Source organism: Burkholderia sp. WSM2232 (genome assembly GCF_000472545.1).
Classification (GTDB): domain Bacteria; phylum Pseudomonadota; class Gammaproteobacteria; order Burkholderiales; family Burkholderiaceae; genus Paraburkholderia.
Map to the genome: position 1 here is coordinate 589528 of NZ_KI421432.1, position 57671 is coordinate 647198.

Genomic DNA, 57671 nt, shown 5'->3' on the forward strand with positions numbered 1-57671 from the left:
CGACCGGGGGATTGGCATGCGTGTGGCAATCGTTGGCGCGGGAATCGCTGGACTCAGCACGGCGTGGGCGCTCACCAAACTGGGGCATGACGTCACGCTGATCGAGCAGGGGGCCATTCCGCACCCGCTCACCGCGTCGGCTGACCGGCATCGGATGATTCACCGCGCGTACGGCCATGCAGACGGTTACGCGCAAGCCATTGGCGAAGCCTTCGATAGTTGGGACATGCTGTGGGATGACCTCGGCGTGTCGCACTATGCGAATTGCGGTGTACTCGGGATCTCACAGTTTGCCGGCGACGGCGCCGAGCAGTTTCGCATGGGGCTCGAGCGCCTCGGCACTGACTACGAACGGCTCGATTCGCGAGAAGCAGCAACGCGCTATCCGTTTCTCGATGCCTCCACGTTTCGTTATGCGTACCTCGATCACGAGGGGGGCGCGCTTTTTAGCCAGCGCATCGCGCACGATCTGAAAGCATGGCTGCGCATGCGCGGCGTCGAGATTCGCATGCACGCACAGGCCGTTGCAATCGATCCGCATGCGGCGAGCGTACGCATTGCAGATGGCAGCACGGTGCGCGCGGACAGGCTCGTGGTGACAGCCGGTGCGGGGACTCTGCAACTCTTTCCCGCGCTCAATGGGAACCTCACGATCTATCGCAACGCCGTCGCTTACCTCACGCCGCCCGCGGATCTGGAAAGCGCGTGGTCGAATGCGCCCGCGATCGTGGATATCGGCGGCTCGAGTGGCGGTTATGTGCTGCCGCCCATCGACGGTGTCGATCTGAAGTTCGGTGCCGGCACGCTCAAGCGAGCAGTGCCGGATGCGCAAACCGATTGTGACGTCATGCCCGGCGAAGGCCAGCGTTTGCGACAGCTCTTTGCGCCGCCGTTTAGCCGCATCGACGAATACACGGTGACCGAGGTGACAGCCTGCGTGTCCACCTTCACGGCCGATCAGCGGATTTTTTCCAGACGCGTTGGCAAGACGTTAGTCGTGTCGGCGTGTTCGGGCCACTGCTACACATTTGGCGCCGCGGTCGGCCAGCGGGTTGCACACGCGCTCGAAACCGGGGACGACACCGCGCTCGTGCAATGGCTGCGCGCGGAAACAGTGTAAGCCCGCGTTGCGCGACGGGAACGCCGGGCAACACGGGCAGCTTGGGCTGCAGTTAGCAGACAGGTGCCCGGATTGCCGCGTCACTGCTGTGCATGCCTGGCGGCGTCTTCGATTACGGCGGCGACTTCCTTCGGACGCGATTCATATACCGCGTGGCTTGCGCCTGCCAATTCCGTGGTGTGGCTGTGCGCACGCTGATAATAGAAGCGTTCGAGGTCCGGGTTGATGATCTTGTCGCTCGCGGCCACGATGCCCCAGCTTGGTTTGCTAGTCCACGCGGCGACTTTGATCGGCGTTGAAAAGACCTTGGCCGCCGTGAAAACCTGCGAATGCGATTCGAATTGCGCCTGTTTCGAGGGCAGATCCGCAGCGAAGTCCTTCGGGAAGTCAGCCGGGTTCAGATACGTGTAACCGTCGTCCAGCTTCTTGATGGCGCCCGTCTGCATCGACGTATAGCTCGGCATCTGCTTGCCGAGATCGCTTTCATCTTCACCGACGGCAGGTGCGTGCGCCGCGACGTACACCAGGCCCGCCACCTTAGGATCGGCGCCGGCCTCGGTAATCACCGAGCCGCCGTAACTATGCGCGACCAGAATGGTGGGGCCGTCCTGCATGTCGATCACGCGCTTCGTGGCGGCCACGTCTTCCTCGAGCGAGGTGAGCGGCTCCTGCACTATCGAGACGTGGTAGCCGTCCTTCGTGAGGATGTCATAGACCGGCTGCCACCCCGAGCCGTCCACCCACGCACCGTGGACCAGAACGATATTTTTGGCCGGTGCCTTGGATGGCTGTGCATCCTGCGCCAGCGCATTGACGGAAGCGAACATGCATGCGGACAGCGAAAGCGCCGCCGCAGCGAGCGAGGAGATTCTCATGATGTACTCCGTTGATGATGATTGAGTAGCGAGGTCGAACAGTGCGCGCGAGGCCACGGCGAACTGTCCGGCTTGCGTCGCTTAACTACCGGCGTAGGGGTTGCAGAAGCTGACGGGGCCCACACAGGCCGGCTGCATCGCGGTTCGAGCTGCAGCACCGGATGCCGAGCTGCCGCCCTGCGCGACGCCGCCCATTGCCTGCGCGGCGAGCGTTCCATTCGCCCCGGCAGCGAGTTTTGCTTCGGCAGCCTGAATATCCGCGGGGTAGTTCACGTCGTCCCCGCTGGTGGGCCGATAGCCGGCGCGCTCAACGCGCACGAGGTCGGCGCGGACTTGGGCGCGCGTCAGGGGCGCAAGCGACGAGGGTGAGGCCCATCAGGATCTTCGACATGGTTCATACTCCTTCAATAAGTGTGTTGGCTGTGCGGCACGTGCCGCGAATCTCGTTGCAAAAAGGACCGCCTGATCGATGTTCGATTCTCGTCGATTCAGTCGGATTCCTAACTATTGGACGATTCATTACGGTGAATCAGTGCGGCTTCCTCTGGAGCTTGGTTCCTTGAGCAGTCGCAGATCAACGCTTTTGAATCAGGCTACGTAGGGGCAAACACAAGGCTTTGGCGTTTATTCCAGGTTTTTTTGCTGTCGGCAGATTGCGGTGCTTTTTCATTTCGTCCGATACTGTCTTCGCCCTTCACAGAGGTGGCCCGATTGCGTGTTCGTCAACTGACTGAGTCCGATGCGTCGTCCTTTCAAACATTGCGCCTTGCAGGGCTGAAGGAGACGCCCACATCGTTTGCATCGAGCTATGAGGAAGAAGTGCATCGCTCGCCTGAGGACATAGCGAACCACTTGGCCGCAAGAGACGATCGCCGAGTTCTCGGTGCGTTCGAAGGCGCGCGGCTGATCGGTATGGTGGGAGTTGGCCGAGAAAGCCTGACAAAGCTGCGCCATAAGGCGTTCCTATGGGGCGTGTATGTCTCGGCGGAGAAAAGAGGCGCTGGCGTAGGCAGGATTCTGCTTGGCGAGGCGATCGGCTTTGCCCAGTCGATGCCGGGCATTACGCAGGTGAATCTAAGCGTCAACGCATGCAATCATGCGGCTATCCGGCTCTACGCGTCGTTCGGCTTTGAACAGTTTGCCCTGGAGCCCGCCTCGATGATCGTCGACGGCCAGCCATACGACGAAGTACATATGTCGTTGCGCTTGGGGCTGCGCTGAAAACGCCAAGGGCGCGGTCACGCCCCGGGATCACCTGGCGATTCGGCGCGACACGGGCTGGTCATGCGCCCCGGACACTGTCGGCGCTCAAGCTGCGGCACGTCGTCAAACGCAAACCGCGAAGGCGTGCATCAAGACATGCACGCCCTCGCAGACACGCGTGACCGGTTAGGTGAGGTCACGCGCCATCTCTTCACCCGCTTAGCGGTCCAGCTGCTGGATGCCGGCGAGTCGCCACGCATTGCCGGTGTGTGCGCTGCGGACAATGTTCCAGACCTCCTGGAACGGCTGGGCGGTCGGCGCATCGTCTTCGCGCATCTGACCGTAGAAGCGCACGCTGACGAACGCTTCGTCCGCTGTGCTTTCCACGCCGAGGACTTCCGCCTCGAGTTGCGGCACTTCCGTACGATTCAGCTGGCTACCGCGGCCTTCCAGGTCGCGCTTGAGCTGCGCGAACATCTCCGGCGTGGTCAACTCGAACAGGTCGCCTTGCTCGTTGCGATCCCATGCGCCTTGAAGACGCATGAACATGCTTTTTGCCGAAGCCACCAGTTCTGCCTGATCGAGCCCGAGCGGCTGCACCGGCGCGTTGAACACGCCCGCTGCTCCGGCCTGATTCGCGGCTGTGCGCTGGCTGCCGAAGAAGCTCGTGTCGGGCCGAGCCTGGCCGTTCTGATTCGCGAACGGCATCCCATTGCTCTGCGACCGGCTCGCGGCACCATGCCCATACGCCAGGTCCGGACGACGCCGATTGGCGATGAAGCGGAACAGCATCACGCCGGCAACCACCACGAGGCCGATGAGCAGCATGTTCGACAGCATTTGCGCAAGCCCCGCGCCGAGGCCGAGCGACGACAGCAGCGCGGCAATGCCCAGACCGGCGGCGAGACCGGCTAACGGGCCGAGCCAACGGTTGCGGGCGGGCGTTGCCGCCGGCGCCTGAGCGGCCTGCTGGGTGGGCTGCGCCTGCTGGCTGCGTTGCGCGGGCGCGGACGGCGACGCCATCTGCGACTGTCGCCCGATACTTTGGCTGCCGCCCACGCGCTTGGCTTCGGCGTCATTGGCCGCGAGTGCGCCGAGGGCGAGCACAGCCGCGAGACCAAGCGCCGCGGTACCGCGCGTCACCTTGCTGGCGACACGCCGGAACTGATTGATGGCTTGCGTATGCATATAAAACCTCTCGTGATAAATCGGGCGTCCGCATCGCACGTCATACTTCGCGCGCGACGACCTTACGGACGGTAATTTTTTTCGGTCATCCGTCTTGCCGCTGGTCTGGGGGCAATCTGCAATACGTGACCTGTGAAGCCTTAATCTAGCGGAAGGCAAGCTTAAGAAAAATTCGTATTTTTGTTGCTGATCGTTCGTATAAATCGTAACGTCGACCGGTCGACGGAGAATCACGTGAATTTCAAGCATCTGTATTACTTCTGGGTAGCGGCGCATGCGGGCGGAATCGTCCGGGCCGGTGAGCAATTGCACGTCACGCCGCAAACGCTCAGCGGGCAGATCAAACTGCTCGAGGAAGCGCTAGACAAAAAGCTGTTCAAGAAAAGCGGCCGCACACTCGAGCTCACCGATGCAGGGCGGCTCGCGCTCGACTATGCGGATGAGATCTTTTCACTAGGCTCCGAGCTGGAAAGCGCGGTGCGCCGGGAGAAGGAGGTGGGCACGCAATCGCGGTTTCGCGTCGGCATTGCCGACTCGGTGCCGAAGGCGATTGCCTACCGGCTGCTCGAACCAGCGCTGAGCGCACCCGCGTCGCTTCGCGTGATCTGTCACGAGGGCAAGCTGCACGCGCTGCTCGCGCAGCTTGCCGTGCACCGCCTGGATTTGATCATCGCGGACGCGCCCATCCCGGCCGACGTCAACATCAAGGCGTTCAACCACCGGCTGGGCCGTTCGACGCTAAGTTGCTTCGGCGCGCAGTCGCTGCTGCAGGGCGTTCACAAGCGCTTTCCGCTGTCGCTGGGTCAATTGCCGCTGCTGCTGCCCGGCACCGAGTCGGCGGTGCGGCGCAAATTGGACCACTGGCTTGCATCACGGGCGATTTCACCGCGCATCGTCGGCGAGTTCGACGACAGTGCGATGGCGCTCGCGTTCGGCCGTGAGGGCCGCGGTCTGCTGTTCGCGCCGACGGTGCTGGAGAATCAGCTACAGGCGGAACATAAACTGACGACGGTCGGCCAGATTGGCACCATCGTCGAAGAATTCTTCGCGATTTCGATTGAACGCCGCATCAGTCATCCGGCTGTCGCCACGATCATCGACGCCGCACGCAGCGAGCTGTTCAACGCGTAGGCGGAGGGGTGGTGCTCGTGCTCGTGGCCGGGATTGTGGTCCCGTCGTGGGTTACGTGGTGGTTGTGGTTTGGGTCCAGCCTGGGCGTCAGCAAGTTGGTGACCGGATATGGCTGATCGGACGAGACTCAGTCAGATTGCTGGCCCATTCCCTGTCACCTTGATGCGGAGTTTTGGCCGCGCGCGCAGCGTTGGGCTGGCTGGGTTATGCTCCAGTCCGGTCACCACAGTGGATACACGTCGATTGTCCCCGCCGCGCGCGCTCGCGAACCGAGCGTGCAGGGTCGATAGATGCGGCCGTGGCACTGCCATCGGTCCACAATGAGCGGATCCTGCCTCAGAAACTGGAATTGAAGCTGCCCACGGGAACGCTTTGATGCCCGTGAGCGCTTGGGCAGGACGGCGGTTGCAGGAAGGCCCAGGCAACCGGCGCCGCCTACTCGGCAGCACGGGGTAGCGCTCGCCGCTCGGATTCCACGACGGGCAGACGGAAATCTGGCCGTGCTCTCGCGGATTGGTACCGCCGGGCGTGTTGCGGTGTTGAAAGACGACCCGCCGCCCGTCCCTCGAAAACGCGGGACTCACCGCACAACGGAGGTTAAATCGCATTTCGATCGAAACCGTGGATCGGTCCATCGAAGCGGGTCCGCTCCAGGCGTCGCGCCTACCGGCGAACCCGCGCTGGACGACCCAGTCTATCTGACGCAACTTCGTCGCGATCTCGTTCGTTTCGCCCGCTTGCAATTGCGCGATGCCGCGGCAGCGGAGGACGCCGTGCAGGAAGCGCTGGCCGCCGCCTGGACGCAAGCGCACCGCTTTGCCGGACAGTCCGAACACAAGACGTGGGTATTCGGAATTCTTCGGCACAAACTGGTGGATACGTTGCGCATGCGACAACGGACGGTCAACCTCTCGGCGCTGGAGTCGGAACTGGCAGACGAGGCGTTGCTCGATCGCGAGCTTTTCAAGGACAACGGCCACTGGACCCCACAGACCAAACCGCGGCCGTGGCCAACGCCTGAAACGGCACTGCGTCAACAGCAATTCTGGGCGTTGTTCGAGATGTGTCTGGAACATCTGCCGGAGCATATCGGCCGCGTTTTTATGATGCGCGAGTTTCTCGATCTCGACACAGACGCGATCTGCTCTGAATTGCAGATGACCGCCAATCATTGCAGCGTGCTGATGTATCGCGCCCGGCTGCGCTTGCGCACGTGCCTGAGCGAGAAGGGTTTATCCAGCGAGGATGCCAATGGGGAAGTGTAAGCACATTACCCGCCTGCTGTCCGACGCGCTCGACCGCTCCCTAACGACCGGCGAATGGGTTGCGATCCGGTTGCATTTGCCCACATGCAGCGGCTGCCGCAACTATCGCAAACAGATCCGCCTGCTTCGTGACGCCGCCCAAACCATGAGCGGTATTTCGACGCCCGACAAGGCAAGCAGCGACGATTGAGGTGGCGTTGGGGCCGCCGCGCGAGCAGGACGGATTGCGTTAGCGTTCGTCAGGCGGCGTGTTCCGGTATAGCTCGAAGAAGCTGGCGTGGGAGGCTTCGTCGATTGCGGTCGGGTGTCGCTCGCTTCGGGCGGGGTGTTTGGCCAGTTGCGCACGAGTACGTATCGGCCGATGCTGAAAATTGCCGCCGCAGTTCGGGCAGACGTTGCGCAAAGTAGTCAGTGCGCAGACTTCGCAGAATGTGCACTCGTACGTGCAGATCATTGCGTCGGTGGCGTTTGGCGGCAGGGACTTGCCGCATCCCTCACAGGACGGTCTCAGTTCAAGCATTCGCACTCCACGTTTGGATTTGGCCTGGGCCGCACTCTACGGTGAACAGTTCCCGCCGAGCGAATACCGAGTGTGAGCCGCGCGCAAAGTCGGGAAGCGACACCGGTGTATCAATTACTGCCATTTGATTCTTGCTTGATATTTCGACGTCGCCGCGCGGCGTATCAGACGAACAACGTTGCGACGTTTTCCGGCGGGCGGCCGATCACGGCCCGGTCGTTCCTGACGACAATCGGCCGTTGCAGAAGTATGGGGTGTGCGGCCAATGCTTCGTATAACTGAGCGTCAGACAGCGTCGGGTCGGAGAGGCCCAGTTCCTTGTAGACCGGCTCAGACTCGCGGATCATTTCGCGGACCGGGCGGCCCAATTGCCGGCTGAGGTCCTTCAATTGCGCGGTCGAGAGCGGTTGTTTCAGGTATTCAATGATCTGCGTGGGTTCTTCGTCGCGGTTGTATTGGCTGGTAATAAGTTCGCAGGCTGAGCGCGACTTGGAGCAGCGCGGGTTATGGTAGATCGTGATCATCGTCGATTTAGTGATGGTGGGCTAGAAGGCGTTGATTCGGATTAGGTGACTGAAGGTGGTGGGTGACCAGTGGTGGGATTTTAGCCTGTCGGCTGTGGTGCTAAGTGCGATGCTTGGCCAAGTGGTACGCTGTGGGTTCACGTGGCCGGTTGATATCGGCTGCAGGCGGTGGATGGATTGTCATCGCTACACTCGGTGCGGTCTTCGCGACGAACCTTTTGCTCGGTTGCTTAGATACTCGCTGATCGGCGACCTAGGCGGTTCTATGCAAGGGACGCAGACGATGTGCTTCCTCGTGGCGGGCGCATGGGAGAGACCGGACCGATTTGCCGCCGATGCCGCAGCACTGCTGAGCAACCGGCTGTGAACCTTCACAACGCGCGTATATCGGCGGCCAAGGACAGCCGACGAGTGGTTTATGCGCATAAACCGCCCTTGCACGAACACACAGAGACCTCGAACTGGTCAACGTCGAAAATCCGAAGGACGTACCGAACCGCGGAGGATTTCGCGCGTCGGGTGTTAAACGGTCAGTAGGGCAGACCTAGTCCGTTCACTCTTGAGGCAGTAACAACCCGAGTTGCAGCCACGGGGGCCTCCCGGCTGCCAGCCCGCCTTGCCCCGCACAGCGCGCGTGGACTTTATGCGCATAAACCGCCCGAGTGCTAGCCAACGATCGCTCGTGGGCAGGGACCGCCAAAGTGCGATGCAGGTACGCGCGCAATACAGCCGCCCACTTTCGGTGGCGAATCGATTTGCCGCGTAGCCCAAGACCGCAGCGCTCTTTTCGGCGAGGCATTCGCGGAGCGTTCCGCCCGTATCTCGCCATAGTGCAGTCCGCGCCCTAGTGACCTTCGATATGTGTCGCCGAACACGACGGCAGGCGGGGTGGCGCATCGCGGCTCACGGATCGAGCAACGTGAGCAAGACGTCACAACGTTCCCACATCCAAGTACCACCACGCCCCGCCTGACCGCCTGACCGCCTGACCGCCTGACCGCCTGACCGCCTGCCACATCACCACCTCACCACTACAACGCCTTACCGCTTCTCTCTCAACGGCCCGTCGCTTTATGCGCATAAACCTGGCCGATCGGCTATCTCCATCTCCTTTTTACAGAAACCATTGAAATAAGAAATCATCCAGGTAAAATCCATCTGCGTCTAAAAAGGAGGTGAACATTGGCAGCGGAAATCATCGCGGTAACTCAACAGAAAGGCGGCGTCGGTAAGAGTACGATCGCGATGCATCTCGGGGCGGCCTTTCATGAGAAGGGCAAACGGGTCCTCGTCGTCGACGCAGACGGTCAGAACACACTGATCCACTGGGCCAGCGCATCAGCCGATGGCCACACCGGCATCCCATTTCCCGTTGTCAATCTCTCCGAGGCAGGCAGTCAGATTCACCGTGAGATCAAGAAGTTCGTTTCAGATTACGACATCATCGTCGTAGACTGTCCGCCATCCATCACCGAAAAAGTGTCCGGCGTGGTGCTGCTGGCGGCGAGCGTGGCGGTGATACCCACGTCGTCGTCGCCCGCCGATTACTGGTCCAGCATTGGCCTCGTCAAATTGGTCCAGCAGGCGCAAGTAATGAATGAAGACCTGCGCGCCGTGTTCCTCCTCAACAAGACGGAAGAGAAGCGCATGCTCACGCGCGAGCTGAAGCGGGCGCTGGAGGAGCTTGGATTCCCTCTTCTCAAGACCCAGATTCCCACGCGTGAAGCCTACAAGCAGGCCATGGCGTTGGGTCAAACAGTGCTACAGATGAGCGATCGCGGCGCCAAGCTCGCCGCCATCGAAGTCAGGGCGTGTGCGAACGAGATCGCCGCCTTGCTCCCTTGAGTTTATGCGCATAAAGGACCCTGAATGAAACCCTCCCAATTCGCCAAAGGCTTTCAAGCACGTCCTGATACGACCAGCAGCGAGAAGCGGACGGCGCTGGACCGTCTGAACGCCATTGACGGTCTCGTTAAGAACAACGCCACTTCGTCGCAGGACGGACCGGTGCGCACGCTGGCGTCCGTTATGCCGCAGCCGTTGTCGGTCGGCAATACAGCGGATACCGAAAACGAGTCGGCCGCCTACCGTGCGTGGAGAACCGAACACGGTTACCGCGCGGGCCAAGTCATCGAGCTGCCTTTGAAGGCGATCAAGCCGAGCCCGTTCAATCCGCGGCATTTCTATCTCAAGTCGTCGATTGCCGAACTGGCCGTCAATCTCGCGAAGCAAGGGCAGCAGCAAGCGATCCACGTCATTCCTGACTACGACAACGCCGGCACCTACTTCGTCAGCGACGGCGGCCGTCGCGTGCGCGCCCTGAAGGAAGCCAACCAGGAAGCCGTGAAGGCGATCGTTATCGATCTGCCGATCGGCATGGAGAGCTACAAGCTCGGGTATGACCTCAACGTTCAGCGCGATTCACAGACCGTATTCGACAACGCCGTCGTGTGGAAACGCTTTCTCGAGGATCGTCATTTCCAGAGTCAGAAGGAACTAGCCGAGCATCTCGGACTGGACGAGTCCACGGTGGCGGTCGCTTTGTCGATCGCCAAGCTGCCGGAGGCCGTCATGCAGGAGATGGTTGCCCGGCCTGACCGCTTCGGATCCAACATGGCCTATCAGGTGGGCCGATACCACGCCGCCCGCGGAGCCGACGCAACCTTGCGCCTCATCCACAAAATCGTCTCCGACGACCTCAGCACGCGGCAGGTCGCCGACATCGTGAAGGGGAGAGCCACCGCGCAGGAGAGCACCAAGTCTTCGGGCCGCCAGCGCTATGCACAGCGGCTTGAAATCAAACTGGACGGCGTATCGGTAGGGGATCTGAAGTCGTATGGGGATGACCGGCTCGAGCTGCGCCTGAAGGGCCTGACGCGAGAAAAACGTGACGACATCCTTCGTCAGATCGAAAAGATGTTGAAGTAGCAGATGCAAACCTATCGTGGCGGCGCATGGGCTCAACCTGCTGCTGCCCGCCACCAACCCGAACCAACCGCCAGCCCCACAATCACGCTGCGCGCGATTGGCTCAAGGTAAAGGCGAGTAGATCGCCGTCGGTCGGCTCGCCCCACGTCTTGCGAGCGAGCCAGTCGAAAAATGCCGTCTCGACGATCTTCGAGTCCAGCCCCCGCCGGCGCCAGTCGTCGCGCATGTGAGCGCCGAGTCCGGGCAACTCCTCTTCCTCAAACGACTGCCGCGCGATCTCACGCTCCGACTCACCTTGTTCGTCGTACAGCTCGCGAGCCTCCCGGCGGCGATACGCTGAGTATTCGCCCAACAGACGCGCCTTCAGGTCGTCGGCCGGCGCCGCCACCGCGGCTTTCGCGCCGCCCGCAGACGCCACCGTTTCGACCGGCGGGGCATAGCCCTTCTTGAGCGCGTCCTTGAAGAGCGCAGGCGCACTTCGGACCGGCGGCAGCGACGTGCTGCGCATGCGTTGTTCTGTCATCTGCAACGCGGCACGTATCCGGTTTTCCTCGCTATCCGCATACAGCGTTTGTGCTTCTTTCAGCGGGATGCCGATCTTGACCATCCGGTCTACCAGCGTGCTGTCAAACACGTTTGGATGCTCGTCGAGAGCCAGCATTGGCTGCTTGCGTTCGGTCACGCGAAACTGGATTTCAGCGACACGCCTGCCTTCGCGATGCTCGATCAATTCGACGAAAATGTTCGTCACCGCATTGACTTCGGCGATGGCCGGCCGCAAGTAGTCGCGCTTGAAGTACTTGTACTCGCGTTTCGCTTCGTCGCCGGCCTCGGTGTCGGGTGTGCCCGACAGGATAGGGCGCCACCATTCCCACGATTCGCGCATCGTCAAATGGCTGGGATTGGTGAGGTAGCGCACGCAGATCTCGTACAGCGCAAGGCCCGCGCTGCTGCGCAACTGACTTTGGAATTGCAGGCTCAAACGCGCATACTGGACCGGGTCCAGCAGCTTTTTCTTGATCTTCGGCGCAAACGAGAACTCAACCCAAACGCGGCGAGTAGTCGGATCTTCGAGAATTTCCGCGTCTGCGATCAGCGTCGAGATACCCCATTTGCGGCCAGGCTTCTGGCTGGACGTTCCGGTGCTCCATTCCACCTGAACCGAAACCATGCGGCGCAGGTGTTCTTTCACGAGCGCCGTGTCGTTGGAGTCGAACGCGGAATTGGCGACGATGTCCGAGAGCAGCGCGCGATAGGTGTCGCCCGACTCGTCCGCCTGCTGCGCGACAGCGAGCAACACGTTGAAGAGCTTGCGCGTTAGCAACGTAATTTTGCCGCTCTTGGGCTGAATGGCGATCGCCTCGACGGCCTTGCGCAACTCCGCCGAGCTGGGGCTGACTACATCGGTTTTCTTGGCGCGCTTCGTGGCCATGCGTCTGGTCAAGGAGGGATTTGCCGAGAGCATACCGACTGCGGTGATACGCGTCTATAGCGTGGCTCTCACCATTGGGGGTGATCGCAGTTTGCGCGACGCGGCTCACCTCCAGCGACTCCCGAAAAGTCTCACCTCATCCTTTGACGCGAGATTGCGGCTTTCCTTTAGCGTCGCGGGTTCGAAAAAATCAGGCGGCTTTGGCCATTGCATCAAAGAGGAAAGGCTTATCCTGAACCTTCTCACCTCAAAAAATTTTTGAGTCTCTCGAGCGGCGCGCCTGTAGTCGGCCTTTCCACAGAGCGCGCGCGCACGCTGGCAACGGGGCGCAAAACCTGGCAACCGCAACGGGAATCCGCCGGTACGGTGTCCATTCCCCTCGCTCCAAGACTGAGTCGTTGAACGCTCCTGCCAACGCGTGGCACCAACGCGGCTAGGGGCATCCTGTAAACGCTCACCATTGGCCAAGTTCAACGCACCGAATGACGGGAGTCCCCGAAGTCCGGGCCTCAAAAACGCTTTCGAAAGCCCCCCGAAAACGCTCACCTTTGCCATTCAGCCAGCGTCGACCGTGCCGGCTTCTGCACTTCCCGAAAACCCTCACCTTTGCCATAGAAAGTCCATTTACCATTTATATTCAACGACCTATATCACACGTCCAAGTGCCGAACCGTCATGCGTCTGGCGCCCGGCTTCCCGTAAAGCCTCACCTTTGCACCTCATCGGTCCCAATCGCATTCGACCTTTCCCGACCGCTCCTTCCCGCAAACTCTCACCTTTGCGATCCACATGGCCCCCCAGCGGCAGACGCCGCACCCCGTCCGGAGGGCTTTTGCAGGCCAAGGAGGTGTCGAGCTCCCGCATCTACTCACCATTGCGTCAAAAAAGAGCTCCTGAATCTCCCGAAAAGGCTCACCTTTCCCGGATTGGGTGCCCCGATCCCTGCCGGACATGAGAAAAACAGTGAGGTCCCGAATTGCCTCACCTTTGCCCGGCTGTTGTGCTCTCATCATCGCGGGCGAGGGCGGGGAAAACGCCACTTGTCATCAAACGATTCCCGTAAAAGCTCACCTTGAAGGCTCCGCTGCACAAAATTGAGGCAAAACATGCCGGGAAGCCCCGTAAAGCCTCACCTTGCCTCAGCGTTTTCTCCTGTCTTCGCTCACCTCGCGGTTTTTTGGCCACCCAATATCGATGTAAACCGAGCGTTGCAGCGGTCCCGAATCGCCTCACCTTAGCGCGGAACGGATAGAAAGCCGCCCCCGCGGTGTGCCGGGCGCTTGCCCTCCATCTGCTCCTGCAAAATCTCACCTTTTGCCGCTTCGCCACCAACGCGCGTCTCCCGAACCCGCTCACGATCTGTCCCGGACCTACTCACCGGTGTCCCCGAACCCCATCACTTCAGATTCCCGCAAGACCTCACCAAGCCTCCCGGAAAGCTTCACCTTCCTTCCCGCAAACGCCCGCTGGATAAGGCTTTGCCTTGGCGTTAACGTTTTTAACATGGGTTCAAAGGTGTTTATATTTATTACTCTCAAGCTCGACACCCGCGAGTCCTTCAGACAAACCACTACCCCCAACCTGAAGGCAGAGTTTGCGCATCGTGAAACAGTGCGCGATGAAAGTTACGGTGTCTATTTCCCTTTTTCAACAAGGACTTATGCGCCGTTCTTCGTTTTGTTTCACGGAAAGATCCGCCTCGCCTGTTCGAACAAAGGAAAAAGAGGCCCGCCTTGGGCCCTACCGCGCGCACACGTATTAGCACTGGAAAAATGTAGCGTACGATACGTAAATTGTTATTATTCGTCCAATCCCCGTACATGAGGCCCATATGAGTCTGGACGACGAACGTCAATCCATCCGCAAAGAACTCGACAGGATGCGCAATGCCGGCGCCCGGCGGCAGGAATTGTCCCTGCACGCCTGCAAGCGATTGTTCTTCGATCTGGGAATCCGCCCGTCCATTGCAGCCGTGCGCGATCTCACACAGACCGGCAGCGCCAGTGACATTCCCAAGGACATCGACCACTTCTGGGAACGCATTCGTGACGTTTCGCGCATGAAGGTCGGAGCAGGTGCAATCCCCAAAGCTTTGGAGGAGCGCGCGGGAGAATTGCTGGGCGCACTTTTCCAGGAAGCCGTCGCGCAGGCGCGTGCGCTGTTGGACGAAGAGCGCGAGGAAGTCCGCGCCCAGATCGCCGAGGCCGAGCAACGCGCACGCGACGCAGAAATCCGCCGCGACGCTTCCGACGCAGCCGTCACACGCAGCGAACAACGGGCGGAAAGCGCCTGGGAGCGCGTCCGTGCGCTCGAGGCAGAGTTGTTCAGCATGACCACGCACGGTTCAGTTCACCAGGAAGGGCTTCAGGCCACGGTTCGGCGGCTGGAGCAGGAAAACGAGACCCTGCGCCAGCGCGTCGATCACGAACAGACAAGCAACGCGACGCTGCGCGACCGTATCGACGCCTTGCATCTGGAGTTGCGGCAAAGCACCGAACACTATGCACAGCAGATCAAGGACGCGATCGCGGAGGCAGAGCGCCGGGTCAAACCGATGCTCGTCGAACTCGATTCGTTGCGTAGCATGGCTGCGACCTATCAGTCCGGCGTGCGAGACGCGAGCCGCAAGGAGTTCGAGTTTATCCAGCAACTGGCTGCGGCCAAGGCGCGCGGCGACCGGCTCGACGCCCAGTTGCGCGAAAAGTCGGACGAACTCGAAGCGTTGACCAAAGAACTGGCGACGCTGCGCAGCCAGCAGGGCATCGATCCGGCTATCGGCGGTTTGCTGTATTCGCTCGTGCAGGGCGGCCGGCTGACGAGCGACGAATTGCGGACCATCGGCACCGCGGCGGATGGCCACGTTAGCTTGCCGCTGCGTTGCCCGAAGTGTGCGGAAGGTGAGCCGGAGCTCTCACAGGTGGATCACCGGTTCGAGGTGCAATGTCCGGAATGCGAACACACGTCGGGGCCGGGCGATTCCCGGCTCGAAGCCGTGAGCCGGTTCTTGTCGCGCGGCTCTCTTTCCGCTACGGCCTGAGTGACGGCTCCGATAGACGCGAAAGGTGAGGGAATTCGGGATCCTGACGTGAGGACATTCAGGATTCCGTGGATCCTGGCCTGGTCGTAAAACGCCCGTCCCTGCGAGCTTCTGGGAGACGCGGTGCGGCCGGATCCGGTTCGTCGATGGCAGGCGAATTCTGCTTGTCCATCCACGTCTGCCAGGCGCGATACAGACGATTAGCGGACACCCTTTGGACAAATCCGAGCCATTGCCCGACGAGTTCGGCCTCTACCCCGCTTTCGAACAGATCTGCGGCGAAAGTATTGCGCAAGGTTTGCGGACTCGCGCGCGAGGTGCGCGACGCGGCAATGCCGGCCGCGTCGACCTGCGCATCCACGGCGCGCAGCATCGTGGCTTTGTGCATGGGCCTGCCGGAGGGCGACGCCGCAAAAACGAGATCGCCAGCCAGTTGCATGAGCCGCCGCTCTGCGAGCCACGCGTCCAGAATCGCCGAGGCAAAAGGTGCGAGCCGTGTCCGCCGCACCAGCATCGGATTTGACGAGTCGATCGTCACCCAGGGCGAGCCCGGCGTGGCGCAACTAACCGTGAGCGCGGCGGCTTCGCCCGTCTTCAGTCCGCCGCCGAGAAACACAGCGACCAGCGCACGGTCGCGCCGCTCTTTCCAGCGCTGCGCCCGTGCCAGACCCTGCACCGGCGAAAACAGATGCGCAACGAGCGCGGCCCGCTCGGCGTGATCGAGAAACCCGGTCGGCTCATTGTCGCGTGCGTTGCGCCATGCCGCTTCGCCGTCTTGCGCAATGAAGCGGGCCGGATTGGTGGACGATGCCTCCACTTCGCGCACATGATCGAGCACCCGTTCGATCAGCCGCAGATAGCGCATGCGTTGCGGCTTGCGAACCTCGAGACCGGCGACAAAATTTGCGATGGTAGGCGTATCGACCGTCATGAGGCTTTTTCCTCGGGCGCGCAGCCACTCGAGGAAAAGCCCCCACTGCGCCTGGTAGACCTCGGCTGACGAGCGTCGGAAATGCTGCCGCGCCAGCCACGCGTCGAAGGCAAGTTGCGGATCGCGGCGCCAGTCTTCACGTTGCTGATCGAAAAGATCAGTGGACGGTTGCGGACGCGGCACCGGGTCGGACAGATGAGGAGGCGACATGCGCATTCAATCGGTTAGTTGCGCACATTGTAGACCGACGGGAACCCGGGTTCAGTCGCCCCAGGCTTGCACTCGCCTCGGCGCAGCCTGTTGCGACGCCTCGTGCGACGCCTGTTGCGCCGCGCCGCGAGCCGCCTCCTCATAAGCCGAAACCGCAAACGCGAACACGGCCGGCAGCGCCGTGGACACGCCGAAGTCCACGGTCTCGTCCGTCTCCGGGTAAGGCAGGTCCGACGGACGTTGAAAGAGGCCGAGCATGAGCGCGTCATGCCGGCTGGCGAACCCCAGGTCTGCGAGCGCTTCGGCTTCGATTGCGTGAAGCAGGCGCCAGGTGAGCGGAACCTGCTGCACGATGTAGCGCGCGGCGATGTTGCGCACGATATGTTCCAGATCGCGCGCCGCGGTCTGATAGCGCAGCGCGGCCAGAGCGCGGTCGGTCGGGGCGGTTTTCAGGTCGTTCATTATCGGCTCCAGTCGATAGCCCTATACTGTACAAACATACAGTATCAGGCGCAACCTCGCGCAAGCCCCGATTCCGCGAACGGGTGTCTGGGAGTCTCAGCGACGCCTAGGGTGAGGCCACAACTCAGCCGTGAATCACCACCAGCAAGGCTTTGGCCTCGCCCTTACCCGCGTTGCGAATAGCGTGCGGCTCGTCCGCGACATAACGGGCGGTGTCCGCGGCCTTCAGCCGCTTGGTCGCGCCCGCCGCCTCGATCTCGACCGTGCCCTGCAGCACGGTCAAATGTTCGCGCGTGCCCGGTTCGTGCGCGTTCGACACCAGCGCTCCGCCTGGCTGCAGCGTCAACTCGTACCACTCGAATTTGCCGGCCAGCTCGATCGGCCCCCACACGCGCAACTGATATTTGGCATCGTGGCCGCTCAACGTGGGAATCTCGTGCGGACCCGCGACGGCGATCGCCTCGGGCGTCTTCTGCGGCGCGAACAGCGAATCGAGGCTCACGCCGAGCGCATTGGTGAGCCGCCAAGCCACGGCAATGGTCGGGTTTGCCTTGTCGCGCTCGATTTCCGAAAGCATTGACTTCGACACACCGGCCGCGCGCGACAGATCGTCTAGCGTCATGCGCCGCTCGGCGCGCAAACGCTGGATCTGCTCGCCGACGCGCGGCGGCGCCGCGACCGCCGCAGTCGCGACTACACTTGAAGTGGGTGCCGCGCCAGCGCCCGCGCGGCGAATACCCGAACTTGCCATTTCCAGACCCATCGGTTAGAGTTGTTCGATATATCGGATTTTAGTTCGAAAAAACGAAAATATCCGATAAAACTGACAGCCGACTATAACAGGCCGCACCCTGTTCGCCCACGGCAGTCTCACCTATTCAGGAGCCTGGTTCATGCGTGACAACTTTCTCGCCCATCTGCGCGGCACGCTCGAGCAGATTCGCGCCGACGGCTTTTACAAGAGCGAGCGCGTGATCGCCAGCCCGCAATCGGCCGACATTCGCCTTGCAAACGGCAACGAGGTGCTGAACTTCTGCGCGAACAACTATCTTGGCCTCGCGAACGATGCGCGCCTTATCGAGGCCGCGAAGCAGGGGCTCGACACGGACGGCTTCGGCATGGCGTCGGTGCGTTTTATCTGCGGCACGCAAACGGTCCACAAGCAGCTTGAGCAGGCTCTCGCCGAATTTCTGCAGACCGACGACTGCATTCTCTATTCGAGCTGTTTCGACGCGAATGGCGGCCTCTTTGAAACGCTGCTCGACGAGAACGACGCGATCATCAGCGACGAGTTGAACCACGCGAGCATTATCGACGGCGTGCGGCTTTGCAAGGCGAAGCGCTTTCGCTACAGGAACAACGACCTCGCGGACCTCGAAGCGCGCCTCAAAGAAGCGGATGCGGCCGGCTCCCGTTTCAAGCTGATCGCGACAGACGGCGTGTTTTCCATGGACGGCATCATCGCCGACCTCGCCGGCATCTGCGATCTGGCAGACCGCTATGGCGCGCTGGTCATGGTCGACGATTCGCACGCGGTGGGTTTCGTTGGCGAGCATGGGCGCGGCACACCCGAGCAGTGCGGCGTGCTGTCGCGCGTGGACATCATCACCGGCACGCTCGGCAAGGCGCTCGGGGGCGCCTCGGGCGGCTACGTCGCCGCACGCAAGGAAATCGTGGAATTGCTGCGTCAGCGCTCGCGTCCCTATCTGTTTTCGAACACGCTCACGCCGAGCATCGCGGCGGCGTCGCTGAAAGTGCTCGAATTGCTCGCAAGCGACGAAGGCGCGCAACTGCGGGCACGCGTGCGCGAAAACGGCGCGCACTTTCGCCGCAGGATGAGCGCGCTCGGCTTCACGCTCGTGCCGGGCGAACACCCCATCATTCCGGTGATGCTCGGCGACGCGCAGCTTGCCTCGAAAATGGCCGATGCACTGCTGAACGAAGGCGTCTACGTGATCGGCTTTTCGTTTCCCGTCGTGCCGCGAGGCCTGGCGCGCATCCGCACGCAGATGAGCGCGGCGCACACGACTGAACAGATCGACCGCGCGGTGGATGCATTTGCGCGCGTCGGCCGCGAGCTCGGCGTGATTCGGGCGGAGGGCGCATGAAAGCACTGGCCAAACTCGAACGCGCGCCGGGTCTTACGCTCACCGACGTCAAAGTGCCCGAAGTGGGCCATAACGACGTCATGATCCGCATCACGCGCACCGCGATTTGCGGCACGGACATTCACATCTGGAAGTGGGACGACTGGGCGCAAAAAGCCATTCCGGTGCCGATGCATGTCGGCCATGAGTATGTCGGCGAGATCGTCGAAATGGGTCAGGAGGTGCGCGGTTTTTCGATTGGCGACCGTGTGTCGGGCGAAGGGCATATCACCTGCGGGTTTTGCCGCAACTGCCGCGCGGGACGCCGGCATCTGTGCCGCAATACGGTGGGCGTCGGAGTGAATCGCGAGGGCGCGTTTGCCGAATATCTGGTGATTCCGGCGTTCAACGCGTTCAAGATTCCGCCTGAAATATCCGATGACCTCGCGGCGATCTTCGATCCGTTTGGCAACGCCACGCACACCGCGCTATCGTTCAACCTCGTCGGCGAAGACGTCTTGATTACCGGTGCGGGCCCGATCGGCATCATGGCCGTGGCGATTGCGAAGCATGTCGGCGCGCGCAACGTTGTGATTACCGACATCAACGATTACCGGCTTCAACTCGCGCGCAAGATGGGCGCGACGCGCGCCGTGAATGTGTCGCGTGAATCGTTGCGCGACGTGATGGCGGACCTGCACATGGCCGAAGGTTTCGACGTTGGCCTCGAAATGTCCGGCGTGCCCAGCGCTTTTACCAGCATGCTAGAAGCAATGAACCACGGCGGCAAGATTGCGCTGCTCGGTATTCCACCGGCCCAAACCGCCATAGACTGGACGCAGGTCATTTTCAAAGGCCTCGAAATCAAGGGCATTTACGGCCGCGAGATGTTCGAAACCTGGTACAAGATGGTGGCGATGCTACAAAGCGGACTCGACCTTTCGCCGATTCTCACGCATCACTTCAAGGTCGACGATTATCAGCAGGCGTTCGCGACCATGCTCTCCGGCGAGAGCGGCAAGGTTATTCTCGACTGGACCGCTGCGTAGACTCAGCTTGCTTGTCGAACTGGAACGCCCGCACTGCGCTCAGCCGCCTGCGGGCGTTCTGCCAAATTCGGCTTCGATACGCACATGAATCTCGTCGCCGACCGCCGGATACCACGTCGCAAGACCAAACTTCGCACGGCTGAAACGCCCGTCAGCGGAAAAGCCGAGCGTGTCTTTTTTCGTCAGCGGATCCAGTGCAAAGCCGTTGAACGTGACCGCGAGCGTGACGGGTTGCGTTACCCCGTGAATGGTCAGATTGCCCGTCAACGTGCCGCGAGAGTCGCCGGTGCGTTCGAACTTCGTACTCGTAAAACGGATCTCCGGATACTGCTCCACATCTAGCAGGCTCGCGCTTTTCACCATCTTGTCGAGCAGCGGCACGTTCGTGTCGATACTCGCGGCATCGATCGAAACGGACACGCTGCTGTTCTCGAGGCCGCCTTCTTTCCAGTTCAATTGCCCCTTCTTGCGGTCAAAGCGCATCTGGAAACGCGAATAACTGAAGTGCTCGACGTCGAACGTAATGCTGCAATGATCGGCATCGAGGTTGTAGCGGCCCACCGGCACGCGCGCTTCGTTCTGGCTGACGGAGTGCGTCAGCACTTGCAGCGGTGTGCAGGCCATGGCGGTCAGCAGCGTTGCCGCGAGCAGAGCGCGTACGACGACGGCGCGGGCAGTGAACGCAATCATGTGATGACTTCCGGTTGTTTGCTTGCCACGAAGATAACAGTTGCCGAGCGACTCGCGCAAAAGCCGAGGCAAACCTTAAGCACAATCCGCTGGCACTTGACGAGGTGGAATGATCGTTCTACCCTTCGCGTATGGCTGCAAATACTTCGACTGAAACGACACCAGCGCCGGGTGCCCGCGAGCGTCTGCTCGACGCTGCGGAGGCGTTGATCTACGCGGGCGGCATTCACGCCACCGGCGTGGACGCGATCGTGCGGCAGTCCGGCACCGCGCGCAAAAGCTTCTATACCCATTTCGAATCGAAAGACGCGCTCGTTGCGGCGGCGCTCGAACGGCGCGGCGAACGCTGGATGAACTGGTTTATCGCGGGCACGCAGCAGCGCGGCACGAGCGCGCGCAAACGTCTGCTCGGCATGTTCGACGTATTGCGTGAATGGTTTGCGTCCGAGAACTTTCACGGTTGCGCATTCCTGAATGCCGCCGGCGAGATTGCTTCTGCCGAAGACCCGATCCGCATCGTCGCGCGCCAGCACAAGGAACGTCTGCTTGCCTTCGTGCGGACGCAATTCGACGCGTTCGTCGCCGAAACGCATCTGGACGCGAGGCGCGCCGCGGGTTTGTCGCGGCAGTGGCTGGTGCTGCTCGACGGTGCAATCGCGGTTGCGCTCGTGAGCGGCGAGCCTGATGCGGCGCTCGACGCCCAGGCCGTCGCCCGAACTTTGCTGGACGCTCAATTTGCCGGATTGTCCGGCCAGCGCGATGCACCTGCAGGCAACAAGTCCTCCCGCCCATCTTCAAGCAAGCGCCCGCCCGCGAGGCGGACCACAACGTAACCACCACCTGACCAACCAGCGAGGTATCTCATGGCCGAACAGATCGAAACCCGCCCGCCCCTGCCGCCGTTCACGCGCGAGACTGCCATCCAGAAAGTGCGCGCCGCTGAAGACGGCTGGAACACGCGCGACCCCGAGCGCGTGTCGCTCGCGTACACGGTGGACAGCGTATGGCGCAACCGCGCGGAATTCACGCACGGCCGCGCCGAGATTGTCGGCCTGCTGCGCCGCAAGTGGGCGAAGGAGCTCGACTATCGGTTGATCAAGGAGTTGTGGGCCTTCACCGATAACCGCATCGCCGTGCGCTTTGCCTACGAGTGGCACGACGATTCGAACAACTGGTTTCGCTCGTACGGCAACGAGAACTGGGAGTTCGACGAACACGGCCTGATGGCGCGCCGTCACGCCAGCATCAACGATCTGCCGATTCGCGAAGCCGACCGGCTTTACCACTGGCCGCTCGGCCGTCGTCCCGACGATCATCCAGGCCTGTCCGACCTCGGCTTGTAGGCTTTGCGCTTCTGAAGTGGAGGCGCGCGCGGCGCCTTCACCGCTTTGCCATCGGTCCTCCGTTATGGTTGTGTTGCGCTTGCCGGCACGTCTTGTGCCCGCAAGCCCGAGTGCGTCTTCAACATCGCACGAGTGGCTTGCGGTACAGTGCGCGACGGGCGGCACGCGCCAATACCAACACAGCGTCACGCCGGCGCTCGACCGGCGATGGAGAGGACATGCATCTTCGGCAGATGAGCAGGCTTAACAGCACGAACCTCGGCGGAACGTTTAGCGGATACATTCGCGGCAAGGTCGGCGGTGAGGTCAGCAGCAAAGTCAGCGGCGAGTTCAGCAGCAAAGTCAGCGGCAACCTCAGAAAACACCTCGCCCGCACATTGTTCGCGCTTGCCGCCGGCTTGGCGGGCGCATCCGCCGCGCATGCGGGCACCTGGTGCGAGGGCGGCATTTGGGTGGACGCGATGCTGGGCTCCTATCACATCCGCCCTGATCCCGATAAGCACTTCGAGCAGTTCAATCCGGGCCTGGGCGTCGAGTGCTGGCTGAACAACCAATGGGCATTGACGGCAGGCGGTTTTCGCAATTCGCTGCGCCGGCCGTCGTATTATGGCGGCGGTGTCTGGGCGCCCGAGTTCCTGCATTGGGGCATTGTGCGCATCGCGGCGATGGGCGGCATCATCTCCGGCTACAACTACGGCAACTGGGGGCTCGGTCGCGATCACACCATAGGACCGGTGCTCGCACCGCTCGTCATGGTCGAATACAAACGTGTCGGCGCGAACATTATCGTGATTCCGCCGATTCCGTCCGACGACCTGCCGTTCACCCTCGGCTTTCAGTTGAAGGTCAAGTTCTAGTGATAACGCCAGTGGCGTGGGGAACGGTGACCGCCTGGTCGGCGTTCTCTCGCGTCGAGCGCGCGGGCTCCCGGAAACTCTCACCTTTTCCTGCGCCGGCTTTCTTTTCGCGTCGTCGGTCCTTCGTCGGCTCGATGAAAACACCGCTGGCGAGCGCTCGTCTTTGCTCACGGCTCCAGCCTTAAGTGTCCAACCTCCTGGAACTCCTCACCATCCCGAAATAGCTCACCTTGATAGGCATTGCCTGGTCGCCAAAACAAAAGGTGAGACTTTACGGGAGACAGTATTCTGACTCGCGGCTTTCGTTCAATGCCGCCTCGACCCGCACGGCCACACGCCGTACTTCCCGCCGCCACAGAAGGTTCCGACATCGAGGCGCTGCGAGCACTGTCAGCCGAACAGACGAGTGCGCGCTGGCGATCACTTTCTTCCAATTCGACCCGCGGCCTTGCGGTCGCGCCGATCCCCACCCGGTAAACCCGATCCCCCTCTTTTCAAGGGGGCTGCGCGCAGTTTGTCTGCTGGCAACCTAACGATCAAGTGCTTCAGGCGCAAACACCGACACAACGCCAGGCGCTATGACGAGGAGACCAGGGCGGGCCGATTGGCGCAGACAACAGGCATGCCTGGCAAAGCATGGCCGGCCACAACGGAGGAGGGAGAACCAAGATGTCTCGCAGCACACGAGCAGGAAACAGGGCACCACATCGCGTGACGATTCTTGCAGGGATGATTGCGGCCGTCGTGGGATCGAACGCGCACGGTTTCAAGATCAACACGTCCTCGTCCGACTGGGACCTGAACTGGGACAACACCGTCACGTATAACCTGGGCGTTCGCGCGCGCGGCATCGACCCGATGATCGGCAACAACCCGAACTTCGACGACGGCGACTACAAATTCCGGCATGCCGGCGACGTGGTCACCAATCGCGTCGCGATGGTTTCCGAATTCACGGCCGCCTACAAGGGCTACATGGGTTTCAAACTCTCCGGCTCGGCATGGAAAGACTTCGCCTATGGCAGCGGCGACGTCACCAACCCCGGCGTCTTCGCGCCGGCTGGAGGCGGGTTGCCGGCCGTGACATACCGCTCGCTCGCCGCGTATCCGAACGGTCACTACGGTTCGTTCACGAATCGCTATTACGTTCAGGGCGCCCAACTGCTCGACGGCTTCGCGTTCTACAACACCGAAATCGGCGGCAAAGCGGTCTATCTGAAGGCGGGCCAGTTCACCGAATACTGGGGCAACTCGCTGCTGTTTCCGTTTTCCGGCATTTCGGTCGCACAAGGTGCGCTCGACAGCATCAAAGGTTTGAACTCTCCCGGCACGCAGACCAAGGAACTGCTGCGCCCGCGCCCGCAAATCAGCATGACCGCGCAGATCACGCCGGAGCTCTCGCTGTCGGGACAGTACGCGCTCGGCTGGACGTACAACCGGCTGGCTACGGGCGGCACCTACCTGCAGGCAAACGACGCCATCGCGCAAGGGCCCTCCGGACTTCTCGTGACGACGCTGCCGGGCGCCGTGGTCGGTCATCCCGGCGGCTTTGTGCCGGTGTTCGTGCCGCAGGGTGCTTCGAACACGCCGCCGCAGATCGACAACAACTTCGGCGTGAAGCTCGGCTGGACGCCGAGTTTCTTCACCGGACAGATGGGCTTCTACTATCGCCGCTTCGACGAGTCGCAACCGTGGGTGTTGACCAACTGGTCGCGCGGGCTTCCCACCGACTATCACCTCGCCTACAACCGCGGCGCGCAATTGCTCGGCTATAGCCTCGACACGACCATCGGCAACGTGGCCGCCGGCTTCGAACTGTCCTGGCGGCATAACACGGCGCTCAATACGGCGCTGAGTTCCAACATCGCAAGACAGACGGAAGGCGCCAAAGGCGACGTGCTCAACCTGATTGCGAACGCAATCGTTCCGTTGTCGAGCTCGCCGTTGTGGCAAACGGGCTCGCTGGTCGCGGAACTGTCGTATTCGCATCTGCTGTCGGTGACAGGAAACGCGTCGATCTACAACGGCGTGGGCTACCGCGGATGTCCCAGCAACAACAAGTGGAACGGTTGTTCGACGAAAGACTACGTCGGCGCGGGTTTCGTGTTTACGCCGCAATGGCTGCAGGTATTGCCGGGCGTGGACCTCAGCATGCCCACCTCGATGACAGTGGGTCTGTACGGCAACAACCCGCAGAACCCGGGCTCCTCCGCGGCGGGCCAAGGCTTTTTCACCTACTCGGTCGGCTTGCAGGCGCTGGTTCGCCAGAAGGCCACCGTAACGCTGGCCTACAACGGCTACCACGCACACGTGAACACCCGCTCCGTCACGCCGAGCGGCTTGCCGTACGCGTCCGGCGGCAATGGGCTGTTCGACCTCAATGACCGTCCGTGGATCTCGTTGACTGTTCAATCGTGGTTCTGACGCGGACCTGGTAACGACTGGAGACAAGCACATGAAAACATTGTTTCATCTGATAACGGCAGGCGTCGTGACGCTGAATGCGCTTGGCGCATTTGCCGCCGTCCCGGCCGATGAGGCCAAACAGCTGGGCACCACGCTGACGGCGTTCGGTGCCGAGAAGGCCGGCTCGAGCGACGGCGTGATTCCCGAATATGCGGGCGGTCTGACAAAGCCGCCTGCCGATTTCGTGCCGAACAGCGGCGTGTGGCCAGACCCGTTCAAGAACGAGAAGCCCGTGCTTCGCATTACGGCGGCCAACATGGCGCAATACGCGGACAAACTGACGCCCGGCGTGCAGGCGCTGTTGCAGCGCTTCCCCGACTATCGGGTCGACGTTTATCCGACCCATCGAACCATGCATTACCCGCAGTGGGTGCTCGACAATACGCAGAAGAACGCGACCCAGGCGAAGCTCACCGGCAAAGTGGAAGGCGATGGTGTAGAGGGCGCATTCGGCGGCATTCCATTCCCCATGCCGAAGAACGGATATGAGGTCATGTGGAACGCGCAGTTGAGCTATCAGCGTACGCAGTACGACGCGCAAAACGTCGGCGCATATCTCGTCGACACGTCTGGCGCGCGCACCGAGCTGCCCGTCATGAATGTGATTGAGTACAAGCCGTACTACGACCGCAGCCGCGCTGGCGACAAGTTCAAGGGACCGCACGACCGCATGTGGCTGACGTTGCTCACGCCCGCCACGTCCGCTGGTACGTCGAACCTGGTCGACTATTCGATCAACTACTCGGAAGCCGACCAGGTGAGCTGGGCGTACTTCCCGTCGCAGCGCCGCGTGCGCATGGCGCCCGACTTCAAGTACGACACGCCGACAGCCGCCTACGGTGGCGTGCTGTTCTGGGACGAGGCGAGGTTGTTCGCCGGCCGCATGGACAAATTCGACTTCAAGCTGATCGGCAAGAAGGAGATGATTGTCCCGTACAACAACTACCGCTACTCGCAGCTTCCCGTCGACGAAGTGTTCGGGCCGAAGCACATCAAGCCCGATGCGTTGCGCTGGGAGCAGCATCGCGTGTGGGTGGTGGAGGCAAGCCTGAAGCCGGACGCACGCCATGCGTATTCGAAGCGCGTGTTCTACGTGGATGAAGACGGCTGGACCCTCCTGGAAGCAGACGGCTACGGTCACGACGGCAAGTTGTGGCGCGTGGGCCTCGACTATCCGATCAACTATTACGACGGCAATGGCGGCGTCTTCATTAGCGCGAACACGTTCTACGACCTGCAAAAAGGCAACTACTTCTCGTTCTTCACCAGCAGTTCGCGCGGCAGCCCACAGCTTCGTGTAGCGGACAAACTCGAGAAGCCGAATCTCTTCACGCCAGCAGGCATGGCGGGAACCGGACTTCGCTGATGCATGCCGGTCTGCCGCACGGCAGATCGTAGAGGTACGAGCCGGCGGGCGAACAGCTGGGCAACGCCCGTCGGATGTGCGGAACAGGTTCTGAATCACCGAGGGCGGCACATGTTTCAGCAAAAGTATCCGGGCCTCGCTTGCGGGCGGGTCTTTGCGGCAGCGCTGCTTGCCACGCTGTTGGCCGCACTGTTGGCGACGGTGTTGCCCACACTGACGGCAGCGGCACCAGCATTGGCCGGTGCACAGACGGGCGTCGGCGCGGCGGCGCCGCATGCCGCGCCGAGCGATCCGTTCGTCGATCCGTTGGATGCCGAGGCGGTGATGCACGCCGACATCGCGAAGCGGCCATTAATGGCCGTCGCGCTCGCCGGGCACCGCCTGATTGCGGTCGGCATGCGCGGCCTGATCGTCGGCTCGAGCGACGGCGGCAAGACGTGGTCGCAAGCGCAGGCCACCGTTAGAAGCGACTTGCTGGCGCTGAGTTTTCCGGACGCCGAGCACGGCTGGATCACCGGTCATGACGGCGTGATCCTGCATTCGGCGGACGGCGGCCGCACATGGAACAAGCAGTTCGACGGACGCGTGGCACAGCAGGCGTTGATCGACCACTACAAAACGCTCATCGCCGCGGGCGATGCCGCGCTAAAGCCGTATCTCGACCAGCTATTGCTCAACTACAAGGCCGGCCCTTCGCTGCCGCTACTCGGCGTGTGGTTCAAAGACGCGCTGCACGGCATCGCAGTCGGACCGTTCGGCATGGCCATTGCCACGGACGACGGCGGCAAGCACTGGGCCCCCATGCTGGAGCGCATTGAGAATCCTGGCTTCCTGCATCTGCAATCGATCAGTGAAGTAGCGGGCGATGTTTTCATCGCGGCCGAAAAGGGAACCATCTTCAAGCTCGATCGCGGCACCGGCATTTTCCGCCCGGTCGAAACGGGCTACGCGGGCAGTCTCTTCGGCGTGACCGGCAAGGGCGACGTACTGATCGCGTACGGACTGAAAGGCACGGTCTATCGGAGTCTCGACCACGGCGCGAGCTGGACCCGCGTCGACAGTCCGTTGCACGGCCTCGTTACCGCTGCGGCTTACGTTGCGCACAAGAGGGCGTTCGTGCTGGTAACGGCGGCCGGAGAAATCGCGCTCGCCGACGAAACTGCGCACGAGTTTCATGTCCTTAAAACCACCCGGCCGGTCGCCGTCACGGGCGTGCAGCCGCGCTCCGCGCACGAGATCGTGCTCTGCGGACTGGACGGCGTGCATGCCGTCGCGCTTCCGTAAATTCGTTCGCATCGGGAAGATCAACATGGGAATTTCATCGGACGGCGAACGCGTCAACGCCATGCCTGTCATCCGCAATCTTGCGGAGTTCGACGCGGCCTCCGGCTCGCGGCTTGAACGGCTCATTTTCAATCACCGGCGCTGGATCGTGGCTGTGTGCGCGCTGCTCACCGTCGTGCTCGGATTGCTGGCCACGCAATCCACCATCAGCGCAAGTTATGAAAGGATGATGCCCAAGTCCAGTCCTTTCATTCGCAACTATCTGGCGAACATGGGTTCTCTTCGGGGCCTCGGCAATTCGGTGCGCGTCGTCGTCGAAAATCCGAAGGGCACTATCTACGACGCCGCCTACCTGAAGACGCTGCGCGAGATTAACGACCGTATTTACCTGATTCCGGGCGTCGACCGCTCGTTCGTCAAATCGCTGTGGATGCCCGTGGTCCGCTGGACGGAAGTGACCGAAGAGGGTTTTCGCGGCGGCCCCGTGATGCCGGACAACTACGATGGGTCCGCGGCGAGCATGGCCCAGTTGCGCACGAACGTGGCGCGCTCGGGCATCGTCGGTGCGCTTGTCGGCAACGACCTGCGTTCCAGCATGATCTTCGTGCCGCTGCTCGACCGTTACGCGGACACAGGCCGGCCCGTGGATGCGCGCGCCGTCCACGACGAAATCGACAAAATCCGCCGGCAGTATTCCGGCGAGGATGTGCGCATGCACGTGATCGGCTTCGCGCAACTGGTCGGCGATCTGATTCACGGGCTGATGCAGGTGGCCGTGTACTTTGCGATTGCCGCAGTAATTGCGGCCGCCGTGATCTTTGCCTACACCCGCTGCATGCGCAGTACGGCGCTTGTCATCTACTGTTCGCTGACGGCCGTATTGTGGCAACTCGGTATCGTGCATGTGCTGGGCGTGGATCTCGACCCGTATTCGATCCTCGTCCCGTTTCTGATCTTCGCGATCGGCGTGTCGCACGGCGCGCAGAAAATGAACGGCATCATGCAGGACATCGCGCGCGGAACGGACCGCTATGTGGCCGCGCGATACACGTTCAGACGGCTGTTTGTCGCGGGGCTGACTGCCCTTCTCGCCGATGCCGTCGGCTTTGCAGTGCTCATGCTGATCGACATTCCCGTGATTCGCGGGCTCGCGCTCTCGGCGAGCGTCGGAGTCGCCGTACTCATTTTCACGAACCTTGTCTTCCTGCCGGTGCTGCTCTCCTACACCGGCGTCAACGCAAAGGCGGCCGCGCGCAGCGTGCGTCCGAGCGACCATCATCCGTTCATCCGGCTGCTCACGCCGTTCACGCGGCGCGGCCCGGCCACCGCGGCGGTCGTGTGCGCGGCGGTGCTGACCGCGGGCGGTCTGGTTATCGGGCAGCATCTGAAGATCGGCGACCTGGACCCCGGCGCCCCTGAACTGCGCCCCGATTCTGTCTACAACCGCGACACCGCCTACATCACCGGGCACTACAGCCTGTCGACCGACCAGTTCGCCGTGATCACCCGAACGCCGCCTGGCCAGATCAACGACTTCAGGACGCTGGTGGAAATGGACAACCTCGAACAGGAACTGCGCGACCTGCCGGGCGTTCAGACAACCCTGTCCATCAGCGGCCTGAGCCGTCGCAATACGGCGGCGGGATTCGAGGGAGACCCGCGCTGGATGACGCTCAGCCGCGATCCCATCGTGTCGACGGATGCTGTCAATAACGCCTATGTAGCCAACCCGGAACTGGTCGACGATACGCGCTCGGTCGCCCCCGTTGTGGCCTACCTCGCGGACCATCGGGCGGAGACGCTTGAACGCGTGGTGAAAGCGGTCGAGTCTTTCGCAGCGCGGCATGACGGGGCGGAGCGGAAATTCCTGCTCGCGGCGGGCAGCGCGGGGATCGAGGCCGCGACCAATATCGCGGTCGAGAAGGCGAACCGTTCGATGCTGCTGCTCGTCTATGCGGCCGTGATCGTGCTGTGCTTCATTACGTTTCGTAGCTGGCGTGCGGTCGTGGTCGCCGTCGTGCCGCTCGTGATCACGTCGATATTGTGCGAGGCGCTGATGGTTGTGCTCGGCATCGGCGTAAAAGTCGCAACGCTGCCGGTTACGGCGCTCGGCGTGGGCATTGGCGTCGACTATGCGCTATACCTGCTGAGTGTGCAGTTGTCGTTGCAGCGGCGCGGGCGCTCGCTCGACGACGCGTATCGCGAGGCCCTGAACTTTACCGGAAAGGTGATTGCGCTCATTGGCGTGACGCTCGCGTCGGCGGTTCTGACGTGGATATGGTCGCCCATCAAGTTTCAGGCGGACATGGGCATTCTTCTCACGTTCATGTTCGTCTGGAATATGATCGGCGCGCTCGTGCTGATTCCGGCGTTGTCCCACTTTTTCCTTTGCCCGGCAAAAGCGGCAGCGAAGAAAAAGGCGCTCGCGGACGCTCGCATGGCGCAGAAGCCGCAGTGAAAAGGTGCAGGCGCTTGCGGCAGGAGCGGAAAGATGCGAGTCGAAACATGTACCGATGCTAACGATAAACCGTGGAGACACAGATGAGCGGTAAATACACAAACACGCTGGTGCACCGGTTTCTGCACTGGGAGAACGCGCAGCCGGATGCCGTCTATCTCACGGAGTCTCTGCCGGACGGCCGCATAGTCGACTACACGTGGCGGCAAGTGGGCGACGAGGCGCGACGCATGGCGGCATGGCTGCGCTCGCAGGAGCTTGCGCCGAACAGTGCGGTGTCGATAGTGGGCAAGAACAGCGCCCATTGGATCATCGCCGACCTGGCGATCTGGCTGGCCGGCCACTTGTCGGTGCCGCTGTATCCGGGCATCAGCGCGGTGACGGCGCGGTACATCCTGGAACACAGCGGCGTTCGGTTGCTGCTGGTGGGCAAGCTGGACGGCCAAACCGATTGCTGGGACGCAGTCTGCGACATCGTACCGGCGCATGTGCGCGTGGTGAGCCTGCCGATGTCGCCGCCCGTGCCACACGCGCTGGCTTGGGAAACCATCATGGCGCAACACTCGCCGCTGCGTGACGTGCATCTTCCCGAGCCGGACGATCTGGCCACGATTATTTATACGTCGGGTACTACGGGCCGGCCTAAAGGCGTGATGCATAGCTTCCGCACCATTTACGCATACGCCATCGAGAGCGGGGAATTCTGTGGCTACCACCCTGGCGACCGTGTGCTCTCGTACCTGCCGCTCGCGCATACCGCAGAGCGCTCGTTTGTCGAGTCGAACTCGCTGTGTCATGGCTTTCGCGTATATTTCAACGACAGCCTCGCGAGCTTCACGGAGGATCTGCATCGCGCGCGGCCTACGGTGTTCATCTCGATGCCGCGGTTGTGGACGAAGTTCTACCAGGCGGTGTGCGCGCGGCTCGGTGCGAGCGAGCAGGCACTGCTGCATACCGAGTCGCCCGAAGCCGGCGCACTCAAGAAGCACATTCTCGCGATGCTCGGGCTCGACGAAACCCGCTTGGCATTCACGGGTTCCGCGCCGCTGCCTGCGGAGATTATGGACTGGTATCGCGCGCTTGGCCTGGAACTGCTCGACGTGTACGGCATGACGGAAAACTTCTCATACTCGCACTACAGCCGGCCGGGCCAGGTCAGAGTGGGTTACTCAGGTCAGGCTATGCCCGGCGTCGAGTGCCGCATCGACGAAGGTGGCGAGATCGTGCTCAAGTCGCCGACCATGATGCTCGGCTATTATCGCGAGCCGGAGTTGACGGCCGAGAGCATGACCGCCGACGGCTTCTTCAGAACGGGCGACTGCGGAGAACTGGACGAACTGGGCCGGCTGAAGATCACGGGGCGCGTGAAGGAAATCTTCAAGACGAGCAGGGGCAAATACGTTGCGCCCTCGCCGATCGAGAACCGGTTGAGCCATCCAAAGGTGGATGCGGCCTGCGTGATGGGCCACGGCCATGCGCAGCCATTCGCGTTGCTGTTGATGTCGGCCGCCGCGCGGGTCGAGCTACAGAACGGTGAAGCACGCCACGCGCTGTGCAAGCAGATGCAAACGTTGCTTGATCGTGCGAACGACGAACTGGAAGCCCATGAGAAGCTGGACTTCGTCGTGCTCGTGAAGGAGTCCTGGACGGCCAGCAACGGCCTCCTCACGCCGACCATGAAAACGCGGCGTAAAGCGATCGAGGAACGATACCTCCCGCTCGCCAGGATATGGGCCGAGCTTGGGCAGACTGTCGTCGTGGAAGAAGATTGAGAGCACACGCACATGCTATTGAATCAGGTCATGCTTGCGCGCCCACACCATTGCGTCATAGCGGCTGGACACGCCGAGCTTGCCAAAGATGTTCCGCAGATTCCATTTGACCGTCTCCAGCGTGATATTGAGCGAGAGGGCGATGCGCTTGTTCGACATCGCCTGCGCGACGAGGCCAATGATTTCGACTTCGCGCTGTGTCAGGACGGGTTGCAATTTCGACCCTCCATGCCGACGCACGCTGCCCGACGTACCGTCTGGAACGGCGGCCTCGGGGAATTTGTCGAGCAGCTCCGTCGCGTAGCGCAGCGCGGCACCGTCCAGTTTCCTCTCGCGCACCATGCTGGCCAGCAGCTTGCCGGCCGGCGGCCCTTCGTCGATGAAGGTGCGCACGAGGCCAAGGCGCTGCGCGGCTTCCACACTTCTTACGAGGCACACCTGGGCGTCGTCAGCGCTTTTCTGGTCGGCGAAGATAATGGCCGAAAGCAGGTCCGTCAGCGCTGTCAACCTGCCTCTGCCGAACGCCTCGGCGTGGCTGCGCGTCACCTGCAGCGCACGCAATGCTGTCTCGGGCTCCTCGTCGCGTAACAGCCGTGCCTTTGCCAGCGCTGCGATGGCGGGAATTTCCGCCTTCAGGCCCTGTTCCGCCGGATACGCCAGCGCGAGTTCCTCTAGCGACAGGTAAACCTCGCGCGCCTGCGTGCGGTCTCCCTTGACGAGCAACACCTTGACCTGCTCGGCCAGCATGTGAGCGACAGCACGCACCTGGCGCATGCTGCGCAGGTGCGCCACCTGATGCCGCAAGAAAGTCAACGCCGCGTCCGCACTTTCTTGCAGCAGGTCGAGTCGCGCACGGCACAACGACGTGCGGATCATCACGTCCGGCCCCGACGATTGCAGCAGGCCACGGCGATTGGCGATGGTTTCGCGGGCGTCGTCGATGCGATCCAGTTCGTAGTAGACCTCAGCGAGCACGCTCGCACAGATGTTCGCGCTGATCGAATAACGGCCGACCGCCTGAATGGAGCGAGTCAGCAGTGCCGAGCCCACGCGCTCGGCTTCGCGCGCGTTGCCCTGCAGCAGCAATGCCGACGCGTGTGTTGCCTGGGCTACGAGAGCCATGTCGTTATGCTCGTCGGCGGGCGGAATGGGGTGCGTGTCGAACAGACGTTTTGCATCCGCGTATCGGCCCGCCGCGCCGTAAGCCGCGCTCAGCGCGGCGAGGCGCATGTATTCGAGAAACGGATTTTCCAGCGGCACGTCGCGATGCGGTTCAAGCAGATCGATCATGCGCTGCGAGTCGTCCTGCTGGAATGCAATGGCCGCACTGATCAGCGGGATGCTGTGCGCGACCTCGGGATCGCCTGAGGACGAGCGCGATTGTAGTTGCGCGAGCCACGTTTTGGCTTTTACCGGCCGCGTGGTCAAAGCCACCGCCAGGCACGCGATGAACAGCAGCCGTTGATGCGCGAGCAGGATTTCTTCTGGCAGATGTTCCAGCAGATGAAGCGTTGGGCCCAGATATTCGAGGCTCCAGGTGGCAGGCGCAGCCCGTTCTATGACGGAGGCCGCAAACTCCACGTCTTCGCCCATGCTGGCGTGCCGCACGGCTTCGACGAGCAGGCCGTGACCGGCGAACCATTGAGCCGCCCGCCTGTGCAGGTCGCGCACCGCAGCCGGGTCTCGGCCCGCGAGCCGCGTTGTCAGATACTCGCCGAACAGCGGATGAAAGCGGAACCAGCTGAGGCGGTCGTCGGAGTCGACGCGCATGATCAGCAGATTCTCGTCTTCCATGCGTTTGAGCAGTTGAGCCGTATTCGCGTTGTGCGTGACATGGCGCGCAAGCGGCGCACTGAAGCGGCGAAACACGGACAGCGCTTCGGCGAAACTGGTCAGTTCCGCCGGCAGATACGCCATGACTTCTTCGCTGAGGTACGTTTGCAGATCGCTCGAGCGCCAGACAAGATCGTGCAGTGCGGCCCGTGTTTCAGGCCGGTTTTTCAGCATGATGGCGATAAGCTGGATGCACGAAGGCCAGCCGCTCGTGAGGTCGTGAATGAGCGTGAGTTCGTCTGCGTTGAGCTTGCCGGGTCCGAGATTTTCGTCGATGAAAGCGCGTGTTTCCGGGAGGTCGAACGGCAGTGCCGCACTGTCCACCTCGACGATCTGATCCATCATGCGCAGCCGGCTCAGCCCGAGCGGCGGTGCGACGCGCGAGGCGATCACGAGATGCAGGTTGCCCGGGCCGTGATCGAGCAGCTTCTGCATGAACCGGTGCGCGAGCGGTGCTTCGACGTAGTGATAATCGTCGATGATCAGATAGAGGTCTTTGGGTAGATCCAGCGCTGCCTCGACGATCGCGGCAATGGAGGCGTCCATGGCCGGCGCGCTTGTTTCTTCAAGCGGCAAATCCATTTCGACAGGAATACCGCCGCGCTGCATGGCAGCGAACAGCGCAGTGCAGAAAGCGATGTAGCCCTTGTCCTCCGCGGTGAGCGACAGCCACGCGACTTCCGCGCCTGCTTTCAGACATGTCTGGCGCCATTGCGCAAGCAGCGTGGTCTTGCCATAGCCCGCGCTGCCCGTGACGAGCGCAAGCCGGCAGTGCTGCATGCGCTCGAGCTGCGCGAGCAGATCGGTGCGCTCGACGTGCTTGGCGCCGATGCGCGGTGGCGAGAACCTGGTAGAAACCAGATGTTTGATGAAGGGCGTATTCAAAGGGTCACACGGTCTATGCATGGCGGCAGACGGGCGGCGCTGCGGCTCCGTCTTTGCCCTCCACCTTCGCTCATCTGCGGCTGTAAATGGCCCCCTCACAACGAGGGGTGATTAATAGGATGGCCGGACCTAACTTATCACAACCGCAACGTCACGCAATGGCGTTCGTCAACATCCGGAGGGGAGATGAGTTATTCGCAGACGGTGGTGGGTTCGGTCGGCTGGTTGACGATGGACCGGCCAGCCGCAATGAACAGCCTCAATCGCGACATGGCGACGGGCCTGAGCGCGCAACTCAATGCCTGGCGCACTGACGACGCGGTGCGCGTCGTCGTGTTGACGGGCAACGGGCGCGCATTCTGCGCAGGCGCGGATCTGATCGAGGCGGCGGAGCCGCCATGCCCGGAAAAGCGCGAGTTTCTCGAACTGATCGTCGAGTTCTTCGACACCTTGCGTGCGTTTCCGAAGCCGGTCATTGCGGCCGTCAACGGTATTGCACTGGCGGGCGGTCTGGAAGTCGTGCTTGCGTGCGACCTCGTGCTTGCCGCCGATTCCGCGCGCCTTGGCGACGCCCATTCGAATTTCGGCGTGTTTCCGGGTGCGGGCGGCGCCGCTATCCTGCCGCGCAAAGTGCCGGCCAACGTCGCTCGCTATCTGCTCTTCACGGGCGACTCAATGAGCGCTGCCGAATTGAAATTGCACGGTCTAGTCAACGAGGTGCTGCCGGACTCTGAATTGAAGCCGCGTGCCCAGGCGCTCGCAGACCGTCTCGCGAAAAAGAGCCCGCTGGTGCTCGCGCGCATGAAACGCGTCGCCAACGAAGCCGCGGACAAGACCGCGGCGGATGCGCTGCGCCACGAGCTGCTGGAACTGCGCAATCACCAGCGTTCGTACGACGTTAAAGAAGGACTGCGGGCATTCGCGGAAAAGCGCGAACCGCAGTTCAAAGGCTGCTGAGGCTCCGCTAACCGATACGAACTCGAAGCAAAGACCATGGAAAACATCTATATCGTGGGCGTCGGCATGACGCCGTTTGGCCGTCATCTGGACAAGTCGGTCAAGCAACTGACAGCTTGGGCCGTCGAAGACGCGCTCAAGGACTCCGGTTGCGAGCGCAAATGGATCGAGGCGGCGTATTTCGGCAATACGACGCAAGGGCACATGCAGGGGCAGCACATGATCCGCGGCCAGGTCGCGCTGATTCCGCTCGGCCTGGGTGGCATTCCGATTCACAACGTCGAAAGCGCCTGCGCGTCGGCGAGCAGCGCATTCCATCTAGCGGTGACGCAGTTGCGCGCCGGCATGGCGGAAGTGGTGCTTGCCGTGGGCGCGGAAAAAATGTACTCGCACGACAAGGCACGCATGTTCTCCGTGTTCGATTCGGCGTGGGACGTGGAGACAGCCGAGGCAAACGCCGCGCAAATGGTGGAACTGGGCAAGGGCGTCACGGCGCCGCCCGGCACGACATCGGACAAACCGTATAGCGTGTTCATGGACGTTTATGCGGGCATCGGCCGTCAGTTGATGGCTCGGCACGGCATCACGCAGCGGCAGTTCGCGGCGGTTTCGTCGAAGAACCACGGCCACTCGGTGCACAACGAGCGTTCGCAATACCGTAAGGCGATGTCGGTCGAAGAAATTCTCGCAGCGCCGCCTATCACCTTTCCGCTCACATTGCCCATGTGCTCGCCGATATCGGACGGTGCGGCCGCCGCGATTCTCTGCACGGAGTCCGCTCTCAAGCGCTACGGTTTCAATCGCAGCCGCGCGGTACGCGTGCTCGCGACTATCGTGCGCTCGGCGTCCCAGCGCGCAGGCGACGATCTGGCGAACCACATCACGGTACACGCCGCGAAGCTGGCGTACGAGGAAGCGGGTATCGGGCCCGATGACATCAACGTGGCGGAGTTGCATGACGCTTCGTCAATTGGCGAAATCGCGCTGTGCGAGAACCTGGGCTTGTGCAAGCCCGGCGAAAGCGGCGCGATGGCCGAGCGCGGCGAGTCGAGCCTCGGCGGGCGTCTGCCGATCAATCCGTCGGGCGGCCTCGAATCGAAGGGACATCCGATCGGCGCGACAGGTCTCGGACAGATCTTCGAGCTGGTCGAGCAGTTGCGTGGCGAATGCGGACCGCGCCAGGTGCATGGCGCAAGATTCGCCATTCAGGGCAACGGCGGCGGCCTTTGGGGCGTCGAGGAAAGCATCGACCACATCGGTATCTTCGGGCGCGCTTAAATCAAATAATCGAGAGACACGACATGCCGTTCCATTTGCCCACTGAAGAGCAAAACCTGGCTGTAGAAAGCTTCCGCAAATTCCTGCAGTCGGAAGTCAAACCCGTGGTCAAAGAGTACCGCGACCGTTTCATTCCGAAAGAGCGCATGCGCGAACTCACGCAGCGCATTGCGGAATTCGGCCTGCCCGGGTGCACGATTCCCGTCGAGTACGGCGGCATGGGGTGGTCGTTCACGATGCAAGGCATGCTGTTCGAAGAACTGGTGGCCTGTTCGTGCGACGTGGCGCTGTGCGTGATGCTCAACATGGGGCTCGCGTCGATGCTGGCGAACGCCCGGCCCGAGGTCCGCGAGCGCTATATGCCCGATTGCCTTGCCGGCAAGATTTTCGGCTCCATCTGCATCAGCGAGCCCGACGTGGGCTCCAACGTGGCTGAGCTCAAGACGCGGGCCGTGCGCGACGGCGATCACTTCATCATCAACGGTGAAAAGACGTGGATCACGAACGGCGTGTATTCGGACGTGCTGATCTGCACTGTACGGGGCGACAAAGGCCTCTCGCATATCCTGATCGACCGCAAGGAGCACGGCTACGAGTCGCGCAACATCGAGAAAATCGCACTCAGTTCGCAGTCCACCGCGCAAATTTTTATCACGGACGCGCGAGTACCCGCCACCAACCTGATTGGCGAAGAGGGCGACGGTCTGCGTAATACGATGAAGGTGTTCGAGACTGCGCGGGCGCACGTCGGCACGCTTTCGGTCGGCATCATGCGCGCGGCGCTGGAGGAGTCCATTGCGTATGCGACGCAGCGCAAGCAGTTCGGCAAGCTGATTGCTGCGCACCAGTTGATCGCCGCAAAGATCGCCAACATGGCGATCATGGTCGATGCGGCGCGGTTGATGTGTCAGCGCGTGTTCGGCCTGATCGACGCCGGGGTGCGGTGCGACATGCAGGCTTCGATGGCCAAGGCGTTCGCGACCGAGGCGGCGGTCCAGGTGTGCCGTGACGCGGTTCAATTGCACGGCGGCAACGGCATCACGAAGGAGTTCAACGTGGAACGTCTGCTTCGGGAGGCGATCATCATCCCCATTCCTGACGGCACCACGGAGATCCAGCAACTGATCATCTCGCGCGCGCTGACGGGCGTTGCTGCTTTCGTCTGAGTGCGACGCGTCGCATTGGCTGGTCCACGGCGCAACGTTGTGGCCGCATAGCGGCGAGCGTGTCGCGATTACCCCTTGAAACCAGGGGCGCGGTGGTCGGCGCGGCTGCGTATCATGAAGTGATACCGGCTCGCTCGGTGGGGCGTTCATAACGAATGGAGGAGAACGTATGACGCGCAAAGTCGTCGTCGCGGGAGTAGGCATGGTCCCATTCAGGAAGCCTGGCGCCAGCGAAACCTATGACCTGATGGGCGCGCAGGCCGCAAGGCTCGCATTGACCGATGCGGGCGTCTCATATCAAACGATTCAGCAGGCGTATGCATGCTTCGTTTATGGGGACTCCACGGCGGGACAACGTGCGCTTTATCACGTCGGCATGACGGGGCTGCCCATCATCAACGTCAACAATAACTGCTCGACAGGATCCACGGGGCTTTTCCTCGCGCGTCAGGCGATTGCAGCAGGTGCGCTCGACATTGCGCTCGTTGTCGGCTTCGAGCAGATGAACCCCGGCGCGCTCGGCAGTTACTTCAATGACCGGCCGTTGCCCTCCGAGCTGTTCCTGAAGCAGTGCGATCGTCTCGGTGTGCCAACGGAAATCGCGCCGGCCTTGCGTATCTTCGGCGGGGCGGGCGTGGAGCACATGAAGCGCTTCGGCACACCGCTCGAAAGCTTCGCAAAGATTCGCGCGAAGGCCAGTCGCCATGCGGCCAACAATCCGCTCGCCGTGTTCCGCAAGGTTGTTTCGCCTGAAGAGGTGATGGCCGACCAGGTCGTCTGGCCCGGCGTCATGACCCGCCTGATGGCTTGTCCGCCAACCTGTGGCGCGGCGGCGGCTGTTCTCTGTAGCGAGGACTTCGCGCGCAGTCGCGGCCTGGATTCGCGGGTCTGGATTGCAGCGCAGGCGCTGACTACAGACGGCCCCGAATCGCTGGAAGGCGACGACTTGCGCGACGTGGCCGGCTTCGGCATGGCGAAGAACGCGGCGCGCCAGGTGTACGAGGCGGCGGGCATCGGTGCCGAAGATCTCGACGTGATTGAGTTGCACGACTGTTTCGCGCACAACGAACTGATCACGTACGAAGCGCTTGGTCTGTGTCCGGAAGGGGGCGCTGCCGGATTTATCGACGCGGGCGACAACACCTATGGCGGGCGCTATGTCGTCAATCCGTCGGGTGGGCTGTTGTCGAAGGGTCATCCGCTTGGCGCAACAGGTCTCGCGCAATGTACCGAACTGGTCCAGCAGCTTCGCGGCGCTGCCGGCGAGCGGCAAGTCGGCAATGCTCGCGTTGCGTTGCAGCACAACGTCGGCATTGGCGGCGCGTGCGTCGTGACCATGTATCGCAACTGAGGGAGACATCGATGGATTTCCAACCCGATCCCGGCCTCGGTGCGTTCCGCGCGGAGGTCCGTGCGTTCCTGCGCGAGCATCTGCCGCGCGACCTGGCGGGCAAGCCGGTCGGCAGCGTTCGCTCAATGCGTCCGGATCTCGTGCGCTGGCAGAAAATTCTGAACAGCAAAGCCTGGGGCGCGCCCTACTGGGCGAAGAAAGATGGCGGCACAGGCTGGAGCGTGTTGCAGCGGCTTGTGTTCGACGAAGAGTGCGTGGCGGCAGGCGCGCCCACGCAAGACGGCTTCGCGCAAAAGCTGCTCGGACCGGTGCTAAACGAATTCGCGTCTGAGGAGCAGAAGGCCGCGCATGTTCCGCACATTCTCGATGGCGAGCGTTTGTGGTGCCAAGGCTTTTCCGAGCCTGGTTCGGGATCGGACCTTGCGTCGCTGCGCACCCGCGCCGAGCGCGACGCAGATTGTTATGTCGTCAACGGCCAGAAGATCTGGACGAGCTATGCACACGAGTCCGACTGGATTTTCCTGCTGGTACGCACCGACACCGAGGTGAAAAAACAGGCCGGCATCAGTTTCCTGCTGGTCGACATGAAAACGCCCGGCATCACTGTGCGGCCGATCCGCAGTATCGACGACTGTCATCACCTGAACGAAACGTTCTTCGACAACGTGCGCGTGCCGGTTGCTAACCGGGTAGGCGCGGAAGGCGACGGCTGGAAAATCACCAAGTTTCTGCTGAATAACGAGCATGCGAGCGCGGCCGAGCTGCCCTTGTTGCGCCGCTATCTGATGCAGTTGCGAAAGCTGGCGACCGTGCAACGTGTCGGCGGCGAGGCGCTGATTGCACAGCCGGCCTTCGCGTTGCGGCTCGCCCGTCTGGAAGCGGAAGTCAACGCAATTGCGATGATGGTTCAGCGGGTCGCGGCGATGGAGCAGGACCACAGCCCGGCGGCGCATGCGCTCGGATCGATTCTGAAAGTGCGCGGTACAGAGTTGCAGCAGCGTATGAGCGAGTTCATGGTCGAGGCGCTCGGCGACTACGGCGCCGTTGCGTACCCTGAGCCTCATGACCCCTGCCATGACGAGCCGTTGCCGTTTCAGGACCTCGGCCGCGGTGTGGCCAACGAGATGTTCTTCCGCCGGGCGTCGACGATCTACGGCGGGACCAGCGAGGTCCAGCGCGGCATTATCGCAAAGATGCTGTTTCAACTCTAAGCCGCCTGCCGATCATGAACTTCAATCTCAATGCAGAGCAGCAATTGCTGCAGGACAGCGTCCGTCGTTTTGTGGAGAGGGCATACAGCTTTGAAGCCCGCACTGCGCTCATCAACGCGCGTTCCACATGCGACGCGGCGCATTGGCAAACTTTCGCAACGAACGGCTGGCTGGCTGCGGCGCTGCCTGACGCGTACGGCGGTCTTGGCGGCACATTGCTCGATACCGTGCTGATCGCGCATGAATTCGGCCGTGGACTGGTGACGCAGCCGTATCTCGGCTGTGCCGTGCTGGCCGCACAAACGCTGCTGGCGGCGGGCACACCTTCGCAGAACGCATGCTGGCTGCCGCAACTCGCCGACGGCTCGCGCAAGTTCGCGCTTGCGTACAGCGAGGCTCAGTCGCGTGGCTTCCCGGAAACGGTGAGCTTGCGTGCGAGCACAACGTCGAATGGCTATTCGCTTAGCGGCAGCAAAACGCTGGTGCTGGGCGGCGCCGACGCGCAGAGTTTCGTGGTGTCGGCCATCACGCCCGACGCAGACGGCATCACGCTCTTTCTCGTGCACGCGGACACGCCGGGCCTCTCGCGCCGTGTTGTGCCGCTGCACGACGGAAGCTTTGCCGCCGAACTCGCGTTCGGCCAGGTGCAGGTCACGCGCGATGCCGTGCTAGGCGAACGGGGCAAGGGCTTGCCCGCGCTGCGCGTCGGTTTGGCGCACGCGACGGCCGCACTCTGCGCGGAACTGGTCGGCGCAATGGAAAAGGCGATTGAACTGACGGCCGAGTATCTCAAGGTGCGCAACCAGTTCGGTGTGCCTATCGCCAGTTTCCAGGTATTGCAGCATCGCATCGCGGACATGGCCGCCGAAATGGAACTCGCGCGCTCGATGCTGTACGCGCTTCTTGAGTCAATCGAAAACGGCGACGAACCGGCGCGGCTGCGCGCCGTATCACAGGCCAAGTCGATTGTCGGGCGGGCGGCCCGCTTCGTGTGCGCGCAAGCCATTCAGTTGCACGGCGGCATTGGCATGACGGAAGAGTACCAGGTCGGTCACTTCTATAAACGGGCAGTCGTGGCCGACGTGCTGTTCGGCAGCGGCGATGCACATGACGCCGCGTGTGCGGCACAGCTGCAAAAAGATCTGCTTGAAAAGGAAAACCACGCATGAAAAGTTTCGAGAAGATTGCGGACTTGCAGCCGCTCGTCGGCGAGGCGATCGGCACGAGTGACTGGCTGCTGATCGACCAGCAGCGCATCAACCAGTTCGCAGACGCAACGGGCGATCATCAATGGATTCATGTAGACGTCGAGCGTGCCAGGCAGGGGCCGTTTGGCGGCACCATCGCGCACGGCTTTCTGACGTTGAGCCTCCTGCCTGCGTTCCTCGCTACCGCATTCGAGATCAAGGAAACAAGGAGCGGACTGAATTACGGCCTGGACAAGGTGCGCTTCATTGCGCCCGTGCCGGTGAATAGCCGTCTTCGCGCGCACTTCCGGCTCATGGATTGGACGGCAGTGAACGGCGGCGGCGCACAGATAAAGACCGAGATGACCGTTGAATGCGAAGGCGCCGAAAAGCCCGCGTGCATCGCCGAATCGATCACACGGCTCTTTCCCTGACGTTCCCCTTTGACAATGAATCAGGAGACATTCACATGAGTATTCGTTTCGACGGAAAGGTCGCGATCGTGACGGGGGCGGGCGCTGGCCTCGGCCGCGCTCACGCGCTTGCTTTCGCTGAGCGTGGGGCGAAAGTCGTCGTCAATGATTTCGGCGGCGCGCGCGATGGCACCGGCGGATCGTCTGACGCCGCGCTGGCTGTGGTCAAGGAGATTCGCAGGGCTGGCGGTACGGCCATTGCCGACGGCGCAAACGTGGCCGACTACGAGCAGGTGCAGGCGATGGTCAAGCGGGCGGCAGCCGAGTTCGGCCGCGTCGACATTCTCGTGAACAACGCGGGCATCTTGCGCGACAAGAGCTTCGCGAAGCTCGAGATGCGCGATATCTGCGCGGTGCTGGACGTGCATCTGATGGGCTCCATCAATTGCTCGAAGGCCGTGTGGGAGATCATGCGCGAACAGGCCTATGGGCGAATTGTGATGACCACGTCATCGTCGGGCATGTATGGCAACTTTGGCCAGGCGAACTACGGCGCGGCCAAGATGGGCGTGATCGGCCTCATGAATGCGCTGACCACCGAGGGCCGCAAGAACAATATCAAGGTGAACACGATCGCGCCGGTCGCTGCCACGCGCATGACCGCCGATATTCTGCCGGAAGTAATGTTGCAGCGAATCCAGCCCGAGCGCGTGACGCCTGCCGTGCTGTTTCTTGCGAGCGATGAAGCGCCGTCGAAGACTATCGTGGCGGCCGGCGGCGGCGCGTTTGCGGCTGCGACGGTGGTGGAAACCGAGCCGGTGCTGCTGCCCGATGAAGAGGTCACTCCCGAAGGCGTTGCGGCACGCTTCGGCGATATCGCCAACTGGAGCACGGCGCGCGCCTACGACGAATCGGGCCATCAGGTTCAGGCGTTTCTCAAGCTCGTGTGCGGCTAATAGATAAGAGAAGCAAACGCACGGGCTCCAAGGTCGCCGCGATGTGCGGCGGCCTTTTTGCATTGAGCGCGTCGCGAAGTCTCCGGTCTCCGGCCTCGCTTCACGGCTCATGGCGTGACGTTGTGAATCACCGAACCACCGGACCACCGGACCACGGAACCACGGAACCACGGAACCACGGAACCCGGAACCACGGAACCACGGAACCACGGAACCAACAGACACCATGCCCCGCATGGCGCGCAATGCACCGCGCGCCACGGGCCTCGAGCGTTGACGTAACACAACGCCTCATCACCTCATCACCTCACTCAAGATGCCGCGAAATTATCAGCTTCTGAATGTGGCTTGTCCCTTCATAAATCTTGCAAATCCGCACGTCGCGTAAAAACCGTTCGACAGCGAAGTCGGTCAGATAGCCGTAGCCGCCGTGAATCTGTAGGGCGTCCGAGCAGACCTTTTCGGCAATTTCGCTCGCGAACATCTTGGCAATGGACGCTTCCTTGATGCAGTCGGCCCCCGTGTCCCGCAAACGCGCGGCATGAACGCAATACTGCCAGGCGACCTCCACCTGCGCGGCCATATCCGCAAGGTCGAACGCCACGCCCTGGAGTTTGATGATGGGCGCGCCATAGGCTTCCCGTTCGCGCGCATAACGCACGGCCGCATCCAACGCGGCCCGCGCGACGCCCGCCGCAATGAAGCCGATGCCGATCCGGCCGTCGCAAAGCCCGCCCATTACGGTGCGATAACCGTCGCCCTCGGCGCCCAGCAGATTCACGGCCGGCACGCGGTAGTCCTCGAGCGAAATCTGCGCGGTATGCGCGGTGTGCTGACCAAGCTTGTTTTCGACGCGTGTCACGTGGTAGCCGGGCGCTTTCGGGTCGATGATGAATGTGCTCGCGCCGCGCTTGCCTGCCGTTTTGTCAGTAATCGCGAACGCGACGCCGACACCGGCCTCGCTTCCGTTCGAGATGAATTGCTTGGTGCCGTTGAGCACGTAATGGTCGCCATCGCGGCGCGCCGTGGCCCGCAGCGCGGCGGTATCCGAGCCGGCGTGCGGCTCGGTCAGCAGGAACGCGCCGATCGATTCCCCACGCGCCATGGCGGGCAGATAACGTTGCTTCTGCTCTTGCGTTCCGTGCTGGACAATGCACATCGCCGTAAAGTTGTGGACGTGCACGATAGTGGCGACGCCCGCGTCCACGGCGGCAATTTCATGTTGCGCGAGGCAGAAGTCGAGCACGCCGGTCCCTGTGCCGCCGTATTGCTCGGGAATCAGCATGCCGAGAAAGCCGAGTTCGGCGAGCGCCTTCAACTCGTCGCCCGGCCACGCGGACGTCACATCGCGTTGCGCGGCGGTCGGTGCGACGATCTCGCTTGCCACGCGCCGCGCGGTATTGCGAATCAGCGTCTGCTGCTCGGTGAAGAATGCGTTGGAGGTGTCAGTCATGAGGATGTGCCTTCGCGTTGATCATGCGTTTCTAATGGTGGGCTGCGGATCAGCCGCCGGACCAGTCGCGCAGCACGGCTTCGTTGTGCTCGCCGCGTCGTGGAATCGGCCCGGGCCGCCCGGCGGGCGTGGCAGAAAAGCGTGGGGCGGGCGACACTTGCAGAACGCCGTCTTCCCGCAGGTAGACGCCGCGCGCGCGCATGTGGGGGTGATCGGCTGCTTCGTCGGGAGCCAGCACCGGCGCAAAGCACGCGTCCGTGCCTTCGAGCAGCGAGCACCATTCATCGCGGGAGCGGCTCGCGAAGAGCGCAGCTAGCCGCTCCCGCAAGCGCGGCCATGCGGAGGGATCGTAAGCTTTGTCGAACTCTGGGTCGGTGCCGAGACCCAGCTTCTCGCGCAACTCGCGATAGAACTTCGGTTCGAGAGAACCAACGGAGATGTAAGCGCCGTCCGCGCATTGGTAGGTGTTGTACCAGTGCGGGCCATCCAGCAGGCTCTGGCCGCGTTGCACGCGCATGTGTCCTGAGGCCTGGAGCGCCAGCAGTAGCGACGTCATATGCGCGCTGCCGTCGACAATGGCCGCATCGACCACCTGGCCCGTGCCCGTAGCGCGTGCGTTCATGATGCCCGCGAGCAGACCCACGGCAAGGTACATGGCGCCGCCGCCCACATCGCCGACAAGGCTCGGTGGCGTGATCGGCGCTTCGCCCGGTTGGCCTGCGTACCAGAGCGCGCCGGACAGCGCGATGTAGTTCAGATCGTGACCCGCGGCGTGCGCAAGCGGGCCGTGCTGTCCCCAGCCGGTCATGCGCCCATAGACGAGGCGCGGATTGCGTTGCAGGCAGATGTGCGGCCCGAGACCCAGCCGCTCCATGACACCCGGACGCATGCCTTCGATCAGCGCGTCGCACTGCCCCACAAGACGCAGCACTGCTTCGACGCCTTCCGGCGTCTTCAGGTCCACGCTCACCGAACGCTTGCCGCGATTGGCGATCTGCGCGCGGCCCAGATCAAGCGCGCCGGGCTCCGCCTCGGCGCGGTCCACCACGACGACATCCGCGCCGAGGTCGGCCAACAGCATGCCGCAAAAAGGCCCCGGTCCAATGCCCGCGATTTCCAGCACCTTGAGCCCGGCTAGCGGACCTTGTCTCTTTGTTGTCATGGGTGGCTACCTTTTATGGGACGCAACCCATGATAGTGAGCACCGGTAGCCGCGGCTCCCCCTATTCTTGAGGGGGACAGTGGTGATTCAGAGTCGCCTATGCTTGTACGGATCGCAATGCGGTGAACCGGCGGCGGGTTCGTCGACGAGGCGCGACATAGCCGAATCTTCAAGCCGTGTTCAGAACGAGCGGGCTGCCAGCTCAAGCGCGACGCGAAAGCAGAAGTGCTGAAGACGGCGCGTGAAGTGCGCGAGACAGTATTGGGGCAGTCGGGGCAGCGAAAGCCTGGCCTTCGTGCCATGCCCAGGCCCAAGCCGCTTTCGGATTGCGTGCGTTGCGCGCTGTCCCCGCTCGAGTGACTGCGCCTTTTCGAGGGACGCGAGTTGCAGTTGCGGCGTCCTGGTTCAACGACAAAACCGAGGATCTCAGATGAATTTGAAGAACGCGGTAGTGGTGGTGACGGGCGCGGCATCAGGTCTCGGTCTCGCGACATGTCGAAGGCTTGCGGCAGCGGGAGCGCGCGTGGTCGGCTTCGATCTTAACCAGTCGAAACTCAGTGAGGCGCTAGGCCGCGATATGACGGCTATTGCAGTTGACGTGGCCAACGAGTCGAGCGTGAAAGAGGGTATCGACGCGGTTGTCGACCGGCATGGCGCGATCCACGTGGCGGTCAGTTGCGCAGGCATCCTCGGGCCCTGCAAGACTGTCTCCAAAGGTCAGTTGTTTCCGTCGGATGTGTGGAACCGGGTGCTGTCCGTGAATCTTACTGGCACGTTCAACGTGATCAGGCACGCGGCACTTGCGATGACACATAACGAGCCCGCGGATACCGGCGAACGCGGCGTGATCATCAACACGTCATCCGGTGCCGCGCGCCAGGGCCAGATGGGCCAGGCCGCCTACAGCGCGAGCAAAGCAGGTGTGATCGGCATGACGCTTCCCATCGCGCGTGATCTGGCCGAGCATGGCATCCGCGTGGTATCGGTCGCGCCGGGTCTGTTCGAGTCCGGGATGTCCGCCGGTATGCCGCCGAAGGTCTCAGACGCGCTCGTCGAAAAAATGCTGTTCCCGCGCCGCATGGGCAAGCCGGACGAATTCGCGGCTCTGGTCGAGCACATTATTGGCAACGCTTACCTGAACGCGCTGACCATCGACATGGATTGCGGCACGCGCTGACGGCGTGCCAGACAAACGGCAGCGGCGTCGCAAAGCCGCGAATCGCGGCTATCCCACTATCCACACTATCTCGACGCGTTGGCAAGCGTAGCCGCGACTTGTCTGATGCGCGGGCCGGCGTGATCGTGGAATCGCTTGATTCCCTGGCACAGGTAGTTCAGTCCCGGCTCGCCATCGGGCGTCCGCAGCAGGCGGTTTTTCGGGCACTCGCCCCAGCAGGAGTTCAGGTATTTGCACTCGCGGCAGTACTTCGGCAAGCTCTCGCGTTTCGAGAACCCGAAATCCATTTGCCGCTCGGAGAACGCCATTGTGCCGAGGTGCGCCGTTTGGAGATTGCCTAGCGCATACTCAGGATACACAAAGTGATCGCAGGAGTAGACGGTACCGTCATGCTCGACGGCCAGCGCTTTTCCGCAGAACTCTGCAGTGACGCAAGTTTGCGCCGGCTGGCCCATCGACTGGACAACGGCCGTCTCGAACAGATTGACCAGAATCACGCCCATGTCTCGCTTGTACCATTCGTCGAACGTGCGAGAAAGGAAGTAGCCCCAGTCCTGCGGATCGACAGACCAGTCCGTCACGATGGAGTTGGCGGTTCCGGGCCGCGCCGCGTCGGAGCCGACGAGCGGCATGGACTGCGAGGATGCAACGCCCGGCGCGACCGTTCGAAAGTCCTTCGGTTCGACACACGGGATGAACTGCATATACGTGGAGCCTATCTCGTTGCGCAAAAACTTATAAACGTCGACGGGACGTTTTGCGTTGCTGCGGTTGACGACGGTCAGCGTGTTGAACTTCACGCCGTGCTTTCGCAGCAGTGCGACGCCGCGCATGACCTGGTCGAACGTAGGCTGCGCTTTCCGATCGAGGCGGTAAATGTCGTGCAACTCGCGCGGACCGTCGATGCTGATGCCGACCAGAAAGCCATGCTCCTTCAGGAATTCGCACCACTCGTCCGTTAGCAGCGTGCCGTTTGTCTGGAGATCGTTTTCGATCCGTCGTCCTTCGGGCTTGTACTTTTTCTGTAGCGCGACAATGTCGCGGAAAAATTCGAGGCCAAGCATGGTCGGTTCGCCGCCTTGCCAGGAGAAGATCACCTCGTCGCCGTTCTGTGCCTCGATGTATTGGCGGATGTAGCGCTCGAGCATCGTGGTCTCCATTCGATGCCCACGACGCTGCTGCAAAAGGTGCTCTTTGTGCAGGTAATAACAGTAGGTGCAATCGATATTGCAAGTTGAGCCGATCGCCTTGGCCATCGCGTGGAAGCGGCCCTTGCGCTCGGGTGGGGCCGGTTCATTCCCAGACTGGCCGGTAGGAAAAAAGTGAATCGGAAACGCGTGGTTGGCCTCGGCCATAGATCTGAAATCCGGTAGTACCTGTTGAAAAGCCACGCGGCTTCGCGTGGCGCTGTTTGTTAATTGCCTGCGGCGGCGGCGCGCTGAAGCGCATCTAGCCGGCTCTTCAATGCTTCCACCCGCTGGAACTGCGAATTGCGAACCGGCCCGGTATAACTAAGGCTCTGCGGCTCCCGAGGCGGGTACTTGATATACGACTGCAAAACGCGTTTGAGCACGTCGTCGAAAATGGGCATGGTCCAGCTTTTCTCTGTCCAGTTCGTCATGAAGATGTCGTAGTGCTCGCCCGGGTCCGCCTGAAGGTCGTAAAGGCGAGGGACGGTCGCAACGTATTTGTCGGGACCGCGCCAGCCGGTGGTGTTGTCGTTAGAAAAAGGTGGGTAGTCGCCGCGCAGATTGAATACCACTTTGAATTTGCCGACCCGCACCGCTCCCGGAGATATTTCGTCTTCGGTCTGGTAGACCCAGAAGTTGCGTTTGGTTTTACCCGTTCCAAGCAGAACCGGCGAGAAGTCGTAACTGTCGAAGATGGTGGCCTTGCCGTCCCTGTCCACGGTCGGCAGTCTGGTGTCGGCGATCGCTGCGAACGTGGCCATCAGGTCGAGCCCGCCGACGATATCCCAGCAACTGCCGTTAGGCTTGATACGCCCCGGCCACCACGCAATGGCCGGCACGCGGCTGCCCGCTTCCATGTCCGTGCCTTTGGTTCCACGAAAGGGCGTCCATCCGGAATCGGGATAGACGTCTTGCCACGCGCCGTTGTCCACCGTATAGAACACCAGCGTTTCGTTTTCGATGCCGGCGTTTCTGACCGTGTCCAGAATGCGGCCGACGCGCGTATCCAGTTCGACTACCGCATCACCGTACTTCGTCTTGACCGCGGACTTGCCGGCGAACTCGGGCGCGGGAAGATTCGGCTGGTGGTTCTTCGTGAAATTGATGCTCATGAAAAACGGGCGGCTGTCATGCGCGTGCGCCTTGATATAGTTTTCCGATGACGTTTCAATTCCCTGGTCCAGTGTGGCGATCTGATCACCCGTGATTTTTCTCGTTTCCGTGTATTTCTGCCCTGCCTTGCCTTCCAGTTCGCCCAGTGGATCAACCTTCGGCACGCCTTCAGGCCAATCGGGATTCCAGGCGGGGTCGGCGTACGTGTACGCGTTCAGGTGGTACAGCAGAACGTTCTTCATCTCGTCATAACCGTGCGCGGTAGGCAGCGCGTATTCCGCTTCCCCGAGATGCCACTTGCCCGCGAAGAACGTGGAATAGCCGGCTTGTTTGAGCACGTCCGCAATCGTCACCTCCCCGCGCGGCAGGCCGCCGCCCTGGCCTGGTGCCGCAACGGTCGTCATGCCGCTGCGATTCGGAAGGCGCCCCGTCTGCATTGCCGCGCGCCCCGGCGTGCAGCTTGGCTGGCCGTAGAAGTTCCAGAACTGCATGCCTTCGCGTGCCATCCTGTCGAGGTTAGGCGTGGGCGCGCCGCGACCTTCGCCTCCGCCGTACATGCCGAGGTCGCCCCAGCCGGTATCGTCTGAAACGAGAAGGATGATGTTGGGCTTCTGCCGGGTTGCCTGCGCCTGCGCCGGTCCTGCAAGCAACGAAAGTGCAACCAGCGCTGCACCGACCTCGGATACCAACGCCAGGCGTCTGGGGCAAGCGTTCATTCCTACCTCGCACGGGTGGTTGAGGAAAACTAATTGAATGTTGGCAGTGGCCCGAACCATACAGAAAGATAGCAGACGGCAGATGTAAAGCAAGGCGATAAAAGCCTGGTTCACAGGGCGACGCAGAGCTGTTCCAAGCAGCATGTTTCTGCCGGTTCCTGTATCTCAAGTCAGGCGCGACAGCAAGCCGCTGGCCGACAGCGCCTACATGTGGCGGCTTGCCGCGAAGAAATCACGGGTCTCCAGTATCATTCTGCTTCCTAACCTGCTTTGGAGCCACTTGTGCCCGCGCGTCTGTTCCGCTCCGCGAAAGCTGATCGAAACCGTTTCATTGCGCTTTACGTCAGCATGGCCATTGGCTTGCTCGTCGCGGCGGGTCTGTTCGTGTACGAGGCAAAGGTGATCGTCGCCGACAGCCTGCGCGACGAAGAAGCGTTCTCCGTGCTGGGCGCCGCAAATCGCGTGCTGCACGATCTGGAGAATGCGGAGACCGGACAGCGCGGCTATCTGCTCACCGGAGATGAAAGTTACCTCGTGCCGTACCGCCAGGGCATTCGCGATCTGGACGACACCATACTGCGCCTGCAGCAAGCGGCAGGCAGCGACGAAAAGTCGCTCGAACTGTTGCGCCGGGTCCAGCATGCGAAGACCGACAAGGTAAGCGAACTGGCGCGCACCATCGAGCTGGCTCGCAGCGGCAACCGCGCGGCTGCCATCGCGCTCGTGCAGACGAACGAAGGCAAGCTCTACATGGATGAGCTGCGCCAGGATCTCGGCCTGTTGCTGAACGACTGGCGGGAAAGACGCAGTGCCGCCATGCAGGACGCTCACCAACGCCTCACGTTCGGGAGCGCTGCGCTTGTGGCCATGGCTTTGCTCGTGTGCTGCCTGATGGTCTACACGGTCTATGTTCAGCGCCGTGCGTTCGCGAGGGTGCATGCCTATTCGAATGCACTCGATCAACAAGCGGCGCAGGACACGCTAACGGGACTTCCGAACCGCCGTCGGCTGTTGTCCGCGATAGACAAGCTGTCGAACCAGGCAGGCGAATCACGGCGAGTCGCGCTCCTGTACCTCGACATAGACGGCTTCAAGAACGTCAACGACGCGCTCGGCCATAGCGCCGGCGACGTGCTGCTGCGCCGGCTCGCGGAATCGTTGCGGGCGGCGACGCGCCAGAACGACATGCTGGCCCGTGTGGGCGGCGACGAGTTCGTGTTGCTTGCAGCCGATTGCGGCGACGACTCGCAATTGCGGGATCTTGCCGAGCGCCTTCTTGCGAGCGTGAAGGCCGTGGGCGAACGCGAGTATGGTGGCCGTTTCGCCATTGGCGTGAGCATTGGCATTGCGACGTTTCCCGACCGTGTCAAGAGCGTGGGCGGATTGCTCGATGTCGCCGATGCGGCCATGTACGTGGCCAAGCGCAGCGGCCGCTCGACCTATAGCTTCGGTGCTTCGTCCGCAGCGGGGCTTTCCAATGTGATCAGGCTGACGCGATGACGCGTCGGGCGAGCCACCACGTTTCTCTCGAATATCGCCAAGGGTGAGCCGTTCCAGGATGGTGAGGAATTCCAGGAGACGGCCTCACCGTGATCGTATCCGGGCCAAAGGTGAGACGTTCCAAGAGGTGTCGCGCCTCGGGCAATGGTGAGTAATCCCAAGATTCATGCCGCACCGCACCGCACCGCTCAGCCTGGCTGAGGCGCCGGTGCCGACAAAGGTGAGGAGTTCCAGGAGGTCGCCGCAAAGGTGAGCTGTTCCAGGAGATAAAGCATTCCATGCCGCCGCATGCTTGCGCGCGGCGCTCATCTCCTTACATCTGCTTCCATATCCGAACAAAGCGTTAGCGCGAAAAGGCGGCGCCCGCCCGCATGCAAGCGCCATGCAACACACATGCAGCGCGAATTCCCGCCTCGATACCTGATACGACGCAACGCATCTGATGCGCCGTTTGTAACGGCCAGGTAAAACATCCTCTTTGGTGAATTGATAAGTTGCGGACTGACACGCAGCGCGACAACGCTTGCGTGACCATTCATCCACCGAAGGAGAAACAATGAAGAAGCTGTTGGCAATCGCAACGTTGGCCGCCCTGAGCGCAACTTTGAGCGGATGCTGGTGGGGACCGCCGCCAGGTTGGGGCGGCGGCGGCCCCGGCGGTGGTCCTGGCGGCGGTCATGGCGAGGGTCCGCATGGAGCGGTCGTCGTGCCGGGCCACGTCGCGCAGGGTTGATGTGAGCCGCTAAGGCGATGGTCGCAAAGGGCGGGCGCGGACCGCCCTTCGTCCTAGGCAGGGAAGTTCATCGAAACCACCAGCCCGCCATCGGCCGCATTGTCCACGTGAAAAGCGCCGCCGTTATATCGCACGAGACGCCGCACGATCGCGAGACCCAAGCCACAATGTGCGTCGCTGCTGCGTGCTTCGTCCAGTCGTACGAACGGTTGCAATGCGCGCTCCAGCTGGCTGCCCGGAATACCGCTACCGTGATCGCGCACTGTCAGCGTGTAGTGTCCGTTGTGACGCGAAGTCGACACTTCGACCGGCGGCTCGCCATACGTGAGCGCGTTTTCGATCAGATTGCCGAGAATGCGGTCCAGGTCGACGAGCGGCAAGCCAAAGCCGTCGCCCGCCTGCAGGTGCAGACGAACCAGCGCGTCGTTGCCGAGACTCTCACCGTAATGGCGGCGGCAATGCGCATCGACGCTCGTGCGCGGCGAATTGTCGGCGCTCTCGCGTGCGAAATCCAGGAACTGCGTGACGATGCGCGACAACGACTCTGCGTCGCGCAGAAAACCGCTGCGGTTTGCTTCGTCCGGCAGCAGATCCGCGCGCACCTGCATGCGCGTGATCGGAGCGCGCAGGTCGTGCGCGACGCCCGCGAGCATCACCGCGCGTTCCTGCTCGGCCTGCGCGAGTTGATGCATCATCTGGTTGAAATCGTCGACGAGCTCCTTTACCTCGCGTGGACCGCTCGCCGGTACGACCGGTGCTCGATGTCCGAGGCGAAACTCGCGTGCGGCAATCGCGAGGCGGTGCAACGGCCGTTGCAAATGCCACGCGCCGAAGAGCGCAAGAATCACCGCGAACACCAGCATCATGGCGGACGCGCTAATAAAGCGGCGCGCAGGCAGCATCGAGTTCTCGAGCTTGAGCCAACCAGGATTGCCCGCATAACGCACCCAGACGTTGCCATTCTCCGGGTCCGCGACCACTTCGCTTCCGGGTGGCAGCTTCGCGCGCAGCGCGCTCTGGAACGGGCCTGATGTGTCCCGGCACGGCGCGGGACAGCCATAGGGAATGGCGTCGCTCGCATTGATCGGCACCACGCCGAGCGTGGCCGAAATCTGCGCAGCAGTCACTGCGCCGCTACGTTGCGCCTCGACCGCAAGCAACAGCGCCCGCTGCGCATGCCCCGTGTCGAGCTGCCCACGATCACGGTCCACCAGCAGCAATGAAGTGACGTGGACGATGACTATCAGGCCAACCGTCATCAACGCGAGCTGGCCGAATAGCGTGTTAAAGGGATTCTTCATCGTCGCTGCTGCCGGGCACGAACATATAGCCGATGCCGCGCACCGTCTGAATGCGTCTTGGGTTGGCGGGGTCGTCTTCCAGGAGCCGGCGCAGGCGCCACACCGGCACGTCGATGCCGCGCTCGGTCACTTCCGAGTGCGGGCCATGCAGCAGGTCCACGAGCTTCGAGCGCGAGAGCGTTTGCATCGGATGCTGCGCGAGCACTTCCAGTAACGCATATTCGCTGCCGGTCAGTTTGAGCGGCTCGCCGTCACGAAACAAGGTGCGGCTCGCGAAGTCGAGGCGGAACTGGCCGAAGCGCAGCGCCTCGCGCTTTTCCACTGGTGCCGTTGCCGGCGCCGGCTGTGCATGGCGTCGCAGCACGGCGTGAATGCGGGCAAGCAATTCCTGCGGCATGAAGGGCTTGCCGAGATAGTCGTCGGCGCCCAATTCGAGGCCGACCACACGGTCGACACCGTCGGCGCGCGCCGTCAGCATGATTACCGGAATGGTGTCGCCGCTCGCACGCAGTTGCCTGAGTGCGGTGAGGCCGTCCACGCCCGGCATCATCAGATCGAGCACGACGATGGACGGCCGTTCGCGCTCGAGCCGGCGTGCTAGCTGGTTGGCGTCATGCAATACGGAGATCGCTATGCCGCGTTGCTGGAAAAACGTCCGCAGCAGGTCGCGAAGATCGGCGTCGTCGTCGACCAGTAAAACCTGGATGGACATGTCTTGCATGATCGGCCCTGCTCGATGAAGTCATTGGCGGCGTGCACGGGGCGCCCTGCCACCGTAGCCGAATATAGCGAATTGCCCGATGCCCGCGCTTTCGGGTCCTTTTCCAAGCTTACCGTTTCTTACGGAACCGTTTCGGAGTATCCGGCCACGCTCCATTCATGATGCAACGCCTCGGGCGCGCTGCACGGTAGGGGCGTGTCTTCGACGGCTGCGACGAATCGCGCAATGATCCGCACCCCACGCACCCTACGCAACCCACGCACCGTGTTACAGCGCGTAATGCTTGCCTAAGCCACTGTAAGGCGCCTTTCATTATTGTGGGCCATCCGTTGCCGCTGGCTTCGCGTTGTGTGGCTCTTACCTGAACCGGCGACGCATGCCAGACGGTCCTTTGTCGAATCTAGTCGAAGGATGCCCCGAGCATGCCAACCCCGTCCAATCCCGTCGCATCCCCGACGCGTGCGCCCAGTTCCATACTTCTCGCCGCGTCAGTTGCCGCCGCCATACTGATGCTCGCGGCGTGCGGCGACCACGCGACTCAGGGCCCGCCGCATGTGACGCCCGAAGTCGGCGTCGAAACCATCAAGCCGCACACCGTTGTCTCGAACACCGAACTGTCGGGCCGGCTGTCCGCTATTCGCGTCGCGGAAGTGAGGCCGCAGGTTGAAGGCATTATCAGGAAGCGCCTGTTCACGGAGGGTTCGCAGGTCACGGCCGGCGCGGTGCTCTACCAGATCGACGCAGCCAGCTACCAGGCCGCCTACGACCAGGCAGTCGGCACCCTTGCAAAAGCCGTTGCGACCGCGAACGCGGCGCAAACCAAGGCCACGCGTTACGCGCAATTGTGGAACATCCAGGGCGTGAGCCGGCAGGATTACGACGACGCCGTGGCCGCGCTCGCAGAAGCCAACGCCGACGTGCTCGCCGATAGGGCCGCACTGAAGACCGCCGCTATCAATCTCGGCTATACCAAAGTGGTTGCGCCTATCGCAGGGCGCATCGGCAAATCGAGCGTGACCGAGGGCGCGCTCGTCACCGCCGAACAGACCACCGCGCTCGCCACCGTGCAGGCGACGGGCGAAATGTATCTCGACGTGACCCGCTCGTCCGCGGACTGGCTGCGCCTGCAGAAAGAGTTCGCCAGCGGCCAGTTGCAGCAGTCGGGCGCCGACAGCGCCGTGGTTCATCTGGTGATGGAAGACGGCAGCACATACGCACAGCCAGGCAAGCTGCTGTTCTCCGACATCACCGTCGATGCCACCACCGGCTCCGTCACCCTGCGTTGCGTGTTCCCGAACCCGGACGGCGTGCTGCTGCCCGGCATGTTCGTGCGGGCCCGGCTCGAGGAAGGCGTGAATCGCGAGGCGATTACGGTTCCGCAACTCGCAGTAACGCGTGCGTCCGACGGCTCCGCGAGCGTGCTGACGGTGAGTGCCGACAACAAGGTCGTGCAGACCCAGGTCACCGCCGACATCGCGTCCGGCTCCGACTGGGTCGTCACAAGCGGCCTGAAGGCGGGCGACCGCGTGATCGTGTCCGGTTCGCAGAATGCGCGCACCGGCGCTGTCGTGAAGCCGGTAGAGGCGCCCGGGGCTTTGCCTGCGCCGGCCACCGCGGGCAGCGCGCTCCCGGCGTCTGCCGCCCATAGCTAAAGCGAGAATCTCATGGCAGGTTTCTTTATCAACCGACCGATCCTCGCGTGGGTCATCGCCATTGTCATCATGATGATTGGCGGTGCTTCAATCGCGACGCTTCCGGTCGAACAATATCCTAGCGTCGCGCCGGCCTCCGTGCAGATCACGGCAACGTACCCCGGCGCGTCCGCCGAAACCGTCGCGACCACCGTGACTCAGGTGATCGAGCAGAAACTGAGCGGCATCGACCATCTGCTCTATATGTCGTCGACGAGCAGCTCCGTTGGCCAGGCACGCATCACGCTGACGTTCCAGCAAGGCACAAACGCGGACATCGCCCAGGTGCAGGTGCAGAACAAGGTCGAACAGGCGACCTCGTCGCTGCCGGAGACCGTGCAGGAACAGGGCGTGCAGGTCGCCAAGGCGGCCAACTCCTTTCTGATGATCGTGTCGCTTTCGTCGAGCGACGGCAGCATCAATTCCATCGACCTCGGCAACATCATTGCGACGCAGATCGAGGACCCGCTCACGCAGATAGACGGCGTGGGCGACGTCACGCTGTTCGGCGCGCAGCACGCCATGCGCATCTGGCTCGATCCGGTCAGGTTGCAGGCCGTCGGTCTGACAACCAGCGACGTCACCACCGCGATCACGAACCAGAATGTGCAGCTTTCCGTCGGTCAGATCGGCGGCTCGCCGTCGACCAGAGCTCAGGCATTGAACGCGACGATCTCCGCGTCGAGCCTGCTGACCACCCCCGCGCAGTTCGGCGCGATTCTGCTGCGCGTGAACAGCGACGGCTCGAAGGTAATGTTGAAGGACGTCGCGCGCGTCGAGGTCGGCGCCGACGACTACAGCACCGACTCCCGCCTGAACGGCAAGCCGGCCGCCTCGCTCGCGGTCAAGCTCGCGAGCGGCGCCAACGCCATGAGCGTGGCCAAAGCCGTGCGCGCGAAGCTGCAGGAGTTGAGCCCGCAACTGCCGCGCAATGTCGTCGTCGATTACCCGTACGACACCACGCCGTTTGTGCGCATTTCGATTGAAGAGGTGGTCAAGACGCTGATCGAAGCGGTGCTGCTCGTCTTCGTCGTGATGTACGTGTTTCTGCAGAACCTGCGCGCAACGCTGATCCCGACTATCGTGGTGCCCGTCGCGTTGCTCGGCACGTTCGCGGTAATGTCGGCGGTCGGCTTCTCGATCAACGTGCTGTCCATGTTCGGCATGGTGCTCGCAATCGGCTTGCTGGTGGACGACGCAATCGTGGTGGTGGAAAACGTCGAGCGCCTGATCGCGGAGGAAAAGCTATCGCCGGTGGAAGCCACGCGCCGTGCGATGAAGCAGATCACCGGCGCGCTGATCGGCATTACGACTGTGCTGATTGCCGTGTTCATTCCGATGGCATTTTTCGCGGGAACGACGGGCGCAATTTATCGGCAGTTCTCCATCACGATTGTCGCGGCAATGCTGCTCTCGGTGTTCCTCGCGTTGACGCTCACACCCGCACTGTGCGCGACGTTGCTCAAGCGTTCCGACGTC

47 protein-coding genes and 2 pseudogenes (1 of these 49 running past the window's edge) are annotated in these 57671 nt (G+C 62.1%); 32 read left to right on the top strand and 17 right to left on the bottom strand.

All coding sequences use genetic code 11. The features are described 5' to 3' along the window. Window positions 1-16 precede the first annotated feature (16 nt). Window positions 17-1120, top strand: coding sequence for an NAD(P)/FAD-dependent oxidoreductase (locus F757_RS0132495; RefSeq protein WP_027214997.1), 1104 nt, complete (start codon window positions 17-19; stop codon window positions 1118-1120). Between the two features lie 80 nt (window positions 1121-1200). Here the strand turns inward: F757_RS0132495 and F757_RS0132500 are convergent, their stop codons facing one another. Beyond that, window positions 1201-1995: an alpha/beta hydrolase gene (locus tag F757_RS0132500; protein ID WP_027214998.1), complete on the bottom strand. Its 795-nt coding sequence runs from the start codon at window positions 1993-1995 to the stop codon at window positions 1201-1203. An 81-nt stretch (window positions 1996-2076) separates the two neighbouring features. After that, the gene (locus tag F757_RS35595; RefSeq protein WP_442856688.1) at window positions 2077-2268 is read right to left on the bottom strand and encodes a hypothetical protein; all 192 of its coding nucleotides are present in this window, start codon (window positions 2266-2268) and stop codon (window positions 2077-2079) included. Window positions 2269-2634: 366 nt separating this feature from the next. On the opposite strand from F757_RS35595, the gene F757_RS0132505 reads away from it, so the two are divergent. After that, complete coding sequence (locus F757_RS0132505; protein ID WP_232221502.1) at window positions 2635-3216, top strand: GNAT family N-acetyltransferase; 582 nt, start codon at window positions 2635-2637, stop codon at window positions 3214-3216. Window positions 3217-3417: 201 nt separating this feature from the next. On the opposite strand, the gene F757_RS0132510 is transcribed toward F757_RS0132505, so the two are convergent. Continuing rightward, the gene (locus tag F757_RS0132510) at window positions 3418-4386 is read right to left on the bottom strand and encodes a Tim44 domain-containing protein (protein ID WP_027215000.1); all 969 of its coding nucleotides are present in this window, start codon (window positions 4384-4386) and stop codon (window positions 3418-3420) included. A gap of 234 nt (window positions 4387-4620) precedes the next feature. Between F757_RS0132510 and nhaR the strand changes: the two genes are divergently transcribed. The 3 genes from nhaR to F757_RS0132525 all read left to right on the top strand — a co-directional run bounded on the left by nhaR (window position 4621) and on the right by F757_RS0132525 (window position 6972). Beyond that, window positions 4621-5517, top strand: a complete 897-nt coding sequence (gene nhaR, locus F757_RS0132515; RefSeq protein WP_027215001.1) for a transcriptional activator NhaR — start codon at window positions 4621-4623, stop codon at window positions 5515-5517. A gap of 680 nt (window positions 5518-6197) precedes the next feature. Further along, complete coding sequence (locus F757_RS0132520; RefSeq protein WP_027215002.1) at window positions 6198-6782, top strand: RNA polymerase factor sigma-70; 585 nt, start codon at window positions 6198-6200, stop codon at window positions 6780-6782. Further along, entirely contained in the window at window positions 6769-6972 is a 204-nt protein-coding gene (locus F757_RS0132525) for a zf-HC2 domain-containing protein (RefSeq protein ID WP_027215003.1), read from the top strand. The genes F757_RS0132520 and F757_RS0132525 overlap by 14 nt, the downstream gene beginning before the upstream one ends. Window positions 6973-7011: 39 nt before the next feature. On the opposite strand, the gene F757_RS35600 is transcribed toward F757_RS0132525, so the two are convergent. Both F757_RS35600 and arsC read right to left on the bottom strand, forming a co-directional pair. Further along, a complete protein-coding gene (locus tag F757_RS35600) occupies window positions 7012-7302 on the bottom strand; it encodes a DUF1272 domain-containing protein (RefSeq protein WP_084531121.1) in 291 nt (96 codons plus the stop codon). A 164-nt stretch (window positions 7303-7466) separates the two neighbouring features. Beyond that, entirely contained in the window at window positions 7467-7826 is a 360-nt protein-coding gene (gene arsC / locus F757_RS0132535; protein WP_027215005.1) for an arsenate reductase (glutaredoxin), read from the bottom strand. A gap of 1182 nt (window positions 7827-9008) precedes the next feature. Between arsC and parA the strand changes: the two genes are divergently transcribed. From parA to F757_RS0132545, 3 genes and pseudogenes are all read left to right on the top strand, one after another. Further along, window positions 9009-9671: a ParA family partition ATPase gene (gene parA, locus F757_RS0132540; RefSeq protein WP_027215006.1), complete on the top strand. Its 663-nt coding sequence runs from the start codon at window positions 9009-9011 to the stop codon at window positions 9669-9671. A 24-nt stretch (window positions 9672-9695) separates the two neighbouring features. Then, window positions 9696-9813: pseudogene (locus F757_RS37115) on the top strand (ParB/RepB/Spo0J family partition protein); the annotation flags it as partial. Window positions 9814-9878: 65 nt separating this feature from the next. Next, a pseudogene (locus tag F757_RS0132545) lies at window positions 9879-10754 on the top strand (ParB/RepB/Spo0J family partition protein); the annotation flags it as partial. Between the two features lie 82 nt (window positions 10755-10836). Here F757_RS0132545 and F757_RS0132550 read toward each other — a convergent pair. Next, window positions 10837-12186 (bottom strand): replication initiation protein, encoded by a 1350-nt coding sequence (locus tag F757_RS0132550; protein ID WP_027215008.1) that lies wholly within the window; start codon window positions 12184-12186, stop codon window positions 10837-10839. Between the two features lie 1831 nt (window positions 12187-14017). Between F757_RS0132550 and F757_RS0132560 the strand changes: the two genes are divergently transcribed. Beyond that, entirely contained in the window at window positions 14018-15223 is a 1206-nt protein-coding gene (locus F757_RS0132560) for a DNA-binding protein (RefSeq protein ID WP_027215010.1), read from the top strand. Between the two features lie 58 nt (window positions 15224-15281). On the opposite strand, the gene F757_RS0132565 is transcribed toward F757_RS0132560, so the two are convergent. The 3 genes from F757_RS0132565 to F757_RS0132575 all read right to left on the bottom strand — a co-directional run bounded on the left by F757_RS0132565 (window position 15282) and on the right by F757_RS0132575 (window position 17589). Continuing rightward, entirely contained in the window at window positions 15282-16364 is a 1083-nt protein-coding gene (locus F757_RS0132565; protein WP_027215011.1) for a tyrosine-type recombinase/integrase, read from the bottom strand. A 51-nt stretch (window positions 16365-16415) separates the two neighbouring features. Continuing rightward, window positions 16416-16826 (bottom strand): DUF2471 family protein, encoded by a 411-nt coding sequence (locus tag F757_RS0132570; protein WP_027215012.1) that lies wholly within the window; start codon window positions 16824-16826, stop codon window positions 16416-16418. Between the two features lie 124 nt (window positions 16827-16950). Continuing rightward, a complete protein-coding gene (locus tag F757_RS0132575; RefSeq protein WP_027215013.1) occupies window positions 16951-17589 on the bottom strand; it encodes a helix-turn-helix domain-containing protein in 639 nt (212 codons plus the stop codon). Window positions 17590-17719: 130 nt separating this feature from the next. Here F757_RS0132575 and F757_RS0132580 point away from each other — a divergent pair, with 130 nt between their 5' ends. Further along, on the top strand, window positions 17720-18934 hold the full coding sequence (locus tag F757_RS0132580; RefSeq protein WP_027215014.1) for a glycine C-acetyltransferase: 1215 nt from the start codon (window positions 17720-17722) through the stop codon (window positions 18932-18934). Beyond that, the gene (tdh, locus tag F757_RS0132585; RefSeq protein WP_027215015.1) at window positions 18931-19962 is read left to right on the top strand and encodes an L-threonine 3-dehydrogenase; all 1032 of its coding nucleotides are present in this window, start codon (window positions 18931-18933) and stop codon (window positions 19960-19962) included. Before F757_RS0132580 ends, tdh begins: the two co-directional genes overlap by 4 nt. Window positions 19963-20001: 39 nt before the next feature. Here the strand turns inward: tdh and F757_RS0132590 are convergent, their stop codons facing one another. Continuing rightward, on the bottom strand, window positions 20002-20652 hold the full coding sequence (locus F757_RS0132590) for a YceI family protein (protein WP_027215016.1): 651 nt from the start codon (window positions 20650-20652) through the stop codon (window positions 20002-20004). 131 nt (window positions 20653-20783) lie between these two features. On the opposite strand from F757_RS0132590, the gene F757_RS0132595 reads away from it, so the two are divergent. From F757_RS0132595 to F757_RS0132630, 8 genes are all read left to right on the top strand, one after another. Further along, the gene (locus tag F757_RS0132595) at window positions 20784-21485 is read left to right on the top strand and encodes a TetR/AcrR family transcriptional regulator (RefSeq protein WP_027215017.1); all 702 of its coding nucleotides are present in this window, start codon (window positions 20784-20786) and stop codon (window positions 21483-21485) included. A gap of 30 nt (window positions 21486-21515) precedes the next feature. Then, window positions 21516-21995: a nuclear transport factor 2 family protein gene (locus F757_RS0132600; protein ID WP_027215018.1), complete on the top strand. Its 480-nt coding sequence runs from the start codon at window positions 21516-21518 to the stop codon at window positions 21993-21995. 218 nt (window positions 21996-22213) lie between these two features. Beyond that, the gene (locus tag F757_RS0132605; protein ID WP_027215019.1) at window positions 22214-22852 is read left to right on the top strand and encodes a hypothetical protein; all 639 of its coding nucleotides are present in this window, start codon (window positions 22214-22216) and stop codon (window positions 22850-22852) included. Window positions 22853-23563: 711 nt separating this feature from the next. Then, window positions 23564-25276, top strand: coding sequence for a DUF1302 domain-containing protein (locus F757_RS0132610; RefSeq protein ID WP_198021456.1), 1713 nt, complete (start codon window positions 23564-23566; stop codon window positions 25274-25276). A gap of 31 nt (window positions 25277-25307) precedes the next feature. Further along, window positions 25308-26684 carry a DUF1329 domain-containing protein gene (locus F757_RS0132615; protein ID WP_027215021.1) on the top strand — a complete coding sequence of 459 codons (1377 nt, stop codon included), beginning with the start codon at window positions 25308-25310 and terminating at the stop codon, window positions 26682-26684. A 111-nt stretch (window positions 26685-26795) separates the two neighbouring features. After that, window positions 26796-27968 carry a WD40/YVTN/BNR-like repeat-containing protein gene (locus F757_RS0132620; protein ID WP_051376915.1) on the top strand — a complete coding sequence of 391 codons (1173 nt, stop codon included), beginning with the start codon at window positions 26796-26798 and terminating at the stop codon, window positions 27966-27968. Between the two features lie 25 nt (window positions 27969-27993). Then, window positions 27994-30426, top strand: coding sequence for an efflux RND transporter permease subunit (locus F757_RS0132625; protein ID WP_027215023.1), 2433 nt, complete (start codon window positions 27994-27996; stop codon window positions 30424-30426). An 83-nt stretch (window positions 30427-30509) separates the two neighbouring features. Beyond that, a complete protein-coding gene (locus F757_RS0132630; protein ID WP_027215024.1) occupies window positions 30510-32198 on the top strand; it encodes an AMP-binding protein in 1689 nt (562 codons plus the stop codon). Window positions 32199-32213: 15 nt separating this feature from the next. Here the strand turns inward: F757_RS0132630 and F757_RS0132635 are convergent, their stop codons facing one another. After that, window positions 32214-34916, bottom strand: coding sequence for a LuxR C-terminal-related transcriptional regulator (locus tag F757_RS0132635; protein ID WP_027215025.1), 2703 nt, complete (start codon window positions 34914-34916; stop codon window positions 32214-32216). Between the two features lie 186 nt (window positions 34917-35102). Here F757_RS0132635 and F757_RS0132640 point away from each other — a divergent pair, with 186 nt between their 5' ends. The 8 genes from F757_RS0132640 (at window position 35103) to F757_RS0132675 (ending at window position 43435) form a co-directional block, all read left to right on the top strand. After that, window positions 35103-35873 (top strand): enoyl-CoA hydratase/isomerase family protein, encoded by a 771-nt coding sequence (locus tag F757_RS0132640; protein ID WP_027215026.1) that lies wholly within the window; start codon window positions 35103-35105, stop codon window positions 35871-35873. Window positions 35874-35909: 36 nt separating this feature from the next. After that, window positions 35910-37151: a thiolase family protein gene (locus F757_RS0132645; RefSeq protein WP_027215027.1), complete on the top strand. Its 1242-nt coding sequence runs from the start codon at window positions 35910-35912 to the stop codon at window positions 37149-37151. Window positions 37152-37174: 23 nt separating this feature from the next. Then, the gene (locus F757_RS0132650; RefSeq protein ID WP_027215028.1) at window positions 37175-38317 is read left to right on the top strand and encodes an acyl-CoA dehydrogenase family protein; all 1143 of its coding nucleotides are present in this window, start codon (window positions 37175-37177) and stop codon (window positions 38315-38317) included. A 169-nt stretch (window positions 38318-38486) separates the two neighbouring features. Continuing rightward, entirely contained in the window at window positions 38487-39668 is a 1182-nt protein-coding gene (locus F757_RS0132655) for a lipid-transfer protein (protein WP_027215029.1), read from the top strand. A gap of 11 nt (window positions 39669-39679) precedes the next feature. Then, window positions 39680-40879, top strand: a complete 1200-nt coding sequence (locus F757_RS0132660; protein ID WP_027215030.1) for an acyl-CoA dehydrogenase — start codon at window positions 39680-39682, stop codon at window positions 40877-40879. A 14-nt stretch (window positions 40880-40893) separates the two neighbouring features. Next, on the top strand, window positions 40894-42048 hold the full coding sequence (locus F757_RS0132665) for an acyl-CoA dehydrogenase family protein (protein ID WP_027215031.1): 1155 nt from the start codon (window positions 40894-40896) through the stop codon (window positions 42046-42048). Further along, the gene (locus F757_RS0132670; RefSeq protein WP_027215032.1) at window positions 42045-42500 is read left to right on the top strand and encodes a MaoC family dehydratase; all 456 of its coding nucleotides are present in this window, start codon (window positions 42045-42047) and stop codon (window positions 42498-42500) included. The genes F757_RS0132665 and F757_RS0132670 overlap by 4 nt, the downstream gene beginning before the upstream one ends. A gap of 35 nt (window positions 42501-42535) precedes the next feature. After that, on the top strand, window positions 42536-43435 hold the full coding sequence (locus F757_RS0132675) for an SDR family NAD(P)-dependent oxidoreductase (RefSeq protein ID WP_027215033.1): 900 nt from the start codon (window positions 42536-42538) through the stop codon (window positions 43433-43435). Between the two features lie 307 nt (window positions 43436-43742). Here F757_RS0132675 and F757_RS0132680 read toward each other — a convergent pair whose 3' ends face one another. After that, on the bottom strand, window positions 43743-44888 hold the full coding sequence (locus F757_RS0132680; protein WP_027215034.1) for an acyl-CoA dehydrogenase family protein: 1146 nt from the start codon (window positions 44886-44888) through the stop codon (window positions 43743-43745). Between the two features lie 49 nt (window positions 44889-44937). Continuing rightward, window positions 44938-46050, bottom strand: a complete 1113-nt coding sequence (locus F757_RS0132685) for a CaiB/BaiF CoA transferase family protein (RefSeq protein WP_027215035.1) — start codon at window positions 46048-46050, stop codon at window positions 44938-44940. Between the two features lie 430 nt (window positions 46051-46480). Here F757_RS0132685 and F757_RS0132690 point away from each other — a divergent pair, with 430 nt between their 5' ends. Further along, window positions 46481-47227 carry an SDR family NAD(P)-dependent oxidoreductase gene (locus F757_RS0132690; RefSeq protein WP_027215036.1) on the top strand — a complete coding sequence of 249 codons (747 nt, stop codon included), beginning with the start codon at window positions 46481-46483 and terminating at the stop codon, window positions 47225-47227. Window positions 47228-47292: 65 nt separating this feature from the next. Here F757_RS0132690 and F757_RS0132695 read toward each other — a convergent pair whose 3' ends face one another. Next, window positions 47293-48582 (bottom strand): anaerobic sulfatase maturase, encoded by a 1290-nt coding sequence (locus F757_RS0132695; RefSeq protein WP_027215037.1) that lies wholly within the window; start codon window positions 48580-48582, stop codon window positions 47293-47295. 59 nt (window positions 48583-48641) lie between these two features. Next, on the bottom strand, window positions 48642-50246 hold the full coding sequence (locus F757_RS0132700) for an arylsulfatase (RefSeq protein ID WP_027215038.1): 1605 nt from the start codon (window positions 50244-50246) through the stop codon (window positions 48642-48644). Between the two features lie 282 nt (window positions 50247-50528). Between F757_RS0132700 and F757_RS0132705 the strand changes: the two genes are divergently transcribed. Further along, window positions 50529-51746 carry a diguanylate cyclase domain-containing protein gene (locus tag F757_RS0132705; RefSeq protein ID WP_027215039.1) on the top strand — a complete coding sequence of 406 codons (1218 nt, stop codon included), beginning with the start codon at window positions 50529-50531 and terminating at the stop codon, window positions 51744-51746. A 556-nt stretch (window positions 51747-52302) separates the two neighbouring features. Continuing rightward, window positions 52303-52479 carry a hypothetical protein gene (locus tag F757_RS36370; protein ID WP_198021457.1) on the top strand — a complete coding sequence of 59 codons (177 nt, stop codon included), beginning with the start codon at window positions 52303-52305 and terminating at the stop codon, window positions 52477-52479. A 53-nt stretch (window positions 52480-52532) separates the two neighbouring features. On the opposite strand, the gene F757_RS0132710 is transcribed toward F757_RS36370, so the two are convergent. Both F757_RS0132710 and F757_RS0132715 read right to left on the bottom strand, forming a co-directional pair. Beyond that, entirely contained in the window at window positions 52533-53780 is a 1248-nt protein-coding gene (locus tag F757_RS0132710) for an ATP-binding protein (RefSeq protein ID WP_027215040.1), read from the bottom strand. Next, window positions 53764-54501 carry a response regulator gene (locus tag F757_RS0132715; protein WP_027215041.1) on the bottom strand — a complete coding sequence of 246 codons (738 nt, stop codon included), beginning with the start codon at window positions 54499-54501 and terminating at the stop codon, window positions 53764-53766. Before F757_RS0132715 ends, F757_RS0132710 begins: the two co-directional genes overlap by 17 nt. Window positions 54502-54923: 422 nt before the next feature. Between F757_RS0132715 and F757_RS0132720 the strand changes: the two genes are divergently transcribed. Together F757_RS0132720 and F757_RS0132725 are read left to right on the top strand one after the other, a co-directional pair. Beyond that, window positions 54924-56153, top strand: coding sequence for an efflux RND transporter periplasmic adaptor subunit (locus F757_RS0132720; protein WP_027215042.1), 1230 nt, complete (start codon window positions 54924-54926; stop codon window positions 56151-56153). Between the two features lie 12 nt (window positions 56154-56165). Next, window positions 56166-57671, top strand: the 5' end (the start) of a protein-coding gene (locus tag F757_RS0132725; protein ID WP_027215043.1) for an efflux RND transporter permease subunit. It continues 1713 nt past the right edge of the window; only the first 1506 of its 3219 coding nucleotides appear in the window; its start codon is at window positions 56166-56168; its stop codon lies beyond the right edge, outside the window.

Bases quoted from the DNA above. Each gene is read 5' to 3' on its own strand.
- F757_RS0132655 (WP_027215029.1), top strand. From the start codon at position 38,487: ATGACGCGCAAAGTCGTCGTCGCGGGAGTAGGCATGGTCCCATTCAGG.
- F757_RS0132615 (WP_027215021.1), top strand. From the start codon at position 25,308: ATGAAAACATTGTTTCATCTGATAACGGCAGGCGTCGTGACGCTGAAT.
- F757_RS0132675 (WP_027215033.1), top strand. From the start codon at position 42,536: ATGAGTATTCGTTTCGACGGAAAGGTCGCGATCGTGACGGGGGCGGGC.
- F757_RS0132570 (WP_027215012.1), bottom strand. From the start codon at position 16,826: ATGAACGACCTGAAAACCGCCCCGACCGACCGCGCTCTGGCCGCGCTG.
- F757_RS0132710 (WP_027215040.1), bottom strand. From the start codon at position 53,780: ATGAAGAATCCCTTTAACACGCTATTCGGCCAGCTCGCGTTGATGACG.
- F757_RS0132680 (WP_027215034.1), bottom strand. From the start codon at position 44,888: ATGACTGACACCTCCAACGCATTCTTCACCGAGCAGCAGACGCTGATT.
- F757_RS0132670 (WP_027215032.1), top strand. From the start codon at position 42,045: ATGAAAAGTTTCGAGAAGATTGCGGACTTGCAGCCGCTCGTCGGCGAG.
- F757_RS0132640 (WP_027215026.1), top strand. From the start codon at position 35,103: ATGAGTTATTCGCAGACGGTGGTGGGTTCGGTCGGCTGGTTGACGATG.
- F757_RS0132720 (WP_027215042.1), top strand. From the start codon at position 54,924: ATGCCAACCCCGTCCAATCCCGTCGCATCCCCGACGCGTGCGCCCAGT.
- F757_RS36370 (WP_198021457.1), top strand. From the start codon at position 52,303: ATGAAGAAGCTGTTGGCAATCGCAACGTTGGCCGCCCTGAGCGCAACT.
- F757_RS0132700 (WP_027215038.1), bottom strand. From the start codon at position 50,246: ATGAACGCTTGCCCCAGACGCCTGGCGTTGGTATCCGAGGTCGGTGCA.
- F757_RS0132525 (WP_027215003.1), top strand. From the start codon at position 6,769: ATGGGGAAGTGTAAGCACATTACCCGCCTGCTGTCCGACGCGCTCGAC.
- tdh (WP_027215015.1), top strand. From the start codon at position 18,931: ATGAAAGCACTGGCCAAACTCGAACGCGCGCCGGGTCTTACGCTCACC.
- F757_RS0132510 (WP_027215000.1), bottom strand. From the start codon at position 4,386: ATGCATACGCAAGCCATCAATCAGTTCCGGCGTGTCGCCAGCAAGGTG.
- F757_RS0132575 (WP_027215013.1), bottom strand. From the start codon at position 17,589: ATGGGTCTGGAAATGGCAAGTTCGGGTATTCGCCGCGCGGGCGCTGGC.
- F757_RS0132650 (WP_027215028.1), top strand. From the start codon at position 37,175: ATGCCGTTCCATTTGCCCACTGAAGAGCAAAACCTGGCTGTAGAAAGC.
- F757_RS0132645 (WP_027215027.1), top strand. From the start codon at position 35,910: ATGGAAAACATCTATATCGTGGGCGTCGGCATGACGCCGTTTGGCCGT.
- F757_RS35600 (WP_084531121.1), bottom strand. From the start codon at position 7,302: ATGCTTGAACTGAGACCGTCCTGTGAGGGATGCGGCAAGTCCCTGCCG.
- F757_RS0132565 (WP_027215011.1), bottom strand. From the start codon at position 16,364: ATGTCGCCTCCTCATCTGTCCGACCCGGTGCCGCGTCCGCAACCGTCC.
- F757_RS0132550 (WP_027215008.1), bottom strand. From the start codon at position 12,186: ATGGCCACGAAGCGCGCCAAGAAAACCGATGTAGTCAGCCCCAGCTCG.
- F757_RS0132685 (WP_027215035.1), bottom strand. From the start codon at position 46,050: ATGACAACAAAGAGACAAGGTCCGCTAGCCGGGCTCAAGGTGCTGGAA.
- F757_RS0132620 (WP_051376915.1), top strand. From the start codon at position 26,796: ATGTTTCAGCAAAAGTATCCGGGCCTCGCTTGCGGGCGGGTCTTTGCG.
- F757_RS0132630 (WP_027215024.1), top strand. From the start codon at position 30,510: ATGAGCGGTAAATACACAAACACGCTGGTGCACCGGTTTCTGCACTGG.
- F757_RS0132495 (WP_027214997.1), top strand. From the start codon at position 17: ATGCGTGTGGCAATCGTTGGCGCGGGAATCGCTGGACTCAGCACGGCG.
- F757_RS0132665 (WP_027215031.1), top strand. From the start codon at position 40,894: ATGAACTTCAATCTCAATGCAGAGCAGCAATTGCTGCAGGACAGCGTC.
- F757_RS0132595 (WP_027215017.1), top strand. From the start codon at position 20,784: ATGGCTGCAAATACTTCGACTGAAACGACACCAGCGCCGGGTGCCCGC.
- F757_RS0132560 (WP_027215010.1), top strand. From the start codon at position 14,018: ATGAGTCTGGACGACGAACGTCAATCCATCCGCAAAGAACTCGACAGG.
- F757_RS0132715 (WP_027215041.1), bottom strand. From the start codon at position 54,501: ATGCAAGACATGTCCATCCAGGTTTTACTGGTCGACGACGACGCCGAT.
- F757_RS0132580 (WP_027215014.1), top strand. From the start codon at position 17,720: ATGCGTGACAACTTTCTCGCCCATCTGCGCGGCACGCTCGAGCAGATT.
- F757_RS0132625 (WP_027215023.1), top strand. From the start codon at position 27,994: ATGGGAATTTCATCGGACGGCGAACGCGTCAACGCCATGCCTGTCATC.
- F757_RS0132500 (WP_027214998.1), bottom strand. From the start codon at position 1,995: ATGAGAATCTCCTCGCTCGCTGCGGCGGCGCTTTCGCTGTCCGCATGC.
- F757_RS0132600 (WP_027215018.1), top strand. From the start codon at position 21,516: ATGGCCGAACAGATCGAAACCCGCCCGCCCCTGCCGCCGTTCACGCGC.
- F757_RS0132660 (WP_027215030.1), top strand. From the start codon at position 39,680: ATGGATTTCCAACCCGATCCCGGCCTCGGTGCGTTCCGCGCGGAGGTC.
- arsC (WP_027215005.1), bottom strand. From the start codon at position 7,826: ATGATCACGATCTACCATAACCCGCGCTGCTCCAAGTCGCGCTCAGCC.
- F757_RS0132590 (WP_027215016.1), bottom strand. From the start codon at position 20,652: ATGATTGCGTTCACTGCCCGCGCCGTCGTCGTACGCGCTCTGCTCGCG.
- F757_RS0132605 (WP_027215019.1), top strand. From the start codon at position 22,214: ATGCATCTTCGGCAGATGAGCAGGCTTAACAGCACGAACCTCGGCGGA.
- F757_RS0132690 (WP_027215036.1), top strand. From the start codon at position 46,481: ATGAATTTGAAGAACGCGGTAGTGGTGGTGACGGGCGCGGCATCAGGT.
- F757_RS0132695 (WP_027215037.1), bottom strand. From the start codon at position 48,582: ATGGCCGAGGCCAACCACGCGTTTCCGATTCACTTTTTTCCTACCGGC.